Here is a 57,671-nt window from a genome sequence, read left to right on the forward strand (position 1 = left end):
TGAAATAGAACCTGAAACCGTATGCGTACAAGCAGTGGGAGCCTACTTTGTTAGGTGACTGCGTACCTTTTGTATAATGGGTCAGCGACTTATTTTCAGTGGCGAGCTTAACCGAATAGGGGAGGCGTAGCGAAAGCGAGTCTTAATAGGGCGTCTAGTCGCTGGGAATAGACCCGAAACCGGGCGATCTATCCATGGGCAGGTTGAAGGTTAGGTAACACTGACTGGAGGACCGAACCGACTACCGTTGAAAAGTTAGCGGATGACCTGTGGATCGGAGTGAAAGGCTAATCAAGCTCGGAGATAGCTGGTTCTCCTCGAAAGCTATTTAGGTAGCGCCTCGTGTATCACTGCTGGGGGTAGAGCACTGTTTCGGCTAGGGGGTCATCCCGACTTACCAAACCGATGCAAACTCCGAATACCAGCAAGTGTCAGCACGGGAGACACACGGCGGGTGCTAACGTCCGTCGTGAAAAGGGAAACAACCCAGACCGTCAGCTAAGGTCCCAAAGTCATGGTTAAGTGGGAAACGATGTGGGAAGGCTTAGACAGCTAGGAGGTTGGCTTAGAAGCAGCCATCCTTTAAAGAAAGCGTAATAGCTCACTAGTCGAGTCGGCCTGCGCGGAAGATGTAACGGGGCTCAAACCATGCACCGAAGCTACGGGTTCAACGTAAGTTGAGCGGTAGAGGAGCGTTCTGTAAGCCTGTGAAGGTGAGTTGAGAAGCTTGCTGGAGGTATCAGAAGTGCGAATGCTGACATGAGTAACGACAATGCGAGTGAAAAACTCGCACGCCGAAAGACCAAGGGTTCCTGCGCAACGTTAATCGACGCAGGGTGAGTCGGTCCCTAAGGCGAGGCTGAAAAGCGTAGTCGATGGGAAACGGGTTAATATTCCCGTACTTCTGGTTACTGCGATGGGGGGACGGAGAAGGCTAGGCCAGCTTGGCGTTGGTTGTCCAAGTTTAAGGCGGTAGACAGGGATCTTAGGTAAATCCGGGATCTCAATGTCGAGAGCTGATGACGAGCTTTCTTTTAGAAAGCGAAGTGGTTGATGCCATGCTTCCAGGAAAAGCCTCTAAGCTTCAGGTAATCAGGAACCGTACCCCAAACCGACACAGGTGGTCGGGTAGAGAATACCAAGGCGCTTGAGAGAACTCGGGTGAAGGAACTAGGCAAAATGGCACCGTAACTTCGGGAGAAGGTGCGCCGGTGAGAGTGAATGACTTGCTCAGTAAGCTCATGCCGGTCGAAGATACCAGGCCGCTGCGACTGTTTATTAAAAACACAGCACTCTGCAAACACGAAAGTGGACGTATAGGGTGTGACGCCTGCCCGGTGCCGGAAGGTTAATTGATGGGGTTAGCGCAAGCGAAGCTCTTGATCGAAGCCCCGGTAAACGGCGGCCGTAACTATAACGGTCCTAAGGTAGCGAAATTCCTTGTCGGGTAAGTTCCGACCTGCACGAATGGCGTAACGATGGCGGCGCTGTCTCCACCCGAGACTCAGTGAAATTGAAATCGCTGTGAAGATGCAGTGTATCCGCGGCTAGACGGAAAGACCCCGTGAACCTTTACTGTAGCTTTGCACTGGACTTTGAGCCTGCTTGTGTAGGATAGGTGGGAGGCTTTGAAGCGTGGACGCCAGTTCGCGTGGAGCCATCCTTGAAATACCACCCTGGCATGCTTGAGGTTCTAACTCTGGTCCGTCATCCGGATCGAGGACAGTGTATGGTGGGCAGTTTGACTGGGGCGGTCTCCTCCTAAAGAGTAACGGAGGAGTACGAAGGTGCGCTCAGACCGGTCGGAAATCGGTCGCAGAGTATAAAGGCAAAAGCGCGCTTGACTGCGAGACAGACACGTCGAGCAGGTACGAAAGTAGGTCTTAGTGATCCGGTGGTTCTGTATGGAAGGGCCATCGCTCAACGGATAAAAGGTACTCCGGGGATAACAGGCTGATACCGCCCAAGAGTTCATATCGACGGCGGTGTTTGGCACCTCGATGTCGGCTCATCACATCCTGGGGCTGAAGCCGGTCCCAAGGGTATGGCTGTTCGCCATTTAAAGTGGTACGCGAGCTGGGTTTAGAACGTCGTGAGACAGTTCGGTCCCTATCTGCCGTGGACGTTTGAGATTTGAGAGGGGCTGCTCCTAGTACGAGAGGACCGGAGTGGACGAACCTCTGGTGTTCCGGTTGTCACGCCAGTGGCACTGCCGGGTAGCTATGTTCGGAAGAGATAACCGCTGAAAGCATCTAAGCGGGAAACTTGCCTCAAGATGAGATCTCACTGGAGCCTCGAGCTCCCTGAAGGGCCGTCGAAGACTACGACGTTGATAGGCAGGGTGTGTAAGCGTTGTGAGGCGTTGAGCTAACCTGTACTAATTGCCCGTGAGGCTTGACCATATAACACCCAAACAATCTGACGATTGTGGGTCGGTCGAAGCCGACAACAGCCGAAAATTCGAATTGAACTGCAAAGCCAGACATCACATACCCAATTCGCTGTAGCGACTCAACACCGATACAGCAACCGAATTGCTTGACGACCATAGAGCGTTGGAACCACCTGATCCCATCCCGAACTCAGCAGTGAAACGACGCATCGCCGATGGTAGTGTGGGGCTTCCCCATGTGAGAGTAGGTCATCGTCAAGCACCTATACCAAACCCCCGACCCGCACTCGCTGGTCGGGGGTTTGTCTTTGCGCAACGGGAAAATCAGAGCGCTCCACTTCCTATGCGGTGGTCATGTATTCGGGCTTGGGCGTTGCGCCGGCGTCGATCTATTGGCCAGATGATAAGTTGTGAAGCTTAGCCATGCTTTGGGGGCCTATGTCGAGGAGTCAGCCTTCTGCTTTGCGCGAGTTATCCATCGACCGGCTCGTGGCTTGTCCCGAGTGCGATCTGCTCATGCGCAAACCTGAGATGGTGTACGGGCAGGTTGCGAACTGCCCCCGTTGTGGATATGAGCTGTTGCGCTTGCGCCGTTCCGTTGTACGGCCAGGGCTTGCTCTCGTTGTCACGGCATTGCTGTTGTACTTTCCGGCCAACTTCCTGCCGATCATGCGGCTGGATCTACTGGGGCGCACCACGTCCGATACGATCTGGAGCGGGGTTCTAGGCCTGTTCCACACCGGAATGCAGGGCGTCGCTGCGCTGGTTTTCCTTTGCAGCATGGCGGTTCCGCTAATGAAACTGCTTTGCCAGTTGCTGGTGCTGTTCAGTGTGGCAACCGGTCGGGCTCGTCGTCTCGGCTTGTTCCTGTATCGCGCTTATCACCACCTCCGAGAATGGGGAATGCTCGAGGTCTACCTGCTTGGCATACTGGTCGCCATGATCAAGCTTCGTGATATGGCTGAACTCAGCGTAGGGGTTGGGCTCGGCTGCTTCGTGGCGCTCTTGCTGGTCCAGGTTTGGCTTGAGCTCGTCATGTCGCCGCAGCAGGTGTGGCAGGCCCTTTCGGAGAACTCTGATGCGCGCCGCTGATGCCGGTCTGATGGTTTGCCTCGAATGTCACCAGTTGAACGTGGCCCGGACCGATCACGGGCCGCAGCATTGCGCGCGTTGCGGAGCCACCATCCACCTGCGGCGCCCGCACAGCATCCGCAGGACGTGGGCTTTGCTGATCACGGCCGCTTTGCTTTATCTGCCTGCTAACCTCCTGCCAATCATGACGGTGAGCACCTTCGGCAGCGGATCGCCAGACACCATCATGTCTGGCGTGGTGACGCTGGCCAAGCATGGAATGCTGCCGATCGCCGCCGTGGTTTTCGTTGCCAGCATCCTCGTGCCCACGTTCAAGCTGGTCGGCATCGCTATGCTCTTGCTCTCGGTGCAGCGTCGTCAGCGTTTGTCGGCACGGCAACGCATTCTGGTCTTTCGCTTCATTGAATGGATTGGGCGCTGGTCGATGCTGGACATCTTCGTCATCGCCATTCTCGTTGCCATCGTCAATTTCGGTAGCCTGGCCCGCGTCGATGCCGGCCTGGGAGCGGTGGCTTTCGCCAGCGTCGTCATTCTGACGATGCTGGCTGCCGTGACCTTCGACCCTCGCCTTATCTGGGATTCGTATTCGGAACACGACTCATGACAGACCTTCCCGCAGCAAAAGTGCGCCCGGCATCCAGTTGGTCGGCTATCTGGGTGTTGCCGATCATCGCATTGCTAATAGGTGGCTGGCTTGCCTGGCAGGCCTACACGCAGAGAGGCATTGCCATTCAGATCGTTTTCGATAGCGCCGAAGGAATCGAGATTGGCAAGACGCATGTGATCTACAAGGGGATGACGATCGGTACCGTGCGTGACTTGCGCCTCGATCAGCAAGACGCGCAGCAGCATGTCGTTGCCGAGGTCGAGATGCACAAGGACGTCGGCGAATATCTCCGCAGTGAGACCCGCTTCTGGCTGGTGAAGCCGAGCGTGACGCTCGCAGGTATCACCGGCCTGGAGACGCTTGTGTCGGGCAACTATATCGGTATCAGTCCGGCGAGCGGCGAGCCGGCCCGGCGATTCATCGCCTTGGCGGAGGAACCGCCGATTCCCGATGCGCGCGCCGGGCTGCACTTGACGCTAAAGGCCGAACGGCTCGGCTCGCTGAACCGCGGCAGCCCGGTCTTTTATCGCCAGATCGAGGTTGGGCAGGTCAAGAACTATGTATTGGCCCAAGACAACTCAACTGTTGAGATAAAGCTGTTCATTCAACCTGAGTTCGCTCACCTGGTGCGTAAACACACCCGTTTCTGGAACGCCAGCGGAATCACCGTTGATGCGGGGCTGACTGGGGTCAAGTTTCGTACCGAGTCGCTCGCCAGTATCGTCGCCGGAGGCATTGCTTTTGCGACGCCCGAGCATCGGCAGGATAGCCCGCCGACCGATCCCAGCCTGCCCTTCCGTCTGTATGAAGACTTCGACGCGGCCCAGGCCGGGATAAAGGCCACCTTGACCCTCACCGATTTCGAGGGGCTGCAGGCCGGGAGGACGCCCCTGATCTACAAGGGCATGCAGGTGGGTACGCTGAAGGCACTCGCTGTCGAGCCGGATCTTTCTCGTGCCGAGGCCACGCTTACCATTGACCCGCTGCTCGAAGACTATCTCGTGGAGGACACCGAGTTCTGGGTGGTCAAGCCTTCCATTTCGCTCGGCGGTATCACTGGCCTGGAAGCACTGGTCAAGGGCAACTACATCGCCGTGCGCCCCGGCGAAAAGGGCGGTGCGATGAAGCGCAGCTTCGAGGCGCGTGCCAAGGCACCTCCGTTGGATGTGCGTGCCCCTGGGCTGCATCTGGTGCTCACTGCTGACCAGCTCGGCTCGCTGGATGTCGGCAGCCCGGTGCTTTACCGCCAGGTCAAGGTAGGGTCGGTACAGAGTTACCAGTTCTCGCGAGACAAGCGGAGCGTGGTCGTCGGCGTGCACATCGAGCCGCCCTACGCTGATCTGGTCAACGCTTCGACTCGGTTCTGGAACGCCAGTGGGGTCACGGTGAATGGGGGGCTGTCCGGCATTCAGGTGCGCAGTGAGTCGCTGCAGAGCCTGCTCGCAGGCGGTATCGCATTCGATACGCCCGATCCCCAGGCAGCGTTGACGCAGCGTATCCCGAGGTTCGTGCTGCATGCCGACCGCGAGGCCGCTCTGGCCAAGGGCGAGGCCGTCGAGGTGCTGCTTCGTCGTGCCGATGGGCTGGCTGCCGGGACACCGGTTCGTTACAAGGGCCTGGAGGTGGGTACGGTGCGATCGGTAACCCTTACCGACGATCTGACCGGGGTTGTGGTAGAGGCGCAGATCACCACTGGCGCCGAACGGATCGCCCGTGCGGGTAGCCAGTTCTGGGTGGTGCGGCCGGAGCTGGGCATCGTGCGCACGGCCAACCTGGAGACGCTGGTCACCGGCCCGTATCTGGAAGTCGCACCGGCCTCGGCCGGGGCGCCGAGGCAGACTCGATTCACTGCGCTTGAGCACGAACCACGAGCGGAGGCGGCCAAGGGGCTTTTCCTGACCCTCAGCGCCGCGCGTCTGGGCTCGATCAAACCCGGAAACGCGGTGACCTACCGCGAGGTTAAGGTAGGCGAGGTGGTGGATTACGAGCTTGGCGCCAATGCCGATCGAGTACTGATCAAGGTGCTGATCGATCCACGTTATGCGCCCCTGGTGCGTACCGGGAGTCGCTTCTGGGAAACCAGCGGCTTCGGGGTGAACTTCAGCCTGTTCAAGGGCGCCAGCCTGCGCACTGATTCGCTGGAGTCGCTGATCGAGGGCGGCGTTGCCTTCGCCACACCGGAGGGCGAGCAGATGGGCAATCGCGCACTGCCGGGACAGACCTTCGCGCTGTTCAAGGAGCCGCAGGACGAGTGGTTCGGCTGGGCACCGAAGATCGAACTGGGGCGAGCGGCCGGAGACAAGTGACGGTCGACCGGGCGTCACTGTGGGCTGAAGCCCGCCCTACGCACGCATGAAAGGGCCCCTCGGGGCCCTTTTTTCGTTGCGGAAGGTCAGGCCGGTTCTTCGGTCCGTTGGGCTGAAGCAGTGGTCTGGCTGGCGACCGATTCGCGGCGGCTGATGTATTTCCAGTCCGCCTCGTCGATGTAGATGCCGGCCGGCCCGCTGCCGCCCTCAAGGTCGATGGCGACATGGGCCGAGACCTGCGGCTTCACCGATGCGAGGATCGGCACGAAGCCCAGCTGCAGGCTGGTTTCGATCAGCGCCTGCTGGTTGCGCTCGTCGATGTCCGCCGCCTCGTCGAGGTAGTAGGGCAGGCGGATGCGCCCAGCCTGCTCGCGGTCCATCAAATGCAGCAACAGGTACATGTTGGTCAGCGCCTTGATGGTCATGGTGGTGCCGTTGGACGCCGCACCGTCGATGTCGGTATGAATCACCGGCTGGCCGCCGACCTTGGTGATCTCGAACGCCAGCTCGAACAGGTCCTTCAGGCCCAGCTGGTTGTTGTTCGCCGCTACCAGCCGAGCCAGGTACTCCTTGGCTTCCTCGTTCTTCGCGTCCTGCTCGGCGGACTGGGACAGATCGAACACCGACAGCGTCTCGCCTTCCTCGTACTGCCCGGCGCTGTGGATGATCTGGTCGATGTGCTTGAGCGCATCCTTGTTCGGCGCTAACACGATGCGGAAGCTCGCCAGGTTGGAAACCTGGCGCTTGTTGATCTCGCGGTTGAACAGCGCGAGCTGGTGTTCCAGGCTCTCGTAGTCGCTGCGGATGTTGCGCAGCGTCCGGGCGATGTCGGTGACCGCGGCACGGCGGGCCTTGGCCAGGGTCAGCGCCTCGTCCTGACGGTGGGCGTAGGCGTTGACCAGCAGCTGCAGGCGACGCTCGGGATCTTCCTCGCTGTCGAACTTGGCCACGCCCTTCAGGCGCACCTGGGCATACAGCGCCTCGATCTGACCGTCGACGCGCTGCAGCGCCTGCCAGCTGTCTTGGTAGTCGTTGAGCAGCGGCAGCAGGTTGTCCAGCGAGTCGTCCACCGGGTCCATGTAAGGCGTGCCGAACGGCAGATCCGCCGGCAGCAGCTGGCGACGACGCAGGGCGTCTTCCAGCGTCCGCTCCTTGGCTTCCAGATCGGCCAGCTGACGGCCGACCAGCTGCAGCTTGGCGGACAGGTGCTGCACGCGCTCGGCGAAGGCGTCGCTGGTGCGCTTGAGTTCTTCCTGGGCGGCCTCGGCCTGGGCCAGCTGTTCCAGCTTCGCCGGCTCCTCGGCGGCCAGGGTCTGGCTGCGGCGGAAGTCTTCCAGCGCTTTCTGCGCATCCAGCACGGCCTGATACAGCGCCTCGGCCTGGGCCTTGCTCGCCGCGCGGTCGACGGCCACCGCATGCTGGGTCTTGAGCTGCTTGAGTTCGCGCTCCAGGCGATCCTTCTGGTCGCGCAGGGCGGCACGGTCGGCCAGGGCCTGCAGCGCCGGTGGCTCGATATGCGAGAGGTCGATGGACAGGCCCGGCACCGAGAAGGTGTCGCCCTTGAAACGATCCAGCACCGCTTCCACGGCCTTGACCCAGTCGTCGCCCTCGGCGCTGATGCCTTTTTCACCCAGCGGCAGGCTGAACAGCTGGCCATTGAACAGGCGCATCAGGCGATCCACATCGGCCTGGGAGAACTCCTCGCGCAGACGCGAGTAGCTGTTGTTGTCGGCATGGTCGAGCTGTTGCCGGACCGACTTCAGGCGTTTTTCCAGATCACGCAGGCGCTCGTCCAGGTCCTCGCTGGAGAACTGACGGGACTGCGCCAGCGCACCGGCCAGCTCGTCATGGGCGTCCTTGGCGGCGAGCAGCTGCTGCTCCAGCACATGGGCATCCTCGATCAGGGCAAAGCGGTTCTTCAGCACCGCCAGCTCGCCCAGCCAGCGCTGGATTTCGCTGATCTCGCGTTCCAGACGCATCAGTTCGCCGGTCGAACCGCGCTGTTCGTTCTGCAGGCCGTCCTGCTCACGACGGTAGTGCTCGGCCTGGATCACCAGCTCTTCCTTGCGTGCATCGGCGTAGTCGTGCCAGGTGCCGAGCAGGTTGTCGAGCAGCGGCGACAGGCGATGCAGCTTGCCGCGCAGCAGCTCGCGCTGGGCGACACCGGCGGCCAGCGCCTCGACCAGGGGGCCGGCGGCGACCAGTGCCTGGTAGTCCTGCTCCATGCGGCGCACGTCGCGGAAGGCTTCTTCGGTGGCGGCGATATAGTCGACGCTGCCCGAGCGCAGGCTGTGCTCGAAGGCATCGAGGAACAGCTGCTTGAGTTTCGCTGCGGTGATCTCGCGCATATGCAGCAGGTTGATGAACAGTGCGCGGAAGGTCTTCAGGCTCTGCTCGCTGGTCGAGCGCAGCGGGATCAGCGTCATGTCCAGCGGGATCGAGGTATGCCCGCCGACCAGCAGCCGGCGCAGCTCGTCCGGCTTGGCCTCGTAGGCCTTGATGCCGGCGCGTTCGAGGTTGGCGAACAGCTCGCGCTGGCGCAGGCAGGTGCCGTTCTGCTGGTAATGGTCGAGGTCCAGCGAGCCCTGATAAACGAAGAACTGATGACCGAAGCCGCCGCCCGGCCCGCGGCCGGCCACGCCGATCACATGCGGGCCGTGGGGCAGCATGACTTCGACGAGGATGTAGCTGGTGTCCGAGGCGAAGTAGAACTTGCGCGACTGCTCGAGGCTGTACTTGCCGAAGCTCATGTCCGACATGCGCGCCAGGATCGGGAACTGCAGCGCGTTGATCGATGCGGACTTGCCGAGGTTGTTGGCGCCGTAGACCGACAGCGGGTTTTCCAGCGGAAAGATGCCGAGGCTGTAGCCGGCGGTGTTCAGCAGTGCGAAGCGGCGGATGCCGTAGCGTTCCTGGCTCATGCTTCAAGCTCCTTTTCTTCGGCGATGGCGCGCGCCAAGGCGTCTTCTTCCGATTCTTCGGCCGCTTCCTCGATGAGGATGATGTCGTCTTCGCCCTCGTCCTCGGCGATCAGCTCCGGGGCGGGCAGCGGCAGGTCGCTGCTGTGCAGGCTGGCGGCCAGATCGCGGTCCTGCTGCACCGACAGGCAGACGTCGAGGAAACGGTGCATCGGCGGCAGGAAGCGGTAGACGCCGTTGCTGTCCTCGGCGAAGCCCAGCTGCGTCAGGCGGCGGATGACCTTTTCTTCCAGTTCTTCCTGGGTGGTGACTTCGGCCTGCAGGAAGAGGTCGCGGTACTTGTCCAGCAGCGCCGGCAGTTCATCGCGGCCAAGGCTGCCACCGTCGAGCACGGCCAGCGGATCGCGACCCTGGTCGGCCAGGTGCTCGACGAGGATAAAGGTGAACAGCGCCAGGCGCTGGGCGGTCTTGTTCACCTGCGCGCCCATCTGCTCCGGGACGAAGTAGTAGAAGCCGCGCGGATCGCAGACCAGCTCGAAGCCGAGCGCCTTGAACAGTGCGCGGTACTGGTCCTGCATGTTCGACAGCTGCGCGTAGGGCTCCGGCTCGCTGCGCGACAGGTGATAGCCCTTGAACAGCTCGCGGAAGATCGGCGCCAGCTGGGTCATTTCCTTGAGGTCGATGTTCATAGATGTGGCTCTGTCGTAGCGTGGAAAACGGCGAAGCCTTTTCCACTGGTAAGTTTGGCGTTGGCAAAGGTGGACAAGCTTCGCGTTTTCCACCCTACGTCAGGCTTGGCCGCCAAGGTGGGAGTGGCCGTAGTGCGGTAGGCCGCCCCGTGGAAAACGGCGAAGCCTTTTCCACCGGACGATCCCTCCGGCCGGTCGAATAGCTCAATCATTGGCATTGGCCACCAGCGCAAAGGAGCTGAGGCTGACCCGGTGTTCGCGGGTCAGGTACTCGCGACGTTCCAGGCGATCGCGCTGGAAGCGGCTGTCGCGGGACAGGCGCGAGAACCAGTAGAGCAGCTCGTCGGTGGCGCCCTCGGGTTCCTGTTCCAGCAGCCAGGCCATCAGGTCCGGCAGAGGCAGTGCCTGCTGGCAACGCTCGATCATCTCCCGTGCGGTGCGCGGTGCGCGCGGCTGCTCGCCCTTGCGCTTGCCGCTGGCCCGCGGGAACTGCGCCGGCTTCGGCTCGAAGCGGGCCAGGGCGTAGACGTAGGCTTCGACCTGGCTGGCAGTGCCGAGAAAGGTACTCTGGGGACGGGTGAACAGCGGCAGCGAGGCCTGTGGTACGGCGTCCAGGCCCTTCTTGCGGATCGCCGACAGCGCCAGCGCCGCGCCGCGGGTCACGGCGTTGTGCCGACGCGCTTCCTCGCGTAGCGGCAGCAACAGCTCGCGGGCCTTGCGCAGGGTCAGCTGGGCGGTGGTCTGCATTTCCAGGATGCGCGCATGAGTGCGCAGCAGGAGGTCGTCGTCCACCAGCTGGCCGAGGCGCTGCTGCTCGCCGAGCAGCTTCATCAGCACCTGCTCGACGCGATGCACGCCCTGCTCGAAGGCGCCGTCGGCGGAGACCAGCTGGATCATTGGCTCGACGTACTCGTCCCAGGTCGCCAGCACCTCGGCATAGCGCTGGCGCAGCGGGATTTGGCGGTCGCTGGTCTTGGCCCGGTCGGCCACCGCGACCAGGGCCTGTTCGTCGTTGTCGAGTTTCTTCAGTACATCGCGTACGCGCATGTCGAGCAGGCGTAGCTGGCGGGCCAGGTCGTTGCCGTCGCGAATCTCGAAGGCATCGAGGATATGCCCGGCCAGACGCTCCAGGTGGCGCAGGTAGGCTTCGATTTCCAGGCACAGGCCGAGGCGGTGTTCGCGGCGCAGGTAGGCGAGAAAGTCGTGGATCTGTGCGTTCAGCTCGAAGCGGTTGGGGCTCTTGGCCACCGGCACCAGGATGTCCAGGCGGATCCACTGGTCGAGCAGGGCGGTGATGTCGGTGGGCGTGCCTTCGGGCAGCTGTGCGGCGAGCTGATGGCGCAACTCCACCAGGCTCAGGGTGCCGGCGTCGAAACGCTCGCACAGCGGCTCGAGCAACGTCCAGTGTTCGGCGAGGGCACGCAGTACGCGCTTGGGTTCGATCATCGTGGCGCCAGTCCAGCCAATGAAAAAGCGCCGATTGTACTGCATCGACACCCCTGTGATGGCTGGGCAGACAATCGGGCGTTTTGCCCAAGCGCGTCGCGAAGGTCACCTTTGCGTCATCACCGCCAGGTTAGGCTGGCCGGGGTCGGCGGGCTGGCAGAGCGCGCCGAACGTCACCAAAGATGACGAAGTGTCGAAGTGCTATTTCGATCTCCGTCGGTTAACGGCACAATTCGCCCTTTTTGCGAATGCGGGCTGCCGGTTCAGCCGGCAACTCCCTCGGGGCACGAACAGATGATCAAGACGCCGTATTACCTCATCGACAAACAGAAGCTCCTGGGCAATCTCGAGAAGATCGCCTACGTGCGTGAGCAGTCCGGCGCCAAGGCGCTGCTGGCACTCAAGTGCTTCGCCACCTGGTCGGTGTTCGACCTCATGCAGCAGTACATGGACGGCACCACTTCGTCATCGCTGTACGAGCTCAAGCTCGGCCGGCAGAAGTTCGCCGGCGAAACCCACGCCTACAGCGTGGCCTGGGCCGACGACGAGATCGAAGAGATGGTCGCCAACTGCGACAAGATCATCTTCAACTCCATCGGCCAGCTGGAGCGCTTCGCTGAACGCACCGAGGGCACCATCCGCGGCCTGCGCGTCAATCCGCAGGTCAGCAGTTCGGACTACCTGCTGGCCGACCCGGCGCGGCCGTTCAGCCGTCTGGGCGAATGGGACCCGGCCAAGATCGAAAAGGTCATGGGCAAGATCAGTGGCTTCATGTTCCACAACAACTGCGAGAACGCGAGCTTCGAGCTGTTCGACAAGATGCTGAGCACCATCGAGGAGCGCTTCGGTCATCTGCTGCAACAGGTCCAGTGGGTCAGCCTCGGCGGCGGTATCCATTTCACCGGCGAAGGCTATCCGCTCGATGCCTTCTGCGCGCGGCTGAAGGCCTTCTCGGAAAAATTCGGCGTGCAGGTCTACCTGGAGCCCGGCGAAGCGGCGATCACCATGAGCGCCTCGCTGGAAGTCACGGTGCTCGACACCCTGTACAACGGCAAGAATCTCGCGGTGGTCGACAGCTCGATCGAGGCGCACATGCTCGACCTGCTGATCTACCGCCTCAACGCCAAGATGGCGCCCAATGACGGCGAGCACACCTACATGGTGTGCGGCAAGAGCTGCCTGGCCGGCGACATCTTCGGTGAGTACCAATTCGATCGCCCGCTGGCCATCGGCGATCGGCTGTCGTTCATCGACGCGGCAGGCTACACCATGGTCAAGAAAAACTGGTTTAACGGCCTGAAAATGCCGTCCATCGTGGTAAAGCAGCTCGACGGCAGCGTCGAGGTGGTTCGTGAGTTCGACTTTAACGACTACCTGTCCAGCCTCTCCTGAGGCCGGCAGATTAAGGAGTGATCCCGGAATTGAAGAAAAACGTTCTTATCATTGGTGCAGGAGGTGTTGCCAAGGTGGTGGCCCACAAGTGCGCGCAGCACAACGACGAACTCGGTCGTATTGCTATCGCGTCGCGCAGCATCTCCAAATGCCAGGCCATCATCGACAGCGTGCAGGCCAAGGGCGGGCTCAAGCAGCCCGGCGAGATCAAGGCCTATGCGCTGGACGCCATGGACGTGGAAGCGACCAAGGCACTGATTCGTGAAACCGAATCGCAGATCGTCATCAATGTGGGCTCTGCCTTCCTCAACATGTCCGTGCTGCGCGCCTGCATCGACACCGGCGCCGCGTATCTCGATACCGCGATCCACGAAGAGCCGGGCAAGATCTGCGAAACACCGCCGTGGTATGGCAACTACGAGTGGAAGCACCTGGCCGAATGCCAGGAAAAGGGCATCACCGCGATCCTCGGTGCCGGCTTCGACCCGGGCGTGGTCAACGCCTATGCCGCCCTGGCTCAGCAGGAATACTTCGACAAGATCGAGTCGATCGACATCCTCGACGTCAACGCCGGTTCGCACGGCAAGTATTTCGCCACCAATTTCGACCCGGAAATCAATTTCCGCGAATTCACCGGTCAGGTTTACAGCTGGCAGAACAGCCAGTGGACGACCAACCGCATGTTCGAGGTCAAACGCACCGACGACCTGCCGGTCGTGGGCGAACAGAGCCTCTACCTGACCGGTCATGACGAGGTGCACTCGCTTTCCAAGCACCTCGACGTGCCGAACATCCGTTTCTGGATGAGCTTCGGCGAGCATTACATCAACGTCTTCACCGTGCTGAAGAACCTCGGCCTGCTCTCCGAGCAGCCGGTGCGCACCGCCGAAGGCCTGGAAGTGGTCCCGCTCAAGGTGGTCAAGGCCGTGCTGCCTGATCCCGCCTCGCTGGCGCCGGGCTACACCGGCAAGACCTGCATCGGCGACCTGGTCAAGGGCACCAGGGATGGGCAGCCGCGCGAGCTGTTCATCTACAACGTGGCCGACCATGAAGAGGCCTACGCCGAGACGGACAGCCAGGGCATCTCCTACACCGCCGGCGTGCCGCCGGTTGCCGCGGCGCTGCTGATCGCCCGTGGCGAGTGGGACGCCAAGCGCATGGTCAACGTCGAAGAACTGCCGGCACAGCCGTTCCTCAAGCTGCTCGATGTCATGGGCCTGCCGACTCGGATCAAAGACGAGCGCGGCGATCGTCCCTGGGATCAGGCTTGATCGGCTGCGCGTCGGCCCTGCTGCGTTAAAAACAGGCTCGGACGGTGGCTTGCCACCGAACGGCCTTTAGGCCGGCCCGAAGGGCGAGCGGAGCGAGTCATGCTCATTTACAGCAGTAAACTCCGCTTCCTCGCCTGTTCTGATTCGCTGGCGCTCACCCTACGGGCCAGCCTTCGGCTGTTACTTCCGCTGGTCGTTGCGCCTTGCATGGCTCTAGCTCGGTCGATCAGCCCAAAGCCCGCCTAAAGGCGGGCTTTGTGTTTTCTGGCGTAGGGTGGAAAACCGCGAAGCGTTTTCCACCAACGTTCCCCCGCGGTGGAAAAGCCTTCGGCGTTTTCCACCCTACGCGACGACAACCCAAGCCAAACGCAGCTTCGCCTTCCCGCTTTGTTCATTTCACGCGACAATCCATGGACTACAGCGCCCCCTGAGAGGCGCTCGGCAGCCGTGAGGATTTCCTATGAGCAGCAATGATCGCGTCATCATCTTCGACACCACCCTGCGCGACGGCGAGCAGAGCCCCGGCGCGTCCATGACCGGTGAGGAAAAGCTGCGCATCGCCCGGGCGCTGGAGCGGCTGAAGGTGGACGTGATCGAAGCGGGCTTCGCCATCGCCAGTCCCGGCGATTTCGCCGCGGTGAAGCTGGTTGCTGACAACATCAAGGACAGCACCGTGTGCAGCCTGGCGCGCGCCGTCGATGCCGACATCGAGCGTGCCGCCGAAGCACTGGCCGGCGCCAACTCTGGGCGCATCCACACCTTTATCGCCACCAGCCCGATCCACATGCAGTACAAGCTGCGCATGCAGCCGGACCAGGTGGTCGAGCAGGCAGTGCGCGCGGTGAAGAAGGCGCGCAGCCTGTGCGCCGACGTGGAGTTTTCCTGCGAGGATGCCGGACGCTCGGAGATCGACTTCCTCTGCCGCATCATCGAGGCTGCCATCGATGCCGGCGCGCGCACCATCAACATCCCGGACACCGTTGGCTACGCCATTCCGCACCAGTACGCCGACACCATCCGCCAGCTGCTCGAGCGCATCCCCAACGCCGACAAGGCGGTGTTCTCCGTGCATTGCCACAACGACCTGGGCCTGGCCGTGGCCAACTCCCTCGCGGCGGTGGTCGCCGGTGCGCGCCAGGTGGAATGCACCATCAACGGCCTCGGCGAGCGTGCCGGCAACGCCGCGCTGGAAGAGATCGTCATGGCGATCAAGACCCGCCAGGACCTGCTCGACGTACACACCCGCATCGAGACCGAGCACATTCTCGCGGCCTCGCGCCTTGTCTCGGGCATCACCGGCTTTCCGGTGCAGCCGAACAAGGCCATCGTCGGCGCCAACGCCTTTGCCCACGAGTCGGGCATCCACCAGGACGGCGTGCTCAAGCACCGCGAAACCTACGAGATCATGTCCGCCCAGTCGGTCGGCTGGAACGCCAACAAGATGGTCATGGGCAAGCATTCCGGCCGCGCCGCATTCCGTTCGCGTCTGGATGAACTCGGCATCGCACTGGAAGGCGAAGAGCTGAACGCTGCCTTTGCCCGCTTCAAGGAGCTGGCGGACAAGAAGCATGAAATCTTCGACGAAGACCTGCAGGCGCTGGTCTCCGACACCCTCGCCGACGAGGCGCCCGAGCACTTCAAGCTGAGCAGCCTGGAAGTCGCCAGCAAGACCGGCACCACCCCCGAAGCGAAACTGGTGCTCAGCGTCGATGGCGCGGAGCGCAGCGCCGAGGCCGAAGGTTCCGGCCCGGTGGACGCCACCTTCAAGGCCATCGAGGCCATCGCCGCCTCCGGTGCCACGCTGCAACTGTATTCGGTCAACGCCATCACCCAGGGCACCGATTCCCAGGGCGAGGTGACCGTGCGGCTGGAGAAGGGCGGGCGCATCGTCAATGGCAACGGTGCCGATACCGACATCGTCGTCGCCTCGGCCAAGGCTTATCTCAACGCGCTCAACCTGATGCAGGTCGGCGCCAAGGCGCATCCGCAGGTGGAAGGGGTTTGATCACCGAAACCCGGCGTCGGGCCTATCTCGACGCCATGCAGGTCGCTGTCTGGCTGCCGCGCACAGAACTGCCCTTCGCGGCGCCTTCGCGTGTCGAGCGGCTGCGTTTGCCTGCCGAGCCAGAGCCGGCGGTTGCGGAGCCGGAAATCGTCGAGCAGGTCAAGCCACTCGGGCCTCCGCCCGCCGCGCCGCAGCCGCCCCGCCCGCGCATCGCCATGCCCGAGCCGAAGCAGGCGGCGCCAGCGGTGGTGGCAGAGGTGGAAGCGAGTACGGTCGAGCCGGCCAAGGCCGTCGAGCCACCGCCACGCTTTGCCTTGCAGTTGCTGCGCGCCGGTAATGTGCTGCTGCTGATCGAACTGCCTACCGGCGAACCCTTTCAGAGCCGTGACCCGGCCTACATCCTGCTCAAGGACCTGCTGCGCGCGGCGCAACTGCCCGACAGCCCGCAGCAGGTCGGTGACGGTGAGCCGATCCGCTGGCCGCTGCTGCATCGTGGCAGCCTTGACCAGGGCGGGGCGGCCGCTCGCGACTACGTGCAGGGTGTGCTGATGGGCGAGCTCGAGCAGATGGGCTGTGACTGCATATGGCTCGTCGGGCTGCCGGCGTTGCGCTACGCCGGCGAGGTGGATGACACGGCCTTGTATCGTGAACTGGCGATCGAGGGGATCGGGCAGGCGCTGGCGCTGCCCGGGCTCGAACAGCTGATGGAAGAACCGGCGAGCAAGGCGCAGCTGTGGCGCGCCCTGCGCCGCAGCAAGGCGCGCTGGACGATAGGTGCTGGGCAGTCCCATGAGTGAAACCATCAATTTCCGCCCGATGACCGCGGCGGATCTCGACGCGGTGCTGAAAATCGAATACGCCGCCTTCAGCCATCCCTGGACCCGCGGCATCTTCACCGACGCGCTGAGCGCCTACGAGTGCTGGGTGATGTTCGAGGGCGAGCAGCAGGTCGGGCACGGTGTGATCAACGTGATCCTCGACGAGGCGCACCTGCTCAATATCACCGTCAAACCGCAAAGCCAGGGGCGCGGTCTGGGGCTGCGCCTGCTCGAGCACTTGATGGCGCGCGCCCAGGCGCGGGGCGGGCGCGAGTGCTTCCTTGAGGTGCGCGAGAGCAATGTCGCGGCCTATCGTCTTTACGAACGCTACGGTTTCAACGAGGTTGGCCGTCGGCGAGGCTATTACCCGGCGGCCGATGGGCGCGAAGACGCCCTGGTCATGGCCTGTACGCTGCTCGATTGATGGAGTGTTCCGCCCGGCGGACGGTGGCTCAGTCCGCTGACCCATGAGGCGGCGTTCCCCGGTGGGCTAAAGCCGACCCTACAACTGCCAGATAGTAGGGTGGATCACGCTTCACCGATCCACCGTGCTTCGGGGAAGGTGGATGTAAAAATCGACATCCACCCTACGCCCCCTGGACTGATTGCTGCGCGGCCCGAGACTGCGGTGCTTGGGCTGGAAACTAGCGGGCTCCACCTCTCGCGTTTCCCGATCTCAAGCTGTGGCCGGCCTCGTAGGTTGGATCACGCTTCACCGATCCACCGTGCTTCGGGGAAGGTGGATGTAAAAGCGACATCCACCCTACGACCAGACCCCACCCGGCGATCGGGCGCGGCAAGCGGCTCGGTCACTCGCCCGGACGCTTGTCGCGGCTGGAGTCAAGCGGGGCATCACCTTCGAGCTCATCATCCGAGAGCACCGAATCGTCTTCCTCGAGCACGCTGTCGTCGCTTTGCAGGACGGCACTACCGCCACTCAATCCCGTATCGGCATCGCCATCGGCCGGGCCGTCCCAGGGTTTGCCATCCAGCGGCTCGTAACGCGCCTGTTCGGCCTCGTCGAGGTCGACGTCGGCACCGATGCGGTGCTCGGACACTACACTCAGATCACGATCGGCCGGCTCGCTCGGGCCACGATCCTCCGGTGACCGCGCGCCATCCTCGGGAATCAGCGTCTCGGGGGCCAGGTCATCCAGGGTGGTATCGCCGTCGGGGACTTCGCCCTCGGTCATCCCGGCTTCGGCGACGCGCTCGGGCGGGTAGGTCTCTTCTGCTTCGCGTTCCGGCACCGGGTCGCCGATTCGTCCCTTGCGCTCGTCCTTGCGAGCGCTGAAGTCCAGGGGCGGTACCGAGCCCATGCGGTCTTCGGTGTCATCGATTTCGCGCGGTGTATAGGGCTTCTGCTCGCTCATGGAACACCTCCTGCAGGCAATTGCGGTGATGCAGTTGTGACCGGCGGGCACGGTTAAGATTCAGGCCTGCCGCCCTGTGGTCGCAGGCTTCGGTGAGCGCGGTGCAACAGCGCCAGAACCACAGCACGCAGACAGGAGTCGTAATGAACATGAACGAATCCTCTTGGCAGCTAGCGCAATGCCCCGAGCGTTGCGCCTTTTTCTTCGACGTCGACGGCACGCTTGCAGATATCCAGCCCCGTCCCGACGACGTATTCATCCCACCCCCAATACTGATTTCGCTGGCCGACCTGCATCGGCAGGGGGTGCCCGTCGCGGTGATCTCCGGGCGTCCGTTGGCCCAGCTTGACGGTCTGCTGTTTCCGCTGCGCCTGCCGGCTGCCGGCATTCATGGTGCCGAGCGGCGCAGCGCGGATGGCGCCATGGCCCAGGCGGCGCTGGATCTCGAGCTGATGGCGGAGATCGAGCAGGAGCTGGCTATCGCCTGCGCCGAACACCCCGGGTTGCGGCTGGAGAGCAAGGGCATCGCCTTTGCGCTGCACTATCGTGGTGCGCCTGAGCTGGGGCCTCAGGCCGAAGCACTGGCGGGCGACTTCGTGGCCCGTTATGGGCACGCCCTGACGCTGCAGCCGGGCAAGTGCGTGTACGAACTCAAGCCGCGCGGGGCGAGCAAGGGCGAGGTGATACGTGCATTCATGGACGAGGCGCCGTTTGCCGGCCGATTGCCCGTGTTCGTCGGCGATGACCTGACCGACGAGGCCGGCTTCGAGGCGGTCAACGAGCTGGGCGGCATCTCGATCAAGGTCGGCGAAGGCCCGACCTGCGCCCAGCTGCGCCTGCACGATGTCGCAGCGGTCGCCGCCTGGCTGCAGCGCCTGGTGACAGGCCTGCCCACGACGCCCCTCTTTCAACCGGAACAGAAGCGAGAAACGCAATGAGCCGTCTAGTTGTGGTGTCCAACCGCGTCGCGCCGATCCGCCCCGGCAAGGTAGCGGCCGGCGGATTGGCGGTCGGGGTCTACGATGCGTTGCGCCAGTCCGGCGGGATCTGGTTCGGCTGGAATGGCGACGTGAGCGCATCGCCCCGCGTGCAGAGTGAAACCGTCGGCAATATCACCTATGTGACCCTGGGCCTGACCAAGCGCGATTACGATCAGTACTACCGGGGCTTTTCCAATGCCACGCTGTGGCCGATCTTCCATTACCGCATCGACCTGGCGCGCTACAACCGCGAGGAATATGACGGCTATCGCCGGGTCAATGCGATGCTTGCCGAAAAGCTGAAGCCGCTGCTCGAGCCCGACGACATCATCTGGATCCACGACTACCACCTGATCCCCTTCGCCGAGGCCTGTCGGCAGCTGGGCATTCGCAACCGCATCGGCTTCTTTCTGCACATCCCGTTTCCACCGCCGGAAATTCTCACCGTCATCCCGCCGCACAACGAGTTGCTCAAGACGCTGTGCTACTACGACCTCATCGGCTTTCAGACCGAAACCGACCGGCTGGCATTCCAGGATTACGTCACGCGTGAGGTGCGCGGGCGGATCGAGGAGGACGGCAGCCTGACGGCGTACGGGCAGAACTTCCGGGCCGGGGTCTACCCGATCGGGGTGGTCCCGGACGAGATCGCGCAGCTGGCCGAGGGCTACAAGGGGCGAACGCATCCGATGCGGCGCGCCAGCGATCAGCGGCGCCAGACCATCGTCGCCGTCGATCGGCTCGACTATTCCAAGGGCCTGGTGGAACGTTTCAAGGCCTACGAGAGTTTTCTCGACAAGTACCCCGAGCACCGCAACAACGTGGAGTTCCTGCAGATCGCGCCGACTTCGCGCTCCGACGTGCGGACCTATCAGCACATTCGCGAACAGCTCGAATCGCAGGCCGGGCACCTCAACGGCCGTCTTTCCGATCTCGACTGGACACCGCTGCACTATCTGAACAAGAGCTACGACCGCCGGGTGCTGATGGGGCTGTTTCGCCAGGCCGATATCGGGTTCGTCACGCCGCTGCGCGACGGCATGAACCTGGTGGCCAAGGAGTACGTGGCGGCACAGAATCCGGAGGATCCCGGCGTGCTGGTGCTCTCACGCTTCGCCGGTGCGGCGCGCGAGCTGACCTCGGCGCTGATCGTCAATCCTTATGATTGCATCGGCATGGCCGAAGCGCTCGATCGGGCACTGCGCATGCCATTGGCCGAGCGCAAGGATCGTTATGAGCATATGATGTGCGCGATTCGCGCCGCCGATCTCGACGCCTGGCGCGACAACTTCCTGCGTGACCTGCGCTCGTTCGTCTCGAGACCGACGGGGCCGGGCAAGTAGACGCCTAGCCCTGAAGAGGTACGCCCCTGCTGTGCTTCGATGGCGCTCGGTAAAGTGACGCCAGGTAATTTGCCAGGGGGCGACGATGAACGACCTTGATCAGCTGTTGCAGAACAACCGGAGCTGGGCCGAAGCCATCAAGCAGGAGGATCCGGCCTTCTTCGAGAAACTCGTCGGGCAGCAGGTGCCCGAGTACTTGTGGATCGGTTGCTCCGATGCGCGAGTGCCGGCAAACGAAATCGTCGGCTTGTTGCCCGGTGAGCTGTTCGTACACCGTAACGTGGCCAACGTCGTGCTGCAGACCGATCTCAACTGCCTGTCGGTCATCCAGTATGCGGTGGACGTGCTGAAGGTGCGGCACATCCTGGTGACCGGCCATTACGGGTGCGGTGGTGTGCGTGCGGCCATGCGCGACGATCAGCTCGGCCTGATCGATGGCTGGCTGCGCGGCATTCGCGACCTGTATCACGACTATTACGAGGCCATCGCAGCGCTGCCGGACGAGGAGGCGAGGGTCGACCGGATGTGCGAACTCAACGTGATCCAGCAGGTCGCTAACGTCAGCCATACCAATATCGTCCAGAATGCCTGGCACCGCGGCCAACCGCTGTCGATTCACGGCTGTATCTATGGAATCAAGGATGGTTTGTGGAAAGACCTAGACGTCACCATCAGCAGCGCGGAACAACTGCCGACACAATACCGCCTGCAGCCGCGCAAACCGCTGTAGCCAACCGCAGTCAGGCCTGGGCGTTGCTCGGGCTGCTGGTGGCCGTGCTTTGCTGGAGCGGCAACGCGCTGGTCGCGCGCGCCTATCACGGCGAGATACCACCGTTGAGCCTGTCGTTCTGGCGCTGGATGCTCGCTGGCGCATTGTTGCTGCCCTTCGTCGCGCGCTCGATCCTGGCGCACCGGCGCACCCTGCGTGCCGCAGGCTGGCGACTGCCGGCGCTCGCCGCAGTGGGCATCGCCAGCTACAACTCGCTGCTCTATTCGGCGGCGCAGAGCACCGAGGCGATCAACCTCACGCTGGTCAACACCTGCCTGCCACTGGCCACCTTCATCGGCGCCGGCCTGCTGCTCGGCGAATGGCCGCTGCGCCGTGCCTGGGCCGGGATGGCCGTGGCGGCTGGCGGCCTTGTCTACCTCATCAGCCAGGGCAGCTGGAGCGCGCTCTCCAACCTCGATTTTCGCCGCGGCGACCTGTTGATGCTTGTCGCGGTAGTCGCCTGGGCGCTCTACACGCTGCTGCTGCGTCGCTGGGCAACGCGGCTCGCAGTGCCACCGCTGGTGCTGCTGGCCACGCTGATCTACATCGGCATTCCGCTGATCCTGCCGCTCTATCTCTACGAGCTCCATCAGGTAGGCGGATTCACCGCCACCCCGGCAAACCTCGCTGCCATCGCTTACACCGCCGTGTTCGCCTCGCTGGTCGCCTATCTCGCCTGGAACAATGGCGTCGCCCGCGTCGGTGCCGCTCGGGCGGCATTGGCCAGCTACCTGATGCCGGTTTTTACCGCACTGCTCGGCTGGCTGCTGCTCGGCGAGGCGCTGCGGCACTACCACTGGATCGGCGGCGGCCTGATCTTCGCCGGCCTGCTCATGGCCACCCGCCCGAACCTGCGCCAGCACAGCTAGAGCCAAGCCGGCGCTCGGCAGGTAAGCGGTTGAAAAGGATTAGAAATTTACGGGCGTGGGGTTGACAGCCAGGAGCCGCAGGAGAATAATGCGCGCCACTTGGCTACATAGCTCAGTCGGTTAGAGCGCAGCATTCATAATGCTGATGTCCCAGGTTCAAGTCCCGGTGTAGCCACCATATGTAAAAAGGGGTTAGCGAAAGCTAACCCCTTTTTCTTTTGCTCAACTGTTGTCTTTGCGCGCAGCGCTTGCCGGAGCGGGCCATAGGTCGAGTCTCACGGCTAGCGGTAAGCGCCTGCTCCCTCAACGGTCGACTTCCCGCTCCGTGTGCTCGAGTGCGGTACGGCAACGTTCTTCGGCGGTATCCAGTTCCAGTTGCATCTGGCGGATATCGAGCATTTGCTGCTCCAGCTGCCGGCGGCGCTCGGTGATCATCTCGAGCATGATGTTCAGCTGTTTCCTGTTACCGGCCTTGGGGTCGTAGAGCTCGATCAGGGTCTTGCATTCAGCTAGCGAAAAGCCGAGGCGCTTGCCGCGCAGGATCAGCTTGAGAGTGACGCGGTCTTTTGGCGAGTAGATGCGCTCCTGGCCGCGGCGGGTTGGCGAGAGCATGCCCTGTTCTTCGTAGAAGCGGATCGCCCGGGTAGTGATGTCCAGTTCCGCGGCGAGGTCGGAAATGCTGTAGGTCTGTGTCGACATCTGTTCGTCCGTTGGTAAGCCCGGCCGCCGCTATGCGCGGGCGGCCGGGAAGAGTGGCTTAGCGCTCGATGGCCAGCGCCACGCCCTGGCCGCCGCCGATGCAGAGGGTAGCCAGGCCCTTCTTCGCGTCGCGACGCTGCATCTCATGCAGCAGGGTGACCAGGATGCGGCAGCCCGAGGCGCCGATCGGGTGGCCGAGGGCAATGGCGCCGCCGTTGACGTTGACCTTTTCATCGTCCCAGCCCAGTTCCTTGCCCACCGACAATGCCTGCACGGCAAAGGCCTCGTTGGCTTCGATGAGATCCAGCTGGTCCAGCGTCCAGCCGGCCTTTTCCAGGCAGCGGCGGGTAGCCGAAACCGGGGCGATGCCCATGATCGCCGGGTCGACCCCAGCGTTGGCGTAGCCGGCGATGCGGGCCAGCACCGGCAATTTCAGCGCCTGCGCCTTGGCGGCACTCATCAGGATGACCGCGGCCGCACCGTCGTTGAGGCTCGAGGCATTGCCGGCGGTGACGCTGCCATCCTTCTTGAAGGCTGGCCGCAGTTTGGCCAGCGCCTCGGCGGTAGTGCCCGCGCGCGGCTGCTCGTCGCGGGTAAAGGCGACGGGTTCGCCCTTGCGCTGGGGAATCATCACCGGGGTGATTTCATCGGCGAAGCGGCCGGCTTCTAGCGCGGCGCTGGCGCGTTGTTGCGAGCGCGCGGCGAAGGCGTCCTGCTGCTCGCGGTCGATGTCGTACTTGGCTGCCAGATTCTCGGCGGTGACGCCCATGTGGTAGTCGTTGAAGGCGTCCCAGAGGCCGTCGGTGATCATGCTGTCGACCATCTGCGCATGGCCCATGCGCAGGCCCGTACGAGCCCCAGGCATGACGTAGGGGGCCAGGCTCATGTTCTCCATGCCGCCGGCGATGACGACTTCGGCGTCGCCGCAGCGAATCGCCTGGGCAGCCAGGTGCAGCGCCTTGAGCCCGGAGCCGCAGACCTTGTTGAGGGTCATTGCCGGCACGGCGTGTGGCAGGCCGGCATTGATCGCGGCCTGGCGGGCGGGGTTCTGCCCGGCGCCGGCAGTCAGCACCTGGCCAAGAATCACCTCATCGACCTCGGCCGGGTCGAGCCCGGTCTTCTCCAGCAGGCTGCGGATGACGGTCGCGCCCAGCTCGACGGCTGGGACGGTGGCCAGTGCGCCCTGGAAACTGCCGATGGCGGTGCGAGTTGCAGCTACGATGACGACGTCTTGCATGTGGGGCTCCAGATTCTTCCGGTGGTCGCCACGCCAGCCATGCGGGCTGGGCGGCGGTTGACTGGTTTATGCATGGCGGATGGAAACGGAAACGCAGTATAGGGACAGGAACATGACTGGCGAGTCCTGCCGCTAGGCGCTGGCACGCCGGGCGCGCGTCACGCGCGAGCCGTTGTCGCGGCCGAGTACGGCGCAGATGCGCTCGCCAGCGGCGATCAACGCGTCGAGGTCGATGCCGGTGTGGATGCCCAGGCCGTCCAGCAGGTAGAGCACATCCTCGCTGGCCACGTTGCCGCTGGCGCCCTTGGCGTACGGGCAGCCGCCAAGACCGGCCACCGAGCTGTCGAACACCTGGATGCCTTCCAGCAGGCTCGCGTAGACGTTCGCCAGCGCCTGGCCGTAGGTGTCGTGAAAGTGCCCGGCCAGCTTGTCGCGCGGGATGTCGCGGCCGACCACCTCGAACAGGGTACGGGTCTTGCCGGCGGTGCCGGTGCCGATGGTGTCGCCGAGAGAGACCTCGTAGCAGCCCATCTCGAACAGCTCGCTGGCCACCGTGGCGACCTGCTCCGGCGCCACTTCGCCCTCGTAGGGGCAGCCGAGCACGCAGGACACGTAGCCACGTACGCGCACGCCCTGCGCACGGGCGGCGTCCATCACCGGCACGAAGCGTTCGAGGCTCTCGGCGATCGAGCAGTTGATGTTCTTCTGCGAAAAGGCCTCGCTGGCGGCGGCGAACACCGCGACTTCCTTCACCCCGGCGAGCATGGCCGCCTCGAAGCCCTGCATGTTGGGGGTCAGCGCGGCGTAGGTAACGCCGGCCTTCTGCTGGATCTGCGCGAACACCTCGGCGGAGCCGGCCATCTGCGGTACCCACTTGGGCGAGACGAAGCTGCCGACCTCGACGTATTCGAGGCCGGCGGCGCTCAGGTCGTCGACCAGGCGCACCTTGTCGGCGACGCTGATCGGTTGTTTCTCGTTCTGCAGGCCGTCGCGCGGGCCGACTTCGACCAGGCGGACATGCTGGGGCAGGGCAATGGCGGTTGTGTTCATCTGTGGTTCCGTGTCGAGGTTCGGATTCTGTGGCGCGACGGTGATGGTCATGGTGGAAAATCGCTGCGCGAGTTTTCCACCCTACGGGGGACGGTGCCAGTGTCTGGTGGACAACGGCGCAGCCTTGCCCACCGGGCTCCCTATCTGCCTCAGGCGTCCTCCAGCTCCACCAGCGCAGTGCCTTCGCTGACCAGTTCGCCCTCGCTGCAGTACAGGCTCTTGACCACCCCGGCCTGGGGCGCACGGATGCTGTGCTCCATCTTCATCGCCTCCAGCACCACCAGGGCGGCGCCGGCCTCGACGTGCTGGCCCGCCTCGACCAGCACGCGGACGATGCTGCCGTTCATCGGCGCGGTCAGCCCGCCGTGGTGGGCGTGGCTGGCTTCGGCCTCGGCGATCGGGTCGACGCGCTGGACGCAGCGCAGTTCGCCATCCCATTCCAGATACAGGTTGTCGCCGCGGCGGATCGCCCAGTGCTGGCGGCGCAGCCCATCCTGCTCGACCACCAGCTGCTCGCCGGTCAGCTGCGCCTTCGGCGCACTGGCCGGGCGCAGGCGGACCATCTGCTGGGCCTCGCCACAACTCAGGGCCAGGTCGGTCTCGGCCGGCAGGCCGGCACGCCAGCCGGACTTGCTCTGCCACGGCGAGTGCGGGTCGTCGCCGCGCTCGCGCTCGGCCTCGCCTTGCACGAAGGCGCTGGCGGCCAGTTGCCAGAACGACTCCGGCAGCTCGCCCTGCGGCGGCAACAGCTCGCCCTGGTGGCGGGCGATGAAGCCGGTGTCCAGCTCGGCGTTGGCGAAGGCCGGATGAGCCAGCACGCGACGCAGGAAGGCCAGGTTGGTCTTCACCCCGCCGACGGCGGTCTCGGCGAGCATGGCCAAGAGGCGCTGGCGGGCCTGCTCGCGGTTCTCGCCCCAGGCGATCAGCTTGCCGAGCATCGGGTCGTAGAACGGCGACACGGTGTCGCCTTCGGCCACGCCGCTGTCGACGCGCCGGCCCGGGCCATCCGCGGCTTCACGGTAGAGATCGAGAGTGCCGGTGGCGGGGAGGAAATCGTTGTCCGGATCCTCGGCATACAGGCGCACCTCGATGGCGTGGCCGTTCAGCGGCACCTCGTCCTGGCTGATCGGCAGCGGTTCGCCGCGGGCGACGCGGATCTGCCAGGCGACCAGGTCGAGGCCGGTGATCGCCTCGGTGACCGGGTGCTCGACCTGCAGGCGGGTGTTCATCTCCATGAAGAAGAATTCGCCGCGCGCATCGAGGAGGAATTCCACGGTGCCGGCGCCGACGTAGCCGATGGCCTTGGCCGCCTTGACCGCCGCCTCGCCCATGGCGTGGCGCAGTTCCGCCGACAGGCCGGGGGCCGGGGCCTCCTCGACCACCTTCTGGTGGCGGCGCTGGATCGAGCAGTCGCGCTCGTTGAGGTACAGGCAGTTGCCGTGCCCGTCGGCGAACACCTGGATCTCCACGTGGCGCGGCTTGAGCACGTACTTCTCGACCAGCATGCGCGCGTCGCCGAAGGCGGCCTGGGCCTCGCGCTGCGCGGAGGCCAGTGCCTCGCCCAGCTCGCTCTCGCGCTCGACCACCTTCATGCCCTTGCCGCCGCCACCGGCGGCCGCCTTGAGCAGTACCGGGTAGCCGATCACCTCGGCGGCGGCGCGGAAGGTCTCGTAGTCCTGGGACTCGCCGTGGTAGCCGGGCACCAGCGGCACGCCAGCGGTTTCCATCAGCGCCTTGGCCGCCGACTTGCTGCCCATGGCGTCGATGGCGCTGGCCGGCGGGCCGAGGAAGATCAGCCCGGCCGCATCACAGGCGCGGGCGAAACCGGCGTTCTCGGAGAGGAAGCCATAGCCGGGGTGGATGGCCTGGGCGCCGCTGGCCTTGGCCGCTTCGATCAGCTTGTCGACCAGCAGGTAGCTGTCGGCCGGCTTGGCGCCACCGAGGTCGACGCGGATGTCGGCCTCGCGGGCGTGGCGTGCTTCGGCGTCGATGGCGCTGTGCACGGCCACGGTGGTCAGGCCCAGGACCTTGGCGGTGCGCATCACCCGGCAGGCGATCTCGCCGCGGTTGGCCACCAGCAGGGTGTCGATGTGTCGGCTCATGCTTGCTTCTCCTGCCAGGCGGGGCTGCGTTTCTCGAGGAAGGCGCGCAGGCCTTCCTGGCCTTCCTGGCTGACGCGCAGGCGGGCAATGGCGCTTTCGGTGTAGCGACGCAGGTCCGGGCCGAGGGTCCCGCTGCCGACTTCCTCGAGCAGGTCCTTGGTCGCCTTCATCGCCTGCGGGCTGTTCAACTGCAGGTTGGCGATCCATTGCTCGACGGCGGCGTCCAGCTCGGCGGCCGGGTAGGTTTCGGCGAGCAGGCCCAGCTCGCGGGCGCGCAAGCCGTCGAAGCGTTCTGCGGACAGGGCATAGCGGCGCGCGGCGCGCTCGCCGATGGCCTGGACCACGAACGGACTGATCACCGCCGGAGCCAGGCCGATGCGCACCTCGGACAGCGAGAACAGCGCGTCCTCGGCGCCGATGGCGATGTCGCAGCAGGCGGCCAGGCCCACCGCGCCGCCGAAGGCGGCGCCCTGTACCACGGCCAGGGTCGGCAGGGGCAGGTGGTAGAGGTTGTACATCAGCTCGCCCAGTTCGTGGGCGTCGGCCAGGTTGGCGTCGTAGTCCAGCTCGGCGGCCTCGCGCATCCAGGCCAGGTCGGCGCCGGCGGAGAAGTGCCGGCCGCGGCCGCGCAGGATGAGGAAGCGCAGCTCGGGCCGGTCCTTGACCTGGTCGAGGGCCTGGATCAGCTCCCTGATCATCGCGCCGTTGAAGGCGTTGTTCTTGTCGGCGCGGTCCAGCCACAGGGTGGCGAAGCCGCGCGCATCTAATTCGAGTCGTACTGTCTGGAAATCGGTCATCTGCTGCTTCCTGTAGGAGCGCGCTTGCTCGCGATCATCCGGCCTCGCGGCCTGCCCGGGATCGCCAGCAAGCTGGCTCCTACAGGCAGGCGCTGGGTGCCGGTCGCGCAGGGCTTACATCCGGAACACGCCGAACGGGGTCGGCTCGATCGGGGCGTTCAGGCTGGCCGACAGGGCCAGGGCGAGTACCTCACGAGTCTGCGCCGGGTCGATCACGCCGTCATCCCACAGCCGCGCGCTGGAATAGTAGGGGTGGCCCTGGCGCTCGTACTGCTCGAGGATCGGCTGGCGGATGGCTTCCTCCTCCTCGGCGGAGAAGGTCTTGCCGCTGCGCTCGGCCTGCTCGCGCTTGACCTGGGTGAGCACGCCGGCGGCCTGGGCCGCGCCCATGACGCCGATCCGCGCGTTCGGCCACATCCACAGGAAGCGCGGATCGTAGGCACGGCCGCACATGCCGTAGTTGCCGGCGCCGAAGCTGCCGCCGATGATCACGGTGAACTTCGGCACCCTGGCGCAGGCCACCGCGGTGACCAGCTTGGCGCCGTGCTTGGCGATGCCGCCGGCCTCGTACTTCTGGCCGACCATGAAGCCGGTGATGTTCTGCAGGAACAGCAGCGGGATGCCGCGCTGGCAGGCCAGCTCGATGAAGTGCGCGCCCTTCTGCGCCGCTTCGGCGAAGAGGATGCCGTTGTTGGCGAGGACGGCCACCGGATAGCCGTGCAGGCGGGCGAAGCCGCACACCAGGGTGGTGCCGAACAGTGCCTTGAACTCGTCGAACTCGCTGCCGTCGACCAGCCGCGCGATCACCTCGCGCACGTCGAACGGCTGCTTGGCGTCGGCCGGGATCACCCCGTACAGCTCCTCGCTGGCGTACAGCGGCGCGCGCGGCGCGGCGCTCTCCACCCGGCCCTGCTTGCGCCAGTTGAGGTTGGCCACGCAGCGGCGGGCGATGGCCAGGGCATGGGCGTCATTCTCGGCGTAGTGATCGGCCACCCCACTGGTCTTGCAGTGCACGTCGGCGCCGCCCAGCTCCTCGGCGGTGACCACCTCGCCGGTGGCGGCCTTCACCAGCGGCGGGCCGGCGAGGAAGATGGTGGCCTGGTTGCGCACCATGATGGTCTCGTCGGCCATGGCCGGCACGTAGGCGCCGCCGGCGGTGCACGAGCCCATCACCACGGCGATCTGCGGGATGCCCTGGGCGCTCATGTTGGCCTGGTTGAAGAAGATGCGGCCGAAGTGTTCGCGGTCGGGGAACACCTCGTCCTGGCGCGGCAGGTTGGCGCCGCCGGAGTCGACCAGGTAGATGCACGGCAGGCGATTCTGCTGGGCGATGGTCTGGGCGCGGATGTGCTTCTTCACCGTCAGCGGATAGTAGCTGCCGCCCTTCACGGTGGCGTCGTTGCCGATGATCATGCACTCGACGCCCTCGACGCGGCCGATGCCGGCGACCACGCCGGCGGCCGGAACGTCCTCGCCGTAGACCTCGTGGGCGGCCAGGGCCGAGACCTCGAGAAAGGCCGAGCCCGGGTCGAGCAGGGCATTGATACGCTCGCGCACCAGGAGCTTGCCGCGCGCGGTGTGTCGCTGCTGGGCGATAGCGCCGCCGCCCTCGCTGATGCGCCCGAGCAGGGCGCGCAGGTCGTTCACCTGTTCGAGCATGGCCGCGCTGTTGGCGGCGAACTCCGGCGAACGGGTATTGAGCTGGGTATGCAGGATGGCCATGGACGGGCTCCCGTAGGGTGGAAATCCGCGAAGCGGTTTTCCGCCTGTTCGTATTGAGGTGGAAAAGGCCGGCGGCCGTTTTCCACCCTACGCCTGGATGCGCTCAGCGCGACTCGTTAAACAGCTCACGGCCGATCAGCATGCGGCGGATCTCGCTGGTGCCGGCGCCGATCTCGTAGAGCTTGGCGTCGCGCAGCAGGCGGCCGGTGGGGAATTCGTTGATGTAGCCGTTGCCGCCGAGGATCTGGATCGCCTGCAGGGCCATCTGGGTGGCGTTCTCGGCGGTGTAGAGGATCACCCCGGCGGCGTCCTTGCGGGTGGTCTCGCCACGGTCGCAGGCCTGGGCGACGGCGTAGAGATAGGCGCGGCTGGCGTTGAGCTGGGTATACATGTCGGCGACCTTGCCCTGGATGAACTGGAACTCGCCGATGCTCTGGCCGAACTGCTTGCGGTCGTGGATGTAGGGCACCACCACGTCCAGGCAGGCCTGCATGATGCCGGTCGGGCCACCGGCGAGGACCACGCGCTCGTAGTCGAGGCCGCTCATCAGCACGCGCACGCCGCCGTTGAGCTGACCCAGCACGTTCTCCTCCGGCACCTCGACGTCGTCGAAGAACAGCTCGCAGGTGTTGGAGCCGCGCATGCCGAGCTTGTCGAACTTGTTGCCGCGGGAGAAACCTTTCCAGTCGCGCTCGACGATGAACGCGGTGATGCCGTGCGGGCCCTTGTCCAGGTCGGTCTTGGCGTAGATCACGTAGGTGTTGGCGTCCGGGCCGTTGGTGATCCAGGTCTTGCTGCCGTTGAGCACGTAGCGGTCGCCGCGCTTCTCGGCGCGCAGCTTCATGGAGACCACGTCGGAGCCGGCGTTCGGCTCGCTCATCGCCAGCGCGCCAACGTGCTCGCCGCTGATCAGCCTGGGCAGGTACTTCTGCTTCTGCGCCTCGCTGCCGTTGCGGTTGATCTGGTTGACGCACAGGTTCGAGTGGGCGCCGTAGGACAGCGCCACCGAGGCCGAGGCCCGGCTGATCTCCTCCATGGCCACCACGTGGGCCAGGTAGCCCAGGCCTGCACCGCCATACTCCTCCGGCACGGTGACGCCGAGCAGGCCCATCTCGCCGAACTTCTTCCACATGTCCATCGGGAAGCTGTTGGTGGCGTCGATTTCGGCGGCTCGGGGCGCCAGCTCGGCGTCCACGAAGGCGCGCACCTGGTCGCGAAGCATGTCGATGGTTTCGCCAAGGGCGAAGTTGAGGCTGGAGTAGGGCATGGGGCGTACTCTGTCTTGTAGTTGTTGTCATGAGTGGTCGCACCGGGTTCGAGGATTCATGCGGCGCTCGTCGGATGACCTTTACGTTAACGTAATGCTGCTTCCGGCGACTGTCAAACCCTTCGGCTGGCCGGTAATCTGCGTGCCGCCGAGGCGACGAACACCTGGCGTTGCTGTTCGTCCAATCTCGAGCTTGCTGAGTATTCCTGGCGCCGCGAGGAGCGGCGCTCATTCAAAAGAGGTCGTGACGTCCCATGCCCCGAATCGGCTTTGCCTGTCAGTACCGCCATCCGCAGCAGAGCGAGTCGCTCAAGGAGCTCGAGCGCATCGAGCGGACCTTCAACCCGCGCACGACCACCCTGCGCTGGATGGCCTCGGTTGGCCGTGAGGCGGCCGAACAGCGGCTGCTGGAGATCGTCGAGCACAACCTGGCGGCGCAGCGCCTGTTGCTCGACTATGTCGCCACGCTACCGGAGGCGTTGCGCATGCTGCGCCTGTCCAGTGACCTCTTGCCGTTCTACAGCCATGAGCAGGTAGCGGGCTTCTATCGCCGGCCCGAAATCCAGGATCGCCTGATTGCCGGCTTCGCGACGATCGGCGAAGCCGCGCGTGCTGCCGGTATCCGCCTGTCCATGCATCCGGGGCAGTACTGCGTGCTCGGCTCGGACCGCCCCGAGGTGGTGGCCAACAGCCTGGCCGAGTTCGAATACCACGCCGACATGATTCGCATGATGGGCTTTGGCCAGCGCTTCCAGGACTTCAAGTGCAACATCCACATCGCCGGCAAACTGGGGGCCGAAGGCATCCGCAGCGTCTGGCCGAAGCTGTCGGAGGTGGCGCGCAACTGCATCACCTTCGAGAACGACGAAAAGACCTACGGCCTCGATGACTGCCTGGGCCTGGCTGACCTGGCTCCGGTGGTCCTCGACATCCATCACTGCTGGATTCATGAGGAGCGCTATATCGACCCCGAGGATGTGCGCGTGGCGCAGGTGATCGACAGCTGGCGCGGCGAGCGACCCACCATGCACTACTCTCAGCCGCCCGAATCGCTCATGGCGCTGGGCTTCGCCGCCGACCGCCCGCTACAGATTCCCGAGCTGCTGACGCAAGTGAACAAGCGCGACCTCTATGCACACAGCAAGCGCATGTGGAATGAGTGCAGCAACCGTTATGCGCTGGCTTTTCTCGATCGCTTCGACATCATGTTCGAGGCCAAGGACAAGAACCTGGCGGCGCTGGAATTCCACCAGCGCTATCTGCCGCCGGCGTGATGCCTCCACAAACGCGAAGGCCCCGGCGTTTCGAGCGCGCGGGGCCTTGGCGAAGCGGGCAGGGGATCAGACGTTAAACAAAAAGTCTGGCCGAAAAGCATTTGTAGAAGCGGCATTCACATTGTTTTCTCTCATCTTGTAGTCACTTCTATATACACTTTGGCCGTTGCTACCCGGAGCGAGGTCTGCGTATCGGTTGCCTGTGCTGCATCGCCGCTTTCGGATTTTTTGCTGCAAAAATTCCCTTCTGAGAATCCGTGACCATGATTGGCCCGCCGTCTGAAACTGCCTGCATTCAATCGAAATGCAGGGGTGATGACGATGAAGATTTTACGCAAGAAGGCTGTCTGCGAGAAGCTGGGCGAAATCAATGAAGTGACGCTTTGGCGCATCTCCCGCGCTGATCCGACATTCCCGGTATCCATCCAGATCAACAAGCGTGTCGTCGGCTGGCTTGAGCACGAGATTGATGCGTGGCTCGAACAAAAGGCCGCTGCCGCCCGCGCCGCCAGCAACAACGCTGTCTATCCCTGATCGCCGCGATCCCGCAGGCCAAGGGTCAGGATTCGACGATGCGCAGCATGGGCAGCTTGCTGGACACTGGCTTAGCAGAAGGCACGCCCAAGCGCGATCCGCTGGCGTGGATCAAGCAGAAAGCTGCCGAAGTGACGAAGCAGGCGGAGCAGCACGACGCCGCCCAAGCACTGACTCCGCGGGTGCGCCACCTGATTGATGAAGCCGTGGAGCTGGAGATCGAGCAGGCCCGCAGCGCAGGCGCTACAGGCTACATCGCGCACTTTCTGGCGCAGGCCACGCTCCCCCATACAGACCCCAAGAGCAACTACTTTGAACGCGGCACAGGCAAGCTGACCCTCTCCATCACAGCCAACCCCAAACATGGCGTGCCCTATGGCGGTCTGCCGCGCCTGCTGTTGGCGTGGATGTGTACCGAGGCCGTCCGCACAGGCAGTCCGGAGCTATCGCTGGGGCGCTCGCAGGCGGAATTTCTGGAAAAGCTCGACCTGTACAACGATGGCCGGTACATCGCCAGAGTGCGTGACCAGAGCTTGCGGCTAGTCCGCTCGCTGATCTCCGTCAGCGGCGCGGACGGGGATGCGCTGGGTATCGAAAACATCCTGATCGCCAAACGGGCATTTCTCTTCTGGAACGCCCGCGACACTGAGCAGCCCGCACTGTGGGACAGCTCAATCACCCTCAGTACGGACTTCTTCGAGAGCCTGACCCATGCTCCGGTGCCGATCAGAATGGAGGCGCTTCAAGCGCTCAAGAAGTCGCCGCTGGCGATGGACATCTACACGTGGCTGGTTTACCGCATGTTCAGTTTGAATGTGGCGACAACCAAGGGCGGCAAGCGGCTTGCTCAGGTGCCTTGGGCTGGCCTGATGATGCAGTTCGGCTCTGGCTATGCGAATACTCCCAAGGGGCTGGCTAACTTCAGGACGAATTTCCGCCTCCGGCTAAATGAAGCGCTGCTGTTCTATCCCGAGGCTCGGAACCACATCGAGGAAACGAAAGACCACCTGATCCTCACCCCCGCCCGTCTGCACATCACGGCGACCAAGAAGAAGGGATAAGCCTGTGGGTTCTCCAGGTTGTCCACGTGACATCACTAGCAAGGCTGGAAACCCTTGCCAGAACTGGCTTTGACGGCTTTTCTGCAAGTTGTCCACGTGACATCGCTAGTCATCAGTACGTGACATCACTAGCCGTTTTACGTGACATCGCTAGTCAAGATCGACGTGTGAGATCGCCTGTAAGCCCCGCTGGGACAGGGATTCAGCGAGGAGGAGAGGTCGCCCCTAGTAGTTCTGCTTTTAGGTTTTTCTAGTATTTATAAATACCTAGTAGCTACCGCCCTGCGGCTGTGGGCAATCCTTCGCTCCCGCTGGTCGCTGCGCGTCCGCCCGTGGATAACGGCAAGCCGTTACCCACCGGCCTCCTTGCGGCTACTCGTCATTCAAAGAATGACAGGCGCTACTCGGCATCGGGTGTTTTCAATATGCCTCCGGCGGCCCTGCCGGGGGCCACTCGCCGCCGTGAGGCTCGGGGAGCAGGGGTGGCGGGCTGCGCCCTTCGTCCCTGCCCCCACTCGCACAGGCTGTTCGCTGCGGTTCAGCATCAAGGGGCCGTGTCCTCGCCCTTCGGGCTGCGGGCCGCACCAACCCCTTGACCCTGCCCCTTCGCTGGAATCCCACCAGAAGTGCCCAGAATAGCCCGATATGGCGCATTCTCGGTGAAAACTATATCTACCCTGCTGCCTGCAACAAAAAACGCGCCGCGAGCCGCTCCGGCTGCTTTCCAGTAGAGCCAGTTGGCAAGGCGGGGATGGCGCGGCCTTCCCAGCCTTGTCGGCTGGCCGACAACGAGCGCAGCGAGGCGTCAGCAAGTAGCCCATCCAGCATTTGAAAAATGCGAGTAGCCCCAGCAAGGGAGCCGGTGGGCATACCTGCGTACCCGCCAGCGGCGGGGCGTCCACAGCCTTGCGCTGTGGGCGGGCAGGTTGTCCACGGGCGGACGCGCAGCGACCGGAGGGAGCGAAGGCTGTTTCCTCTCGGCTTTCCTTTGTTGTTACGTTATCATAACGTAACACGTTACGATGTTACGATGAGAAGGAGGCAGCCATGCAGCAGGTCGTCACTCAACAGGCGGTGGATGCCGCCGCTGATGCCATCATCGCCGCAGGCGGCAAGCCCACCTTCCGGCTAATCCAGCAGCGCGTCGGCGGGTCATTCACCACGCTCAAGCCGATGCTGGCCGACTGGGAGGTTCGGCGCGAGAAAGGCGAAGAGGCTGCGGTAGAAGTGCCGGACGCTCTGCTGGCACGCGGGGCAGACCTCGTGCGCAGTATCTACGCCGAGGTTGCCCAGCAGGCGCGGGTGGAATCCGAGGCGGTGCGCAAGGACGCCGAGGCCCGCGTCAGCACAATGAAGACTGAACTGGCCGAGGCAACCGAGGAAATCGCCCGGCTGGAGACGCAGGACGCCGCCCGCGCCGATGAGCTTTCCTCGCTGCGTGAGGCGAACCGGGCGCTGGAATTGAAGGTTAGCCGCCTTGAAGAGCGTGCCGAACACTCAATGCGCATGGAGGCCGAACTACGGGAAGCTCGTGCTGCTCTGGCCAAAGCCGAGCAGCAGGTGATCGACCTGCAAGGGCAGCTTGCCAAGGCTGGCGATGTTCAGCGGCAGCTTGCCAGCCTCGAAGAGCGGCTGGCAGAGGCTGGCGTTGCGCCGAAGGGTGTCAGGAAAAACAGGAGCGAGTGATGCCGACCGCCGCCGAATATCAGAAACTGGCCGACGAGCTTCGGCAGCTTGGTGCGGTGTTCACTCAGGCAATCAATCTGGGCGATCAGGAACTTGCATTGTGGGCAGCCGGGGCGCTGTCGAATGCTGCCGCCCAGCCAGCCTGGTGGGCGCGTGAGGCTGCCGAAAACGAAGCGGCGGCTGTTGCCGCCGCAGCCATTGTGAAAGCCCGGCAGGGGTAGGCTTACTGCTCCTCCATCACCTCCTGCTCGATCCGCATCTGGAGCATCGAGATGTACGCCAGCAGCGTGATTTTCTCGACGAGATCAAATCGGTCGCAGTAGATGACCAGTTCCTCACGGCGGTATTCCCGCTGTCGCCGGTAACTGGAAGGAATCAGCACGATCCGAGGTTCTGGCCGGCGTTTTCGAGGAGCGAACGGCAGCAGCTCCAAGATCACGCCTGGGCACGAGCGCATAGCCTGGACAAACCTCTGCCGTTCTTCCTTCTCCATGCAGAGACGTTCCATTACTTCAGGGTGCAGAAACACAAACATGCTACCTCCTTCCTCCGCTATTGGATGCCGCACGACATGTCGCCGCGCTACGCCCACTCACGTGCTGCGGCACTCCGCCCGCGCCTTCGCCTGCCGGTTTTCGCGGCAGCAGGGCGCAGGTGGCGGGGCGGTCAGGTAGCTCTTCGCATTCCAGCGTTACTTGCTGCATCGGGGTGGCCACAGGTGCTGCAGGCTCGTTGTCAAGCAGGGGGACGGGCATCTGGGCGCAGACGATGCCGAAAAACGCGACCGCAGCAATTGCGGGGAGGTGTTTTCTACCTATGGGCATGATGGCTTCCGCTCCTGATGATGGTGTTATGTGATGCTCGGACACGGGCAGGCTTCGTTCTTGATGGCTGCGTGGCCTGCCGGTCTAGCCACAAGTCAACCAATTCGGCGATAACCTGATCGTGCTCGCGCAACCACGACACGTGCAGCACGAGATAGCTGTCAGCGGTTTTCGTTTTCATAGGTGGGCCTTATGAGGCATCGGAACAGGAGCCAGACCAGCGGCGTCAGGTAGAGGATTGGAACCGCGATAGCGAGCACCACGGGCGCGACCAGATCATGCAGCGCCGGGTCATCCAGTTGGCGGTACTGGTAGGCGAAGGCGACCACGGACGCGATGACGCACAGCGCCCACGTAACACGCTCACGGCCAAGATGCAGCAGGGCATTACGCAGGAAAGCGGCCATCACTGCACCCCCCGTACCCACAGCATTTCCCGAACGTAGCGCCCGAACGCGCCCGGTACAAACAGGGTGCCCGTGCGCACCTGCCACGCCCGATAGCTCCAGCGGATTGCATGGACGGAGAACGGCAGGCACAGACTAAGCACGCTCAGGACAACCATCACCGGGGCACCCATCGCCAACTGCCATGCGAACATGAGGAAAACCAGCGCGGCCACCGTCCAATAAGCACGCGACTTGAGCAGGTGGCTACGGATCAGCTTGCCGCGCTCCTGATCCTGCAGGAATGCCAGACGCTGCTTGCCGCGCAGTTCCAGACGGGCGGAGACGATGCGGGCGATTTCCTGCGGATCGTGCGGGGCGAACACGCGAAAGCCGCAGTGTGCAGAGCACTCCCAGCCATACAGCGCCTGTTCGTCGGGCTGCGCATCGGCGGGCAGGTGCATGACACCGCGCCCGCACTCGGGGCATTGAGGGTGGCGCAGCGTGCGCCACAGGTCGCGGATATAGCCGTTGTTGGCCTTGAGTTGTCGCCAGCCGAGCATCGACAGCGGCATATCGACAAAGGTAAAGCGGGCTGCGCGTTTCGCGCCGTTGATGATCTTCATGCGGGTTTCCTCCGATTCTTGGCTTTCTTGGCACGGGCCAGCACGGCGTCTGCCACTGCGAGCAGGACGGCCAGCACGGCAGCGTCGGGAATCAGGTTTTGGGTGTCGGTCAGCATGGGCGGCTCCTCATGGCGTGGGGTTGTTGTCGCGGTCTGCCGCCTTCTTGGCGTGGGCAATCACCTGATCCCACCACCCTTGCAACTGGTCAGCAGTCGTGCGAGCGCGGGAGCGGACAACGCCGTTTTCCTGCGGCATCGAGTCAATCCAGCCCTTGCCGTGCATGTACTCAGCACGCTTGGCGAAATCGAGCATCATCCGGGTGCGCATGTCCTGCGGCGCGTGCTCCAGCACGCCCATTGCGCTATCGAGTGCGCAGAGCAGCGAATAGAAAGCGTTGTGCCATTTCTTGGTCTGCTGCCCGGCGTGGCGCACCTGTTCCAGCAGGTCATCGCGGGCGCGGATGGCCTCGTCACGTTCGGCGGTCAGCCGATCAACGAGCGGTTCCCATTTCTCGTCAATCTGCTTTTGCCACCGGGCGGCAGTGTCGTTTTGGCCGTCCACATAACCTGCCTCGTGGCCTTGCTCATATCCATGGCGCAGGCCGATGACGTGACCGGTCGCCTCCGCGTTGTAGTCGTATTGGCCGTTCATGCCGGTTGTCCTCCCTGTTCTGTGCCGTGGTTGATGACGCTGGAACCGTCAGCAGTCGGCGGGGTGTAGCTGTAGCGGCTGTCATACTCGGTATTGATGGCCCCGGAGCCGTTGTCATCGTCGGCAGAAAATCCGCTGATAACGCCCGCGCTGCCAAGGGCCAGCACGGTATCGGTGCCCTTGTCGGCGCTGCTCTTGCTGCGCGGCGCGGTGTCCTTCACTTCGGTGAACTCCGCGTCGGTAATGTCATTGCTGGCCCAGCGGCTGCCGACAACGCCTTGCGATCCCGTATTGACCGAACTGGACGCGGCGCTGCTGCTGCGAGCCGGGCCGCTGGCCGTTGCGGTGCTGGTCGATGCGGACGGCTTGCCGGTGTCGTGCTGGGGTGCAACGCCTTGGCTGTTGGCATTCAGCAGGCGCGGATGGTTGCCGCCGCCGCTGCGGCCACCACCGCCGCCCGTGGGACCGCTCGGGTCATTGAGGCTGCCCGCGTTGCCGGGGTCGCCGTTCAGGCGGTGAGATTTGCCGTCACTGCTTCCCGGCCTCGGCCCTGCGCCGCCTTTCACGGCGCTGGGGCCGTACATTGCTGCGTTACTACGCATCTGTTCGGTCGCTTGGCTTTCGCCCATGCTGCTGATGCCCGCGCCGATCCAGCGCAGAACGGTATCCGGCAGACTCTGCGACAACCCGAAAACCATGTACATGACCGGCAGCAGGACGAAGCCATAGACGATCAACCAGTTTTTCCACTGCAAGAACTCGACGAACCACCCGAGGCTTTCGTCGCTGGTCACGTTGGCGTTGTACATGGCCCAAAAGGCTTTGCTGATGTAGCCGATGACCGGGTTTGCCACCATCATTGCCGCGAACAGGCCAATGATGATGAGAGCAGGGCGCACGAACAGGGACAGCAGCAGCAGATAGCCCTGCGTCTGGCTGCCAACAAAGGTGCGATCCGGGGTCATGTGCATGACCGCCCACAGGGGTGCGGCGATGATCGACTGGAGCACGGCCAGAATCCAGCCAACCACGGCCACCATGAAGATGGTGTAAGGCAGGGACGGCAGGAACACGCCGAAATAAAAGGAGAGCCGCCCGAGCCACGTTGTGACCTCAGCAAGCGGCGTCAGGAAGTTATAGACCACCCAATTCAGCAGGGTATCGGCAAGCGGCGTGGCATCAACGCTGGTGCCCATGAAGGACACGCTGCCCACGGCAGCCGCCGCCGCTTTGACGCCAGACAGCGAGGTATGCACGAGCTTATCGACGGCAAATCCGGTGCTCTGCATGAGCGCCAGAACGTCGCCCGTGGTCTTGATCCGGGCGATTGCATCCACGTCGCCATCGGTGCCGATCATGGCCGAGGTGACGCGCTCCATGCCCCAGCCAACAAAGCCGCTCATGAGGCTATCGCCACGACTGCCCAGCGTGTCGATGGACAAATCTTCCATGCTGGTCGGCACCAGTGCGGCCTTGAAATCGGCGGCCCGTGGTGTCGTTGGTTTGGCGTAGCTGGCACCCGATAGCGACTTGCTAATGATGGTGTTGTAAATCGTGGTGTAGCTGGACTGTGCAAGCTGCGCGTGCGGCCCTTGCGGCAGCGTGTTGAGGTTCGGCGCGGTGGCCTGCGCGACGTTCTCCGCGTAGATGCGGCCCATTTCCTGCCGGATGCCCGACAGGCGCTGATAGAACCCCCCAGCCATTGCCCAGCCGTCCGCCGTGATGTCATTCACGTACTGCTGCATGATCGTTGTCAGGGTGCTATCCGCCGCGATCTGTGCGGTCAGGCTGGCCGTCAGGGTGCTTTGCGCCTGATTCACAATCTGATTGAAACGGTCGCTCTGGACGCTCTCCCAGCCCGGATCATTGATCGTGGCGGGCCATTGAGCCACCCACGCCTCAATGTCGGTCATGACCTTGTTGATAGCCGTGGCCTTGGCGTTTAGCGCCGCAACGCGGATGGCGCTCATCGCTGCCGCGTTGTCCTGAATCTTGGCCGGGTCAAAAACGCTCGCCTTTGCTGCCGTGGTTTCGGCGGCAATGGCGACGGGTGCGCTGTAGTTGTAAACCTTCACGCTGCCGCACAACGGCACGGCCCCGCCCAGGTTCGTTGTGGCGTTGCGATCCCGTGCCAGATAGATCAGCGCCTTTTTGCCGTCGCCTTCTGCAATGGTCTGGTCCGGTGCGCTGGCCGCGCTGATGTTCGGCGTGCCGCCGCCGAAATCCGCGAACGAGGCATTCACGGTGCGCTTGCACCATGCCACGGCCAGATATTCCTGCGCGAACTGCCGCACGTCATATAGCGGATAGTTCGGGTTTGGCTTTGCTCCACTGCCCAAGCCCATCTGGGCGCTTACGCTGGTTGCTGCGCCGCTGATGATGCCGGTCTGAATGCCGATGTTGAACAGCTGTTTGCAAAGCCCACACCCCACAGGCCGAACATCAAAACAATCAACTGGATGAAGCTAAAGCCACTTGTGCTGGGCAGCAGCACCGACCCCCCGGCCACGATCCGAACCGGCGTCCAGAGGGACGACCAGTTGCGGCCCATCGCTTCGCCTTCGCTGGCCGTCTGCGTCACACCCATGACGGCGACGTAAGACACGATCAGCGAGGCCACGACCAGCAGGCCGCTATTGAACACCGACATGATGGACGCGATGACAGACACGCTGGCGTCTATCGTGTCCGGGTCTGCGCCTTGGGTCAGCTTCTCGATGACCGGCCCGAAAATCCATTGCAAGACGCCTACCGAAACGTCTGTGCATGGCCCTGATGGATCGCATGGCGAAAACGGCATTGAAGGATCGGTGGCGGCCATCTAGTGTGCTCCTTCCTGATAGCGGGAATTCTGGATGGGCGTGGCTGCCGCATCGAAATCGCTCTCGTCGTCATCGTCGTCATCCGTGGGCTTGCGCCGCTTGCGAGCGGCTGCACGCTCAGTCAGCACCTCATCACCTCGTCGCTTGTATTTCTCGAATACCGCGCTGGGCCAAGTGCCATCGCGGTCGCGCTGTTCCGCAGCTTCGAGCATGAGACCGAGCACGAAGCCGGGGTCGGCTTCCAGCAGTCCGGCAATCTGCGCCAGGCCGCCCACCGCATACTTGCGCTGGTTGATGTAGGTTCGCCTTGCGGCCTTCTGCGCCCGGCGCTGAGCCTCCTTCAACTCTTCAAGCCGCTTTTTCTGTCGCGCCACCGTGGCTGCCAGAGCAGCTATTTCCCGCTCACGCTGCTCTGCCAGTTCGCTGGCCGGGCGGCGTCCCCGTCCTCGCTTCTGTTCCTCTTCCTGCTGCACGTTCGTTCTGCTCCATGTGGCATGTCTCAGGCCGAACTATCAGTTAGCAATAAAGTTGCGTCAAGGTGTGCGATCCAATGAAAAATATGGTCTATTCTCCATGTCAGACAATGATCGGATCACTGCAATCGCAGGCGGCACAAGTGCCTTTTGCCCATGCTATGCAAGGACTGTAGTCCATTAAAGACTACAAATTATTTTTGATGCTCGTCGCTTGCGAGCAACTGCGGACGTGCCGCCATCGAGATTTCAACTTGCAGGCTCGCTGCCAATAAATACTATTTTCTGAGGACAGAAACGCGCCTTAGCGGTATCATTTTTGTGTGTCTCGTGCGCCTCGCATGGGGCCAAGATGGTGGCGGTTTTCATCTGTTGCGCCTGCCGCAACAGCGCAGTTACGCATCGCTGCGCGACGCCTGCGCAAGGGGCTGTGCCCCTTGACCCCCTTCAAGCTGCTTTCAATGGGGGAGACGGTGCCAACAGCTTTTCAATGGAGGTGGCGGCATGTATCGGCTGGAGCTGAACTACATATCCCGCGACGGCGGCAAGAAGGGCAAGCAGCGGGATGCCGCCAAACAAGGCCACGGCTTTTCGTCCACAGCCGCCGCTGCCTACCGCAGTGGCGGCATCGTCACGGACTACCGCACGGGTGAGGTTCACGACTACACGCGCAAGCGCCGGATCGGCCATACGGAAATCGTTGTACCACCCGGTGCGCCGTCCTGGGCGAGTCACCGAGAGGCACTATGGAATGCAGTCGAAGCCGCCGAGGCTCGGAAAGATGCGAGATTGGCACATGAGTTCATCGTGGCACTGCCGCATGGACTCACGAAGGAGCAGGAAATCGACATGGTGCGCGACCTTGCTCAAAGCGTGGCTGACCGGCACGGCTTGCCGGTTGACTGGGCAATCCACGGCGACGATCCGAAGACTTGGGATGGCTCCTCGAAGGCTCTTGTCGGCAGCCACGCGCATCTGCTCATGCCGCCACGCGCACTGACACCAGACGGTTTTTCCAAGGTCAAAGGCAGAGACTTCACTGACCGGAAATTGGGGCCGAAGACGCTCCGTTACTGGCGCGAGCAATGGGCGCTGATCGGCAACAAGCATCTGGAACGGGCGGGATTGGAGGAGCGGTGGGATCACCGCACGCTGTCAGTGCAGCGCGAAGATGCACTGGAGCGAGGCGATCTAGCCACCGCTGAGGAATTAGACCGCCTGCCCGGCGTACACCTTGGCGCTGCGGCTACCGCGTTGGAGCGCCAGGGGATCGATACCTACTGGGGCAACCTGAACCGGATCATCCTTGCCCAGAATGCGGAGCGCAGGCTGGGGTACGAGAGCAAGCGCATTGAGGAGTCGATTGCGGTTCTGGAACGCCGTCTGGCGGAACTGCGGGCCGCGCAGGTGGCTGACGCTACTCAGCCGGAGCGCAGCGATGATGACCCCCGCTGGGCAGTGTTTGAACGCACCTTCATGGATGCCGCCCAGTTTGAGCACGGCCTTAGCTTGACTGGGCTAGCGGCTCCGTTGGCCGGACTCAAGTCTCGCTTCGCCGCGTACATGGATACCGCTGCGGAGCAAGGCATGACGCCGGAAATGTTCGCTCAAGCCTGCGCAAAAGGCATGGCCGAACAGGAGAGCCGGGCTATGCAGGAAGAGGCGGCGAGAGATACCGATCCCAAACCGCCACAAGAGGACTCCCCCAATGCCGCTCCGGCCCCATGATGCGGTCGGGGATGGTGGCAACAGTGTGGAAAGACTGTGGTGGCATGGTGTCAATGATGACGGCAACAAGGTGGTGACATGGTGGAAAGATGGTGGCGGGATGTTGGCAATACAGTGGCAACACTGTGGCGGCTGCGTGTGCGCATGGTGGTAATAGCGTGGCACTTCACCACAATGCAGCCACATTCCCGCCACCACCCTTTGCCGATCAGGGAGGGTTGCGCATGAGAGTCTGGGCGTTTGACGAGAACCGGGCTGACTTTGTAGAGGCGTCGACGGAGCGGATGAGCGCTGATCCGACCGGGTGCTACATCATCCGGCGCGGTGATGATGTGCTCGTCTGCGAACACGGCCAGGAACGGCCCATGCCTGAGCGGCTGACCGTGGCTGGGGTGCCATTCGATCGGGAGCAGTTCGAGGATGTGCATACCCTGCCTTTGCGGGCAGAGATGGAACAAGACGGGCAGTGGGCGCGGGCGCAGTTGCAGGCCCGAGACCGTAGCGAAGTCAGCCTGCCGCTGGAGCTGCCGATCTGGGTTACAAAAACACCGCTGTCCATCGAGGACATGAACGAGATAGCGGCGGCAGGCTGGGCGGGGAAGCTGGGCGACTCCGAGGGCAAGGCGTGATCCCGTCGCCCGTCTGCGGGCATTTGTTTGTGTTTCATCGTAGCCCTGCCGACTGTTCAGAAAACAGTGGTTTTCTGAACGCCCGTGGCCAGCACTCGTTCGTCTGTCCAAAATGCCATTAGGTTGTTAAAATTTCCGTCAATTTTTCAAAGTCCGCCAAACATGCGTTTGCTGGACAGATTCATGTGCGACGGAAGCGAACGGCATGGGGCAACGCATCGGGTACGCCCGAGTTTCGACAGATGACCAGAACCTTGACTTGCAGCATGACGCGCTGCATCGGGCTGGCATTGCCGACGGCTGCCTGTACTCCGACACCGCCAGCGGCAAAGATGCCGAGCGCAAAGAACTGGCCGCATGCCTGAAAGCCCTGCGCGAGGGCGACACCCTCGTGGTTTGGCGTCTTGACAGGCTGGGGCGCAGCCTGCCCGACCTTGTGCGCATCATCGGTGAGCTAGAGAAGAAGGGCGTCGGTTTTGAAAGCCTCACCGAAAAAATCGAAACAAGTAGCGCAGCGGGCAAGCTGGTTTTCCATGTTTTCGCCGCACTCGCCGAGTTCGAGCGCAACCTGATCCGAGAACGCACCCGAGCAGGGCTTGTGGCTGCTCGTGCCCGTGGCCGGTCGGGTGGCCGCAGGCCAAAGCTGACACCTCAGCAGGTCAAAGAGATCAAGCGACTTATGTCTGATCCGACCATTCCGGTCAGCCAGATCGCTGAACGCTACAACGTATCCAGAACGACTATCTACAAGGTCGCACCACGCCGGGAGCCGGGAGTGGTCGAGGCCCAGCCAGTGAAGAAAAAACCATGATCCGTGACATTCTCCAGCAATACAGGAACGAATCCGCTTTCAACCGTGACCTAGGCGATCGCTTCGAGCGGCTGATGCGTGCCTACCTCAAGCTCGACCCGCAGTACCTTGCATTGTTTGAAGATGTCTGGCTCTGGAAGGACTGGCCGCAGCGGGAAGCCCTTGGCTACAAGTTGCCGGACACCGGTATCGACTTGGTGGCGAAGCTGCGCGATGAGGATGGTTATTGCGCGATCCAGTGCAAGTTCTACGACTCCCCGATTCCAATGGGCGATCTGGGTAACTTCTTCACCCTCTCCGGTAAGGGTGGCTTTACCCAGCGACTTATCGTGGCAACTGCGCCGCTCTCCAAGCACGCGGCGGATGCCCTGGAAGGCCAGACCATTCCGGTCGAACTGATGACCTTGGAGGACTTGGAAGCCTCCCCGATTGACTGGTCACAGTTCTCGCTGGACAAGCCCGATCAACTGCGCAAACTGCCCAAGAAAGACCCTCGCCCGCATCAGAGCGAAGCCTTGATTGATGTTACCAAAGGCTTTCAGGCCCACGACCGTGGCAAGCTCATCATGGCCTGCGGCACAGGCAAAACCTACACCTCGCTCATCATCGCCGAGCAGATGGTTAAGCCGGGCCAGAACATCCTGTTCCTAGTGCCATCCATCGCGCTGCTGTCGCAGACGTTGCGGGCGTGGACAGCCGATGCCAGTGTGCCGTTGCGCTGCTTTGCTGTGTGCTCGGATAGCAAGGCCAGCCGCAATGAAGAGGACATGCGCATCTACGAACTGGCTTATCCGGCCACGACGAATGCAAACAAGCTGGCGGCCTCCCTCACCGCAACGCAGGACGAGAGCGCCATCACAGTGATCTTCTCGACCTATCAGTCCATCGAAGTGGTACATCAGGCGCAGCAGAAAACCGGCATGGCGTTCGACCTGGTGGTGTGCGATGAGGCTCACCGCACTGCGGGCTATACTGCTCCCGGCGAAGACCATTCCGCATTCGTGCGCGTCCATGACAACGCCTACATCAAGGCAGGCAAGCGGCTTTACATGACCGCCACGCCGCGCATCTACGCCGAAGCCAGCAAGAGCAAGGCCGAAGAAAACGATGTGCAAGTGTTCTCGATGGACGATGTGGCCACCTTCGGCCCGGTGTTCCATCAGCTTCGCTTTGATGAGGCTGTCCGGCGCGATCTGTTGTCCGACTACAAGGTGCTGGTGATCGCTGTTGATGAGTTGCACGTCAGCAGGGTGCTCAACAAGCGCATCGCCGACAGCGGCGATGAACTCAAGCTGGATGACGCGGTGAAAATCGTCGGCTGCTGGAACGGCCTGGGGAAACACGTCGCCGCCGAGGATGGCATGGATGTCAGTGTCGATCCTCAACCGATGCGCACTGCCATCGCCTTCGCGCAGTCGATCAAGCACTCCAAACTGCTGACCGCCGAATTCGAACGCATCTCCGACGACCTCGGCGACCAGATCGACTATCTCCCCGCACTGGAGGCCAAACACGTCGATGGCACCATGAACGTGGTCGAGCGCAACCAGAAGCTCTCCTGGCTCAAGGACAACATCGGCAAGGAAGAGCCGGTATGCCGCATCCTGACCAATGCCCGCTGCCTCTCCGAAGGCGTGGATGTCCCGGCGCTGGACGCTGCCATTTTCCTGAACCCCCGCGATTCCGTGGTGGACGTGGTGCAGTCGGTCGGTCGCGTGATGCGCAAAGACCCGGCTGGTCGCAAGAAGTACGGTTATGTGATTTTGCCCATCGGTATTCGCAAGGACACCTCGCCCGAAACGGCACTTGATGACAACAAGAAATACCGCGTGGTCTGGCAAGTGCTCAACGCTTTGCGTGCCCACGATGACCGGCTGGACAAGCAGTTCGCCACCATCGACCTGACAGGCAAAGGCAATGGCGTAGTGAACGTCATCGGCGTGGGCGGCGGCAACGAGAAAGCCGATGCCTTCGGCGGAGAGCAGCTTGGCTTTGCCTTCGATCCAGAGGAACTCGGCAAGTGGCAGGACGCCATGTTTGCCAAGATCGTCACCAAGTGTGGCAATCGCCGCTACTGGGAAGACTGGGCGAAAGACATCGCCGAGATTGCCGACCGTCACCAGATGCGCATCCGCGCCTTGCTGGAAAAACCGTATTCCAAGGGCAAGAAAGCGTTTGACGAGTTCCTCAAAGGTGTCAGGAAGAACCTCAACCCCAGCGTCAGCCAGAACGACGCTATCGAGATGCTGGCCCAGCACATCATCACCAAGCCGGTGTTCGACGCGCTGTTCGAGGGCTACGCCTTTACCAGCAAGAACCCCGTGTCGCAGTCCATGCAGAAAATCATGGACATCCTCGAAGCGCAGGCGCTGGACAAGGAGCACGAGACGCTGGAGGGCTTCTATGCCAGCGTGCGCGAACGGGCATCCGGCATCACCGACCCGAAAGGGCGGCAAAAGATCATCATCGAGCTGTACGACAAGTTCTTCAAGACCGCTTTCCCGCGCATGGTCGAACGGCTGGGCATTGTCTACACCCCGGTCGAGATCGTGGACTTCATCCTGCACAGTGCCGATGCCGCCCTCCAGGCACACTTCGGCACCCGGCTGGCTGACCAGAACGTCCACATCCTTGACCCCTTCACCGGCACAGGCACGTTCCCCGTGCGGCTGATCGAAACGGGGCTGATTCCGCCTGACAAGCTGCCCTACAAGTACCGCCACGAGATGCACGCCAACGAGATCGTGCTGCTGGCCTACTACATCGCGGCCATCAACATCGAGGAAGCCTTCCATCGCGTCACCGGGCTGGAATACGAGCCGTTCCCCGGCATCGTGCTCACCGACACCTTCCAGATGAACGAGCCGCAGACCGGCGATCTGGATGAAGGCTTGCCAGAAAACCACAAGCGTGCCGATCAGCAGAAAGCGCGGGATATAAGGGTGATCGTTGGGAACCCGCCGTATTCGGTTGGTCAGGATAATGCCAACGACAATAACCAGAACCTGAAATACACCAGGCTGGATGGCCGCATTGCCTCGACCTATGCGGCGTACTCTACCGCGACCAACAAGAACAGTCTGTACGACTCCTACATCCGGGCTTTTCGCTGGGCATCCGACCGTATCAAGGATGAGGGCATCGTCTGCTTTGTGACCAACGGTGGCTGGATCGACGGCAACACGATGGATGGCTTCCGCAAGACCTTGCAGAACGAGTTCGCGGACGTGTATGTGTTCAACTTGCGTGGGAACCAGAGAACTACCATTGGAGAACTATCCCGGAAAGAGGGAGGAAAAATATTCGACTCTGGCTCTCGCACACCGGCCGCCATTACCCTGCTCATCAAACGCAAAAACCATCAGGGCAAGGCCGCGATCCATTACCACGACATTGGCGACTATCTCAGCCGTGAGCAAAAGCTGGAGATCGTCAGCAGCTTTAGCAGTTACCAGCAGGTGCCGTGGCAAACCCTGGAGCCTAACGAGTACCACGACTGGATCAATCAGCGCAGCGGAGATTTCAATGCCTTCGTTCCGCTCAATGATGAGCCGGATGCAATATTTGCATTCCGTTCTCGCGGTGTCGAAACCAGCCGTGACGCTTGGGTTTACAACTCAAGCAGAGCAAGTCTCGAAACCAACATCGGGCGCATGATCGACTTCTATAACGATCAGCTTGCGTTGCATGGGGATGCTGTTCAGTTGGCGAGTTCGGCTAAAGATAAGGAAAAAGCAGCTAGCCAGCTGATCGACACCAATCCTAAGAAGATTAAGTGGACGAGCAGCCTAATGGCAGATTTTTGCCGCACCAAGGCAGCGAAGTTTTCTCAAGCCAATATCACCCATGCGCTATATAGGCCATTTTTTAAAACATGGCTGTATTACGACCCGCAGTTTAATCACCGTTACAAGGAAAAATTTCATCCTCTTGGTGGACGCTCAAATATTTCAATAATGGTGACCGGCACCGGGACACCAACCGCTTTTTCTGCGTTGATCACGAAAGTTCTACCCGATCTCCAAGGGCCTGCGAAGTGCCAATGCTTTCCTTTGCACTGGTACGAAAAAGCTACCGACACCAACCCACAAGGTGGCCTTGGTTTTGATGGCCAAGAGGCAGGCACCCCCGACGCCAATGGCTACATCAAGCGTGACGGCATCACCGACGTGGCACTGGCCAACTTCCGCCAGCACTACAGCGATGAGTCGGTCACCAAGGAAGACATCTTCTACTACGTCTATGGCGTCCTGCATTCGCCAGAATACCGCGAGCAGTATGCCGCCGATCTCAAGAAGGTGCTGCCCCGCACTCCCTATGCGCCGGACTTCAAGGCATTCAGCCAAGCGGGGCGCAAACTTGCCGACCTGCATCTGAACTACGAAACGGTGGAGCCGTGGCCGGTGCAGGAGGATGCCAAGCCCAAGGGCGATCTCAATGACCTTGCCTACTACCGCGTCGAGAAAATGCGCTTTGCCTCGCTGGGCGGCAGAAACAAGGACAAGAGCGTCATCGTCTTCAATAGCCGCATTACCCTGCGCGGCATCCCGCTGGAAGCCTACGACTATGTGGTCAACGGCAAGAGCGCCATCGAGTGGGTCATGGAACGCTATCAGGTCTCGACCGACAAGGACAGCGGTATCAAGGATGACCCCAATGACTGGTGCCGCGAGCACAACGACCCGGCCTACATCCTCAATCTCGTCAAGCGTGTTATTCGGGTGAGCATGGAGACAGTTGCAATTGTTTCCGCACTTCCGGCAATTCAGTAGGGCAATGGCTTCCTTTTTATCAATATAGATTCTATCCAGAGCAGTAGGCTGCAAACCGATCAATAAGGAGAAAGAATGTCAGCAGAAAACGAGAACACTGCGAAACTTGCTGAGGTTGCAGCCACTGAACTATTTAGTGAATTTTTTTGGGAGCGAAGCGGGCCGACCAATCACGATTGGCCATGCGAGGATCAAGAGCGCCACGATGTAAAGACGCATCCTTGTGATGTCGTATATTACTACGATGAGCCCTATTCGCCAGTCAGAACTTACGTTCATTGCGATCTAAAGAGCTACGCAAAGGGAACCATTCGGCCCGCCTCTGTAAAAGCGGCAGTTGAGAGCTTGGCAAAACAAGTGGCATGTGCAGAGAAAAGCGATAGCTGGCGCGACTTGCATGGTCACGATCATGTAACTGCCTCAATCTGTGGCCTGCTGTTTGTCTACAATCATGATGGTGAGTATGAGGCAGATTTTCAGAAAAATCTTATAAGCATCAGCCCTGAGTCTCTTCAACTTCCTCGTGGCTCCAAATTGTTTGTATTGGGGCCAAAAGAAATATTCTGGTTGGATAATATAAGAGACGAAATACAGCGAATGCGTGGGAAGAGGCCGGCAGAACTTCCCTCGCATGAATTCTGTTCTTTCTATCACCCGCAACTCGTCAGGAGAGCAAACCTGCAAGTCAGAACGGCCAAGGCTGCTACTCTTGAAATGCTCACCTCTCCAATCATCATTTTGGAGCACCGCGATCCGAAAGGAAGTGCCAAGCGCGGGGTGGTCGTCTTCTACTCAAGGAAAGGCGAGACAGCGGACGAGTTCATGTATCTCATTGATACACTCAGGAAATACGAGCTTTTAGACGACAACACGTCAGTCACGATCAAGACGCTTGGCGCGTCGCCAATTTCCTCGCCGACATTCCAGCGTGCGCAGCAGCAGTATATTGAAGGCATCAACATAAATGCCACAAAGACTGATCTTGCTGCTTATGTTAATGCGATCAAGTATGAGCCGATGAACAAAGTTAAAAGCACATACTCCGCCATTGACTTGGGGACATGGTAATGACTGAATTTCTCGACCACCTTAGCGCAAACGACAATGATATTTATGATCTTCTGATCTCTGGGAAACAGAGGCTTACGGCATCTGTTCTCCGAGAGTTGGCGAGAGATCGAGGGATTTTTTACTCACCAGAAGATAGTCGCGAAGAACTAGCCGATCGACTTTCACTTCTTCCTCACGACTTCCATGATATTGCAGGAATCGTGCAAAAGCGTGAACCAGCTCATCGCCGCGAAAAAGCCACTTTTGTTCGACTTGGCACTCAATTGTCAGTCGAAGAAATGAAAGAAGCTGCCGCTGCCTATGCTGAAAAGGTTGGAACAAACGAGCAGGTCACACATAGATCAAAAGGTGGCACAGGGTATTCTGTCGATGTCACTTATGACGAGTTCAACCACACCAGAACGCGCTTACTACAGCGTGAGCGCCATGAGGCAAGCATTGAATTCTTCGTTGAAAATGGCCAGACGGTTGCAAGACTGCCTGCAACGGACAAGGCAAAGCGCGTTTTTGCCGCCATCAAGGAGACTGTCGAACAAAAGCGAAAGGAAAAAATATCAGAAGACAAAATTGAGCTTACCGGCCTGACTACTCCTGCCCTGCGCTCCAAATTCTTTACTCGGCTGATTTCCTCGCTTCCTGGCTATAAGCTGAAGAATGTGATGAACCTAAAGGTCTCATCACTTGAATGCAGAGATGATGAGGATGTTCTTGATCTAGAAGAGGATTTGGAAGACGACGCGTCCAAAGAGATGTTCGCTGCTGTTGTTCACAGTATGGCACTATCCGGCCAAAATCTCGTCCAATCGCAAGAGTACAAAGACCTCACGTCTCGCGGATTTTTCATCACCTCGATCACGTGGCGATCCGAATATGAGCGCGAGCCTAACGATATTGTCCAATTTGACGCAGGTTTTGAAGACCGAAAAACAGGAACGGGCTTCAAGTATCAAGTGCAAGGCGCATTTCGTGCGCACAAAGGTACGCACAGAAAAACCATTGTCCATGTGTCTGACTTGGAAAGAACAAAGCTCTTTTCCATTCTGGAAGATACAGCAAGAAAGGTTTTATCCGATCTTCTGAGTGAAGCAGAAGAAGAGTCACTTGACGAACCCAAGGAGTGACGATGAAAAGATTTCGTTGGTTTAAGGTTGAGTGGCCTTCATCCATTAGAACCCTTGCTAAACGCATCGCCAAGCGTCCTTTCAACGAAGAGTCTGGGCACGGGTTTTTTGTTGACCGCGTTCGAGATGACTTTTTGGAAGCTCGCTACGTAGAGAAAATTGAATATACGGACATCGTGACAGATCCTTTTGGCAATGAGCTAAAGTTTGATCGCGTGGAGTTTCGGCACACTATTTTTCGAGCCTCGTCATTCGCTCCTGGCTTAGAGTTGATTGATCCCCCCAGGAGCGTTCAAGCATTAATGAATCGTCTTTCAGAGGCGGTCGATTTCGAGGTTGCGATAACTCCTGTATCACTTGATGTGCTGAAGTGGGCTACCTTATTTCAGGAATCTGGGAGTGTCTCAGCGGAAATTGATTCTTTGCAAATCGGGGCGCTGGAGATTGAAAAAGGCATTGTGGCAAAGGTGCTGGTCAAGGGCGACCGAGATGTACGTGCGGCATGTGACGTACTTACCCATGACCGAAAATTTTCTATAGAGAAGGTTCAACTTCGCCTTTCTAATCCTTATCGAAAAACAACAGTTGTGCTTTCTGGCACAGGCGCTGCGGTATTCAGCTCAGATACCTTGGCCGAAGAGCTTTTGTCTCCGCTGCGGATAGCACTGACTGGTGCCATGCAATTGGCCAGTCAATCGTGAGGAGGAGTATCACGGCCACAAAAATGGCTCCGGATGTACTTCACCGCTTACTCTTGTGCTTGGCTTTGGATACGCCTTTTTCAGCGGTGAAATCCGGCAGCGCCGCCATCCGTTCATGCATTTCTTCCTGCTCGGCAGTCAGCATTGGATCATCGTAGGGGCTTGCGACAAGATCATCCGGCGTCGGCGTTTCGCTCTTCGATGGACGCCCTCGTGATCGACTTGGCCTTGGGTGTTTTGCCTTTTCCAGCGCTTTGACCAGCACATCAAGGGCATCCCAAATCCGTTCGGGCCGGACTGGCTTCACCCCGGCAGCCAGTGCTTTTGCCGCCCATCCTATGTGCTCGGCAGCGTGCAGCAAGTGGTATTTTTGCTTGTACTCAACAAGCTGCCGGTCTCTCTCGGCCATCCATTCCCTGAACTCTTCACGCTCGGCGTCAGTCAGGATGGCTTCCATGTCAGGCGGCAGTGCCGTTGCCCAGCGATCTACCGTGCCGATGATGACCTGCTTGGAGCGCCGTTTCTCGGAGTCATAGGCGTAGCGTAGCAGCGAGACGGACTTGCCCTGCTTGATCTGCCCATCTCTGCCCTTGTAGGTCTGCACCCGAATCTGCATGAGTCCTGCTCGCCTTATCTGCTGACTTTCAAGATGATAAGGCGACTTTACCGATCAGCGGAAGTCCTTCTGTTACTCCACTAACTTGATGCCGTTAAACTCAGGCATTTCACGCAGGAAAAGCCGGAAGTTCTCAGCATCCCCCGCCATAACTGGTATTTTCCCCTCTGAAAACACCACCTTCTCTTCGTCAGGATCTGTCAGCATCTGAAGGCCCAGCTTGACGATGGCGGCGGCTGTACCCCAATGCAGCTTCTTCGCATCGGCTTCCAGCATGGCGAACATCACGCAGCGCATGGCGGTCGTCACATTGCGCTCATCCACATCCCAGTCATTGCGTGTGCTGAGCGGGATTCCGAACATGGAAAGCGTGTTGGCAATGCTTTTCGCTGTCCGCCGTTTCCGCAGCCGCACGATGTCCGCCTGTTCGCCCTTGATGACGCGGCCCAGCGCATCGGCATCATTGGCCAGTTCCTCCAGGGCGTACAGACGGGTTGAGAGCGGGATGCTCTCGCTGTAGTTGAAGTCCAGGCTGGCGGCGTCCTTCGCATCGAGACGGCCAAGCGCAGCCCTCAGCCGACGGGCGTCGGATGCCGCCTTCTCAAGCGCCCGGATACGCGAAGTATCGGGCGGGGTATCGGTGATGCTCCAGCCATTTGCCAGCCACCGGAAAAGCAGCTTTTTTTGGTCATGAGGCAGCTTCCTGACTGACTCACAGTGCAGGATACTTTTCACCAGTGCGAAGCGGAGCCGACGCCGCTGGTCAGCCTTTGCCATTGAGCGCCTCCTGCTTCCAGAGTTCGAGCTTGTCCGCCCACGCTTGCATCATGCTCCGCCGCTCGTCGAGGTAGGTGGCATGGTTGTAGGTGCGGCGCACCGAGTTGGGTTCTGCATGGGCAAGCTGCGCCTCGATAGCGTCCGGGCGATAGCCCATTTCATTCAGGCGGGTGCTGCCCGTGGTTCTTGTGCCATGCGGGCTGTAGGTGCCGCTCCAGCACAGCACCTTGAGTGCCTGCCGGATCGAATGCACCGACATCGGCCTGTTGCGGTCGTCTCTGCCGGGGAAGATATGTGTCCTGTCTCCGCTGATGGCGTGCAGGCGGCGCAGCATGTCCACCGCCTGCGTCGGTAACGGCACCACATGCTCGCGGCGGGCTTTCATGCGCCGGGCAGGGATCGTCCAAAGCGCGGCATCGAGATCGAATTCAGTCCATTCCGCTTCTGCCGCCTCGCTCGGGCGTGCCAGTGTCCACCACATCAACTGTATGCAGAAATTGACCTGATAGCCGCAGCGGTGGTTGTCGAAGTCATTAAGCAGCTTGCCGATCTGCGCCGTGGTCAGTGCGGTTTTGTGCTGCGTCTTGTTGGCAGGCAGCGCCTTGCGAACGGGCCAGACGGGATCGTTGTCTGCCCGCAAGGTCGCAACAGCCAGTTCAAAGACGCTAGACATGGTGCGCTTGGCTTCGGCGGCGACGGTCGGCGCACCGCGTTTCACGGTCTTGGTAAGGATGTCGAGAACGTGCGCAGGGGTGATGTCGCGCACCGGGAGTTTGCCAATGCTAGGGAAGACCACCCGCTCCAGCATGTCCAGACGGCGCTTCTTGGTGATGTCCTCCCAGTCCCGCAGGGCCAGCCATTCCTTGGCAACAGCCTCGAAGGTGTTGGCGGAATCTTGTTCGCGCTTCAGGCGCTCAAGCTGCCGATTCTGAACGGGATTGATGCCCTGCTTGACCAGCTTCCGCGCCTCCTCGCACCTGTCACGGGCTTCGGCAAGGCTGACGGCGGGGTAGTCGCCGAGTGCGAACCATGACCCCTTGCCCGCTAGCTTGAAGCGGTAACGCCAAGCCCTCACCCCATTGGGCTTCACTTCGAGGTAGAGGCCCCGAAGGTCATTTAGGCGGTAAAGCTGCTCCTTCGGTTTGGCAGCACGGCAGTGGGCATCTGTAAGCACGGTGTCGCAGGATCGGCGAAGAGGGACGATGGGGAGATCATATACACCTTTCTCTGCCTCGTCCAATTCGCATATACACCAGCGTAGTCACTTTACGCGGGTAAGGCCGGGCAACGAAATGCAATCTATAGAAACGAAAAACCCCGGATTTTCCGGGGCTCTGTCGCTGTATCAGGGCTTCAAAGTAATGATATGAAATCCTGAGAAATGGCTTGCTTGGGTCAGACGTTGAAGCGGAAATGCATCACGTCGCCGTCCTTGACGATGTACTCCTTGCCTTCCAGGCGCCATTTGCCCGCTTCCTTGGCGCCGGCTTCGCCCTTGTAGGCGATGAAGTCGTCATAGGCGATGACTTCGGCGCGGATGAAGCCTTTCTCGAAGTCGGTGTGGATCACGGCGGCGGCCTGCGGAGCCGTGGCGCCGACCTTGACGGTCCAGGCGCGGACTTCCTTGACCCCGGCGGTGAAGTAGGTCTGCAGGTTGAGCAGCTCGTAACCGGCACGGATCACGCGGTTCAGGCCCGGCTCTTCCATGCCCATGGTCTCGAGGAACATCTGCATCTCTTCGAGATCGTCCAGTTCGGCGATCTCGGCCTCGATCTTGTTGCATACCGGCACGACGATGGCGCCTTCTTCCTCGGCGATGGCGTTGACCACGTCCAGGTGCGGGTTGTTCTCGAAGCCGTCCTCGGCGACGTTGGCGATATACATCACCGGCTTGGTGGTCAGCAGATGGAAGGTCTTGGCCAGGCGCTTCTCTTCGTCGCTGAAGTTCTTCAGCAGGGAGCGGGCCGGCTTGCCCTCGGTCAGGTGTGGGATCAGCTTTTCCAGCAGCGCCTTCTGCGCCACTGCTTCCTTGTCGCCGCCCTTGGCGGTGCGGGCGACGCGCTGCAGCTGCTTCTCGCAGCTGTCGAGGTCGGCCATGATCAGTTCGAGGTCGATGATCTCGATGTCGCGCTTGGGATCGACGCTGTTGGCGACGTGGATGACGTTCTCGTCTTCGAAGCAGCGCACCACGTGGGCAATGGCGTCGGTCTCGCGGATGTTGGCGAGGAACTTGTTGCCCAGGCCTTCACCCTTGGAGGCACCGGCGACCAGGCCGGCGATATCGACGAACTCCATGGTGGTCGGGATTACCCGCTCCGGCTTGACGATGGCGGCCAGCGCGTCGAGGCGTGGATCGGGCATCGGCACGATGCCGCTGTTCGGCTCGATGGTGCAGAACGGAAAGTTCTCCGCTGCGATGCCGGACTTGGTCAGCGCGTTGAACAGGGTGGATTTGCCGACGTTGGGCAGACCGACGATGCCGCAGTTGAATCCCATGGTGATCTTGCCTCGGAGTTAGGTTCAGGCCTTCTGGCTGTGCAGGCGCTGCATGGCGCGCGTCCAGTCGCCGGCCAGGATTTCCGGCACGATGTCCAGCGCGAAATCGATGCTGGCGTCGAGCTTTTCGCGCTCGGCCTGCGGCGCGCGACCGAGCACGTAACCGCTGACCAGGCTGGCGTGGCCGGGGTGGCCGATGCCCAGGCGCAGGCGGTAAAAGCCGTTCTGGTTGCCGAGCTTGGCGATGATGTCGCGTAGCCCGTTGTGCCCGCCATGGCCGCCACCGAGCTTGAGCTTGGCAACGCCGGGGGGCATGTCGAGTTCATCGTGGGCGACCAGGATGGACTCGGGAGGAATACGGTAGAAGCCAGCCAATGCCGCCACCGCCTGACCGCTGCGGTTCATGTAGGTGGTGGGAATCAGCAGGCGAATGTCTTCGCCGCGGTGGCTGAACTTGCCGACCAGGCCGAAGTACTTCTTGTCGGCACCCAGGTGCACGCCCTCGCGGGCCGCCAGGCGCTCAACGAAAAGGGCCCCCGCGTTATGCCGGGTCTGGTCGTATTCAGGGCCTGGATTACCCAGGCCGACGATCAGTTTCACGGCAGTCACGACAGGGGCCCTTCCTCAGGCGTGCGCGAGATTACTCGGCAGCGCCTTCTTCTTTGGTGTCATCCTTGTTCACGCGCGGAGCATGAACGTTGGCAACCGGCAGGTCGCTGCCGTGGGCCAGGGAAACCAGCTCAACACCCTTCGGCAGCTTGAGGTCGGTCATGTGCAGGACCTGGCCGACTTCGACGTTGGCCATGTCGACTTCGATGAACTCAGGCAGATCCTGCGGCAGGCAGGACACTTCCACTTCGTTGATGTTGTGCAGGATTTCGCCACCCTGCTGCTTCACGCCCACGGAACTTTCCTGGTTGATGAAGTGCAGCGGAACGGTAGCGGTCAGCTTCTGGCCGGCAACGACGCGAACGAAGTCGGCGTGCAGGACGAAGCTCTTGGCCGGATGACGCTGCAGTGCCTTGATCAGCACGGACTCGTTCTGGCCGTCGACGTTCAGGCTCAGCACGTGGCTGAACGACGCTTCGTTTTCCAGCAGCTTGGCCAGCTCTTTGGCGAGGATGCTGATGGACAGCGGGGCCTTGTCGCCGCCATAGATCACGGCGGGAACCAGGCTGGCGTTACGACGCAGGCGGCGGCTCGCACCTTTCCCCAGGTCGGAACGCACTTGGGCATTCAGGGTGAAATCGGTCATTTCAGTTCTCCAGTAACAACAGGTCCCGTGGCGCTTGCGACCAGCGCGCGGGCTGTTGGGCAAAAAGCCCCGCGGATGCGGGGCACATACATCGGTGCGCGCTCCGCCTCAGCGGAACATCGCACTGATCGATTCGGCGTTGCTGATGCGGCGGACCGCTTCGGCCACCACTGGCGCGATGTCCAGCTGGCGAATGCGGGTGCAGGCTTGCGC

49 protein-coding genes, 1 tRNA gene and 2 rRNA genes (2 of these 52 cut by a window edge) are annotated in these 57,671 nt (G+C 61.8%); 27 read left to right on the top strand and 25 right to left on the bottom strand.

The window, feature by feature from the left end; genetic code table 11:
* The 5 genes from AC0KXH_RS04690 to AC0KXH_RS04710 all read left to right on the top strand — a co-directional run.
* Positions 1-2,402, top strand: a 23S ribosomal RNA gene (locus tag AC0KXH_RS04690) (it extends 489 nt beyond the left edge of the window).
* Positions 2,403-2,537: 135 nt separating this feature from the next.
* Positions 2,538-2,653, top strand: a 5S ribosomal RNA gene (rrf, locus tag AC0KXH_RS04695).
* Between the two features lie 177 nt (positions 2,654-2,830).
* Entirely contained in the window at positions 2,831-3,484 is a 654-nt protein-coding gene (locus AC0KXH_RS04700; protein ID WP_165564202.1) for a paraquat-inducible protein A, read from the top strand.
* The gene (locus AC0KXH_RS04705) at positions 3,471-4,088 is read left to right on the top strand and encodes a paraquat-inducible protein A (RefSeq protein WP_043218825.1); all 618 of its coding nucleotides are present in this window, start codon (positions 3,471-3,473) and stop codon (positions 4,086-4,088) included. The genes AC0KXH_RS04700 and AC0KXH_RS04705 overlap by 14 nt, the downstream gene beginning before the upstream one ends.
* Positions 4,085-6,397, top strand: a complete 2,313-nt coding sequence (locus AC0KXH_RS04710) for a PqiB family protein (RefSeq protein ID WP_488224242.1) — start codon at positions 4,085-4,087, stop codon at positions 6,395-6,397. Before AC0KXH_RS04705 ends, AC0KXH_RS04710 begins: the two co-directional genes overlap by 4 nt.
* Before the next feature lie 86 nt (positions 6,398-6,483).
* Here AC0KXH_RS04710 and mksF read toward each other — a convergent pair whose 3' ends face one another.
* From mksF to mksB, 3 genes are all read right to left on the bottom strand, one after another.
* Positions 6,484-9,318 carry an Mks condensin complex protein MksF gene (mksF, locus tag AC0KXH_RS04715; protein ID WP_488224243.1) on the bottom strand — a complete coding sequence of 945 codons (2,835 nt, stop codon included), beginning with the start codon at positions 9,316-9,318 and terminating at the stop codon, positions 6,484-6,486.
* Positions 9,315-10,004 carry an Mks condensin complex protein MksE gene (mksE, locus tag AC0KXH_RS04720; protein WP_013983820.1) on the bottom strand — a complete coding sequence of 230 codons (690 nt, stop codon included), beginning with the start codon at positions 10,002-10,004 and terminating at the stop codon, positions 9,315-9,317. Before mksE ends, mksF begins: the two co-directional genes overlap by 4 nt.
* Positions 10,005-10,208: 204 nt before the next feature.
* Entirely contained in the window at positions 10,209-11,495 is a 1,287-nt protein-coding gene (mksB, locus tag AC0KXH_RS04725; protein ID WP_156246164.1) for an Mks condensin complex protein MksB, read from the bottom strand.
* Between the two features lie 249 nt (positions 11,496-11,744).
* Here mksB and AC0KXH_RS04730 point away from each other — a divergent pair, with 249 nt between their 5' ends.
* The 5 genes from AC0KXH_RS04730 to rimI all read left to right on the top strand — a co-directional run bounded on the left by AC0KXH_RS04730 (position 11,745) and on the right by rimI (position 17,360).
* Positions 11,745-12,842 (top strand): carboxynorspermidine decarboxylase, encoded by a 1,098-nt coding sequence (locus AC0KXH_RS04730; RefSeq protein ID WP_488224244.1) that lies wholly within the window; start codon positions 11,745-11,747, stop codon positions 12,840-12,842.
* A gap of 29 nt (positions 12,843-12,871) precedes the next feature.
* Complete coding sequence (locus AC0KXH_RS04735) at positions 12,872-14,113, top strand: saccharopine dehydrogenase family protein (protein ID WP_488224245.1); 1,242 nt, start codon at positions 12,872-12,874, stop codon at positions 14,111-14,113.
* A gap of 460 nt (positions 14,114-14,573) precedes the next feature.
* Positions 14,574-16,118 carry a 2-isopropylmalate synthase gene (locus tag AC0KXH_RS04740; protein ID WP_488224246.1) on the top strand — a complete coding sequence of 515 codons (1,545 nt, stop codon included), beginning with the start codon at positions 14,574-14,576 and terminating at the stop codon, positions 16,116-16,118.
* A complete protein-coding gene (locus AC0KXH_RS04745) occupies positions 16,115-16,915 on the top strand; it encodes an energy transducer TonB (protein WP_488224247.1) in 801 nt (266 codons plus the stop codon). The genes AC0KXH_RS04740 and AC0KXH_RS04745 overlap by 4 nt, the downstream gene beginning before the upstream one ends.
* The gene (gene rimI / locus AC0KXH_RS04750; RefSeq protein WP_043218846.1) at positions 16,908-17,360 is read left to right on the top strand and encodes a ribosomal protein S18-alanine N-acetyltransferase; all 453 of its coding nucleotides are present in this window, start codon (positions 16,908-16,910) and stop codon (positions 17,358-17,360) included. Before AC0KXH_RS04745 ends, rimI begins: the two co-directional genes overlap by 8 nt.
* Before the next feature lie 385 nt (positions 17,361-17,745).
* Here the strand turns inward: rimI and AC0KXH_RS04755 are convergent, their stop codons facing one another.
* Entirely contained in the window at positions 17,746-18,309 is a 564-nt protein-coding gene (locus AC0KXH_RS04755; protein ID WP_043218847.1) for a hypothetical protein, read from the bottom strand.
* A gap of 149 nt (positions 18,310-18,458) precedes the next feature.
* On the opposite strand from AC0KXH_RS04755, the gene otsB reads away from it, so the two are divergent.
* The 5 genes from otsB to AC0KXH_RS04780 all read left to right on the top strand — a co-directional run bounded on the left by otsB (position 18,459) and on the right by AC0KXH_RS04780 (position 22,448).
* Complete coding sequence (gene otsB, locus AC0KXH_RS04760; RefSeq protein ID WP_237146445.1) at positions 18,459-19,247, top strand: trehalose-phosphatase; 789 nt, start codon at positions 18,459-18,461, stop codon at positions 19,245-19,247.
* Positions 19,244-20,632, top strand: a complete 1,389-nt coding sequence (gene otsA / locus AC0KXH_RS04765; protein ID WP_043218848.1) for an alpha,alpha-trehalose-phosphate synthase (UDP-forming) — start codon at positions 19,244-19,246, stop codon at positions 20,630-20,632. The genes otsB and otsA overlap by 4 nt, the downstream gene beginning before the upstream one ends.
* 85 nt (positions 20,633-20,717) lie before the next feature.
* A complete protein-coding gene (gene can / locus AC0KXH_RS04770) occupies positions 20,718-21,362 on the top strand; it encodes a carbonate dehydratase (protein ID WP_488224248.1) in 645 nt (214 codons plus the stop codon).
* 23 nt (positions 21,363-21,385) lie between these two features.
* Positions 21,386-22,270 (top strand): DMT family transporter, encoded by an 885-nt coding sequence (locus tag AC0KXH_RS04775; protein WP_488224249.1) that lies wholly within the window; start codon positions 21,386-21,388, stop codon positions 22,268-22,270.
* A gap of 101 nt (positions 22,271-22,371) precedes the next feature.
* A tRNA-Met gene (locus AC0KXH_RS04780) sits at positions 22,372-22,448 on the top strand.
* Positions 22,449-22,573: 125 nt separating this feature from the next.
* On the opposite strand, the gene AC0KXH_RS04785 is transcribed toward AC0KXH_RS04780, so the two are convergent.
* The 7 genes from AC0KXH_RS04785 to AC0KXH_RS04815 all read right to left on the bottom strand — a co-directional run bounded on the left by AC0KXH_RS04785 (position 22,574) and on the right by AC0KXH_RS04815 (position 31,144).
* The gene (locus AC0KXH_RS04785; RefSeq protein WP_488224250.1) at positions 22,574-22,969 is read right to left on the bottom strand and encodes a MerR family transcriptional regulator; all 396 of its coding nucleotides are present in this window, start codon (positions 22,967-22,969) and stop codon (positions 22,574-22,576) included.
* A gap of 58 nt (positions 22,970-23,027) precedes the next feature.
* Positions 23,028-24,206 carry an acetyl-CoA C-acetyltransferase gene (locus tag AC0KXH_RS04790; RefSeq protein WP_224109510.1) on the bottom strand — a complete coding sequence of 393 codons (1,179 nt, stop codon included), beginning with the start codon at positions 24,204-24,206 and terminating at the stop codon, positions 23,028-23,030.
* A 132-nt stretch (positions 24,207-24,338) separates the two neighbouring features.
* Entirely contained in the window at positions 24,339-25,241 is a 903-nt protein-coding gene (locus AC0KXH_RS04795; RefSeq protein WP_488224590.1) for a hydroxymethylglutaryl-CoA lyase, read from the bottom strand.
* 164 nt (positions 25,242-25,405) lie between these two features.
* Positions 25,406-27,358 carry an acetyl/propionyl/methylcrotonyl-CoA carboxylase subunit alpha gene (locus tag AC0KXH_RS04800; RefSeq protein WP_488224251.1) on the bottom strand — a complete coding sequence of 651 codons (1,953 nt, stop codon included), beginning with the start codon at positions 27,356-27,358 and terminating at the stop codon, positions 25,406-25,408.
* A complete protein-coding gene (locus AC0KXH_RS04805; protein WP_041107503.1) occupies positions 27,355-28,155 on the bottom strand; it encodes a gamma-carboxygeranoyl-CoA hydratase in 801 nt (266 codons plus the stop codon). The genes AC0KXH_RS04800 and AC0KXH_RS04805 overlap by 4 nt, the downstream gene beginning before the upstream one ends.
* Positions 28,156-28,269: 114 nt before the next feature.
* Complete coding sequence (locus AC0KXH_RS04810; protein WP_488224252.1) at positions 28,270-29,877, bottom strand: carboxyl transferase domain-containing protein; 1,608 nt, start codon at positions 29,875-29,877, stop codon at positions 28,270-28,272.
* Between the two features lie 103 nt (positions 29,878-29,980).
* Positions 29,981-31,144, bottom strand: coding sequence for an isovaleryl-CoA dehydrogenase (locus AC0KXH_RS04815; RefSeq protein WP_488224253.1), 1,164 nt, complete (start codon positions 31,142-31,144; stop codon positions 29,981-29,983).
* A gap of 254 nt (positions 31,145-31,398) precedes the next feature.
* Here AC0KXH_RS04815 and AC0KXH_RS04820 point away from each other — a divergent pair, with 254 nt between their 5' ends.
* From AC0KXH_RS04820 to AC0KXH_RS04840, 5 genes are all read left to right on the top strand, one after another.
* Entirely contained in the window at positions 31,399-32,418 is a 1,020-nt protein-coding gene (locus AC0KXH_RS04820; RefSeq protein WP_404718252.1) for an apurinic/apyrimidinic endonuclease family protein, read from the top strand.
* Positions 32,419-32,733: 315 nt separating this feature from the next.
* Positions 32,734-32,952 carry a helix-turn-helix transcriptional regulator gene (locus AC0KXH_RS04825; protein WP_232092874.1) on the top strand — a complete coding sequence of 73 codons (219 nt, stop codon included), beginning with the start codon at positions 32,734-32,736 and terminating at the stop codon, positions 32,950-32,952.
* Positions 32,892-34,013, top strand: coding sequence for a replication protein RepA (locus AC0KXH_RS04830; protein ID WP_488224254.1), 1,122 nt, complete (start codon positions 32,892-32,894; stop codon positions 34,011-34,013). The genes AC0KXH_RS04825 and AC0KXH_RS04830 overlap by 61 nt, the downstream gene beginning before the upstream one ends.
* Positions 34,014-35,060: 1,047 nt before the next feature.
* Positions 35,061-35,699, top strand: a complete 639-nt coding sequence (locus AC0KXH_RS04835; RefSeq protein ID WP_488224255.1) for a DNA-binding protein — start codon at positions 35,061-35,063, stop codon at positions 35,697-35,699.
* Positions 35,699-35,920, top strand: a complete 222-nt coding sequence (locus AC0KXH_RS04840) for a hypothetical protein (RefSeq protein WP_116804236.1) — start codon at positions 35,699-35,701, stop codon at positions 35,918-35,920. The genes AC0KXH_RS04835 and AC0KXH_RS04840 overlap by 1 nt, the downstream gene beginning before the upstream one ends.
* Before the next feature lie 2 nt (positions 35,921-35,922).
* Here the strand turns inward: AC0KXH_RS04840 and AC0KXH_RS04845 are convergent, their stop codons facing one another.
* From AC0KXH_RS04845 to traD, 7 genes are all read right to left on the bottom strand, one after another.
* A complete protein-coding gene (locus tag AC0KXH_RS04845; protein WP_488224256.1) occupies positions 35,923-36,234 on the bottom strand; it encodes a hypothetical protein in 312 nt (103 codons plus the stop codon).
* Between the two features lie 450 nt (positions 36,235-36,684).
* The gene (locus AC0KXH_RS04850) at positions 36,685-36,930 is read right to left on the bottom strand and encodes a hypothetical protein (RefSeq protein ID WP_488224257.1); all 246 of its coding nucleotides are present in this window, start codon (positions 36,928-36,930) and stop codon (positions 36,685-36,687) included.
* A complete protein-coding gene (locus AC0KXH_RS04855; RefSeq protein ID WP_154717543.1) occupies positions 36,930-37,535 on the bottom strand; it encodes a hypothetical protein in 606 nt (201 codons plus the stop codon). Before AC0KXH_RS04855 ends, AC0KXH_RS04850 begins: the two co-directional genes overlap by 1 nt.
* A 126-nt stretch (positions 37,536-37,661) precedes the next feature.
* Positions 37,662-38,186 carry a hypothetical protein gene (locus tag AC0KXH_RS04860; protein WP_488224258.1) on the bottom strand — a complete coding sequence of 175 codons (525 nt, stop codon included), beginning with the start codon at positions 38,184-38,186 and terminating at the stop codon, positions 37,662-37,664.
* A complete protein-coding gene (locus AC0KXH_RS04865) occupies positions 38,183-40,618 on the bottom strand; it encodes a DotA/TraY family protein (RefSeq protein ID WP_488224259.1) in 2,436 nt (811 codons plus the stop codon). The genes AC0KXH_RS04860 and AC0KXH_RS04865 overlap by 4 nt, the downstream gene beginning before the upstream one ends.
* Complete coding sequence (locus AC0KXH_RS04870) at positions 40,540-41,007, bottom strand: DotA/TraY family protein (protein ID WP_488224260.1); 468 nt, start codon at positions 41,005-41,007, stop codon at positions 40,540-40,542. Before AC0KXH_RS04870 ends, AC0KXH_RS04865 begins: the two co-directional genes overlap by 79 nt.
* Positions 41,008-41,481, bottom strand: coding sequence for a conjugal transfer protein TraD (gene traD / locus AC0KXH_RS04875; protein WP_488224261.1), 474 nt, complete (start codon positions 41,479-41,481; stop codon positions 41,008-41,010).
* A gap of 504 nt (positions 41,482-41,985) precedes the next feature.
* On the opposite strand from traD, the gene mobQ reads away from it, so the two are divergent.
* The 7 genes from mobQ to AC0KXH_RS04910 all read left to right on the top strand — a co-directional run bounded on the left by mobQ (position 41,986) and on the right by AC0KXH_RS04910 (position 52,314).
* On the top strand, positions 41,986-43,209 hold the full coding sequence (gene mobQ, locus AC0KXH_RS04880; RefSeq protein ID WP_488224262.1) for a MobQ family relaxase: 1,224 nt from the start codon (positions 41,986-41,988) through the stop codon (positions 43,207-43,209).
* 224 nt (positions 43,210-43,433) lie between these two features.
* Complete coding sequence (locus AC0KXH_RS04885; RefSeq protein ID WP_488224263.1) at positions 43,434-43,838, top strand: hypothetical protein; 405 nt, start codon at positions 43,434-43,436, stop codon at positions 43,836-43,838.
* Between the two features lie 205 nt (positions 43,839-44,043).
* Entirely contained in the window at positions 44,044-44,649 is a 606-nt protein-coding gene (locus tag AC0KXH_RS04890; protein WP_150585264.1) for a recombinase family protein, read from the top strand.
* Positions 44,646-49,421 carry a DEAD/DEAH box helicase gene (locus AC0KXH_RS04895; RefSeq protein WP_488224264.1) on the top strand — a complete coding sequence of 1,592 codons (4,776 nt, stop codon included), beginning with the start codon at positions 44,646-44,648 and terminating at the stop codon, positions 49,419-49,421. The genes AC0KXH_RS04890 and AC0KXH_RS04895 overlap by 4 nt, the downstream gene beginning before the upstream one ends.
* 75 nt (positions 49,422-49,496) lie before the next feature.
* Positions 49,497-50,489, top strand: a complete 993-nt coding sequence (locus AC0KXH_RS04900) for a PD-(D/E)XK nuclease domain-containing protein (protein WP_264977328.1) — start codon at positions 49,497-49,499, stop codon at positions 50,487-50,489.
* The gene (locus AC0KXH_RS04905; RefSeq protein WP_488224265.1) at positions 50,489-51,613 is read left to right on the top strand and encodes a hypothetical protein; all 1,125 of its coding nucleotides are present in this window, start codon (positions 50,489-50,491) and stop codon (positions 51,611-51,613) included. Before AC0KXH_RS04900 ends, AC0KXH_RS04905 begins: the two co-directional genes overlap by 1 nt.
* Positions 51,614-51,615: 2 nt before the next feature.
* Complete coding sequence (locus AC0KXH_RS04910) at positions 51,616-52,314, top strand: hypothetical protein (protein ID WP_071534684.1); 699 nt, start codon at positions 51,616-51,618, stop codon at positions 52,312-52,314.
* A 40-nt stretch (positions 52,315-52,354) separates the two neighbouring features.
* On the opposite strand, the gene AC0KXH_RS04915 is transcribed toward AC0KXH_RS04910, so the two are convergent.
* From AC0KXH_RS04915 to AC0KXH_RS04945, 7 genes are all read right to left on the bottom strand, one after another.
* Positions 52,355-52,930: a hypothetical protein gene (locus AC0KXH_RS04915; protein ID WP_488224266.1), complete on the bottom strand. Its 576-nt coding sequence runs from the start codon at positions 52,928-52,930 to the stop codon at positions 52,355-52,357.
* Positions 52,931-53,002: 72 nt separating this feature from the next.
* Positions 53,003-53,707: a hypothetical protein gene (locus AC0KXH_RS04920; RefSeq protein WP_488224267.1), complete on the bottom strand. Its 705-nt coding sequence runs from the start codon at positions 53,705-53,707 to the stop codon at positions 53,003-53,005.
* Complete coding sequence (locus AC0KXH_RS04925) at positions 53,694-54,881, bottom strand: tyrosine-type recombinase/integrase (RefSeq protein ID WP_488224591.1); 1,188 nt, start codon at positions 54,879-54,881, stop codon at positions 53,694-53,696. The genes AC0KXH_RS04920 and AC0KXH_RS04925 overlap by 14 nt, the downstream gene beginning before the upstream one ends.
* Before the next feature lie 221 nt (positions 54,882-55,102).
* Positions 55,103-56,203 carry a redox-regulated ATPase YchF gene (ychF, locus tag AC0KXH_RS04930; RefSeq protein ID WP_237146204.1) on the bottom strand — a complete coding sequence of 367 codons (1,101 nt, stop codon included), beginning with the start codon at positions 56,201-56,203 and terminating at the stop codon, positions 55,103-55,105.
* A gap of 24 nt (positions 56,204-56,227) precedes the next feature.
* Positions 56,228-56,812 (bottom strand): aminoacyl-tRNA hydrolase, encoded by a 585-nt coding sequence (pth, locus tag AC0KXH_RS04935; protein WP_041107494.1) that lies wholly within the window; start codon positions 56,810-56,812, stop codon positions 56,228-56,230.
* 31 nt (positions 56,813-56,843) lie between these two features.
* Entirely contained in the window at positions 56,844-57,458 is a 615-nt protein-coding gene (locus AC0KXH_RS04940) for a 50S ribosomal protein L25/general stress protein Ctc (RefSeq protein ID WP_041107491.1), read from the bottom strand.
* A gap of 108 nt (positions 57,459-57,566) precedes the next feature.
* A protein-coding gene (locus tag AC0KXH_RS04945; RefSeq protein ID WP_041107585.1) for a ribose-phosphate pyrophosphokinase crosses the window boundary here: on the bottom strand, positions 57,567-57,671 show its end. 837 nt of this gene lie beyond the right edge of the window; only the last 105 of its 942 coding nucleotides appear in the window; its start codon lies off the right edge, out of view — the gene reads right to left on this strand; its stop codon occupies positions 57,567-57,569.

Source organism: Stutzerimonas sp. CXK-1 (genome assembly GCF_057738225.1).

Excerpts from the sequence above, each read along its gene's own strand:
- rimI (WP_043218846.1), top strand. The coding sequence starts at position 16,908 with ATGAGTGAAACCATCAATTTCCGCCCGATGACCGCGGCGGATCTCGAC.
- AC0KXH_RS04890 (WP_150585264.1), top strand. The coding sequence starts at position 44,044 with ATGGGGCAACGCATCGGGTACGCCCGAGTTTCGACAGATGACCAGAAC.
- mobQ (WP_488224262.1), top strand. The coding sequence starts at position 41,986 with ATGTATCGGCTGGAGCTGAACTACATATCCCGCGACGGCGGCAAGAAG.
- AC0KXH_RS04910 (WP_071534684.1), top strand. The coding sequence starts at position 51,616 with ATGAAAAGATTTCGTTGGTTTAAGGTTGAGTGGCCTTCATCCATTAGA.
- AC0KXH_RS04740 (WP_488224246.1), top strand. The coding sequence starts at position 14,574 with ATGAGCAGCAATGATCGCGTCATCATCTTCGACACCACCCTGCGCGAC.
- AC0KXH_RS04785 (WP_488224250.1), bottom strand. The coding sequence starts at position 22,969 with ATGTCGACACAGACCTACAGCATTTCCGACCTCGCCGCGGAACTGGAC.
- ychF (WP_237146204.1), bottom strand. The coding sequence starts at position 56,203 with ATGGGATTCAACTGCGGCATCGTCGGTCTGCCCAACGTCGGCAAATCC.
- AC0KXH_RS04840 (WP_116804236.1), top strand. The coding sequence starts at position 35,699 with ATGCCGACCGCCGCCGAATATCAGAAACTGGCCGACGAGCTTCGGCAG.
- otsA (WP_043218848.1), top strand. The coding sequence starts at position 19,244 with ATGAGCCGTCTAGTTGTGGTGTCCAACCGCGTCGCGCCGATCCGCCCC.
- AC0KXH_RS04915 (WP_488224266.1), bottom strand. The coding sequence starts at position 52,930 with ATGCAGATTCGGGTGCAGACCTACAAGGGCAGAGATGGGCAGATCAAG.
- AC0KXH_RS04825 (WP_232092874.1), top strand. The coding sequence starts at position 32,734 with ATGACGATGAAGATTTTACGCAAGAAGGCTGTCTGCGAGAAGCTGGGC.
- AC0KXH_RS04805 (WP_041107503.1), bottom strand. The coding sequence starts at position 28,155 with ATGACCGATTTCCAGACAGTACGACTCGAATTAGATGCGCGCGGCTTC.
- AC0KXH_RS04820 (WP_404718252.1), top strand. The coding sequence starts at position 31,399 with ATGCCCCGAATCGGCTTTGCCTGTCAGTACCGCCATCCGCAGCAGAGC.
- AC0KXH_RS04705 (WP_043218825.1), top strand. The coding sequence starts at position 3,471 with ATGCGCGCCGCTGATGCCGGTCTGATGGTTTGCCTCGAATGTCACCAG.
- AC0KXH_RS04895 (WP_488224264.1), top strand. The coding sequence starts at position 44,646 with ATGATCCGTGACATTCTCCAGCAATACAGGAACGAATCCGCTTTCAAC.
- AC0KXH_RS04835 (WP_488224255.1), top strand. The coding sequence starts at position 35,061 with ATGCAGCAGGTCGTCACTCAACAGGCGGTGGATGCCGCCGCTGATGCC.
- AC0KXH_RS04940 (WP_041107491.1), bottom strand. The coding sequence starts at position 57,458 with ATGACCGATTTCACCCTGAATGCCCAAGTGCGTTCCGACCTGGGGAAA.
- AC0KXH_RS04870 (WP_488224260.1), bottom strand. The coding sequence starts at position 41,007 with ATGGCCGCCACCGATCCTTCAATGCCGTTTTCGCCATGCGATCCATCA.
- AC0KXH_RS04885 (WP_488224263.1), top strand. The coding sequence starts at position 43,434 with ATGAGAGTCTGGGCGTTTGACGAGAACCGGGCTGACTTTGTAGAGGCG.
- AC0KXH_RS04920 (WP_488224267.1), bottom strand. The coding sequence starts at position 53,707 with ATGGCAAAGGCTGACCAGCGGCGTCGGCTCCGCTTCGCACTGGTGAAA.
- AC0KXH_RS04790 (WP_224109510.1), bottom strand. The coding sequence starts at position 24,206 with ATGCAAGACGTCGTCATCGTAGCTGCAACTCGCACCGCCATCGGCAGT.
- AC0KXH_RS04855 (WP_154717543.1), bottom strand. The coding sequence starts at position 37,535 with ATGAAGATCATCAACGGCGCGAAACGCGCAGCCCGCTTTACCTTTGTC.
- AC0KXH_RS04755 (WP_043218847.1), bottom strand. The coding sequence starts at position 18,309 with ATGAGCGAGCAGAAGCCCTATACACCGCGCGAAATCGATGACACCGAA.
- mksB (WP_156246164.1), bottom strand. The coding sequence starts at position 11,495 with ATGCAGTACAATCGGCGCTTTTTCATTGGCTGGACTGGCGCCACGATG.
- AC0KXH_RS04730 (WP_488224244.1), top strand. The coding sequence starts at position 11,745 with ATGATCAAGACGCCGTATTACCTCATCGACAAACAGAAGCTCCTGGGC.
- AC0KXH_RS04810 (WP_488224252.1), bottom strand. The coding sequence starts at position 29,877 with ATGGCCATCCTGCATACCCAGCTCAATACCCGTTCGCCGGAGTTCGCC.
- AC0KXH_RS04905 (WP_488224265.1), top strand. The coding sequence starts at position 50,489 with ATGACTGAATTTCTCGACCACCTTAGCGCAAACGACAATGATATTTAT.
- AC0KXH_RS04900 (WP_264977328.1), top strand. The coding sequence starts at position 49,497 with ATGTCAGCAGAAAACGAGAACACTGCGAAACTTGCTGAGGTTGCAGCC.
- can (WP_488224248.1), top strand. The coding sequence starts at position 20,718 with ATGAACGACCTTGATCAGCTGTTGCAGAACAACCGGAGCTGGGCCGAA.
- AC0KXH_RS04845 (WP_488224256.1), bottom strand. The coding sequence starts at position 36,234 with ATGTTTGTGTTTCTGCACCCTGAAGTAATGGAACGTCTCTGCATGGAG.
- AC0KXH_RS04710 (WP_488224242.1), top strand. The coding sequence starts at position 4,085 with ATGACAGACCTTCCCGCAGCAAAAGTGCGCCCGGCATCCAGTTGGTCG.
- mksE (WP_013983820.1), bottom strand. The coding sequence starts at position 10,004 with ATGAACATCGACCTCAAGGAAATGACCCAGCTGGCGCCGATCTTCCGC.
- AC0KXH_RS04815 (WP_488224253.1), bottom strand. The coding sequence starts at position 31,144 with ATGCCCTACTCCAGCCTCAACTTCGCCCTTGGCGAAACCATCGACATG.
- AC0KXH_RS04800 (WP_488224251.1), bottom strand. The coding sequence starts at position 27,358 with ATGAGCCGACACATCGACACCCTGCTGGTGGCCAACCGCGGCGAGATC.
- AC0KXH_RS04850 (WP_488224257.1), bottom strand. The coding sequence starts at position 36,930 with ATGGCCGCTTTCCTGCGTAATGCCCTGCTGCATCTTGGCCGTGAGCGT.
- mksF (WP_488224243.1), bottom strand. The coding sequence starts at position 9,318 with ATGAGCCAGGAACGCTACGGCATCCGCCGCTTCGCACTGCTGAACACC.
- AC0KXH_RS04700 (WP_165564202.1), top strand. The coding sequence starts at position 2,831 with ATGTCGAGGAGTCAGCCTTCTGCTTTGCGCGAGTTATCCATCGACCGG.
- otsB (WP_237146445.1), top strand. The coding sequence starts at position 18,459 with ATGAACGAATCCTCTTGGCAGCTAGCGCAATGCCCCGAGCGTTGCGCC.
- AC0KXH_RS04860 (WP_488224258.1), bottom strand. The coding sequence starts at position 38,186 with ATGAACGGCCAATACGACTACAACGCGGAGGCGACCGGTCACGTCATC.